The 57,671-nt window shown below is 41.7% G+C and carries 51 protein-coding genes and 1 tRNA gene (2 of these 52 cut by a window edge); 17 read left to right on the forward strand and 35 right to left on the reverse strand.

Going from position 1 to position 57,671, the window contains the following annotated elements:
* Together ACW6QP_RS00310 and ACW6QP_RS00315 are read right to left on the reverse strand one after the other, a co-directional pair.
* Positions 1-167 carry the 5' end (the start) of a hypothetical protein gene (locus ACW6QP_RS00310; protein ID WP_457908836.1) on the reverse strand. It extends 271 nt beyond the left edge of the window, so the window shows 167 of its 438 coding nt (coding positions 1-167); it begins with the start codon at positions 165-167; its stop codon lies beyond the left edge, outside the window.
* A gap of 130 nt (positions 168-297) precedes the next feature.
* On the reverse strand, positions 298-3,021 hold the full coding sequence (locus tag ACW6QP_RS00315) for a TonB-dependent receptor (RefSeq protein WP_457908837.1): 2,724 nt from the start codon (positions 3,019-3,021) through the stop codon (positions 298-300).
* Between the two features lie 523 nt (positions 3,022-3,544).
* Here ACW6QP_RS00315 and ACW6QP_RS00320 point away from each other — a divergent pair.
* Positions 3,545-6,844 (forward strand): outer membrane beta-barrel protein, encoded by a 3,300-nt coding sequence (locus ACW6QP_RS00320; protein WP_457908838.1) that lies wholly within the window; start codon positions 3,545-3,547, stop codon positions 6,842-6,844.
* A gap of 190 nt (positions 6,845-7,034) precedes the next feature.
* On the opposite strand, the gene pgi is transcribed toward ACW6QP_RS00320, so the two are convergent.
* From pgi to uvrC, 8 genes are all read right to left on the reverse strand, one after another.
* Complete coding sequence (gene pgi / locus ACW6QP_RS00325; RefSeq protein WP_457908839.1) at positions 7,035-8,666, reverse strand: glucose-6-phosphate isomerase; 1,632 nt, start codon at positions 8,664-8,666, stop codon at positions 7,035-7,037.
* A gap of 58 nt (positions 8,667-8,724) precedes the next feature.
* Positions 8,725-9,960 (reverse strand): M23 family metallopeptidase, encoded by a 1,236-nt coding sequence (locus ACW6QP_RS00330; RefSeq protein WP_457908840.1) that lies wholly within the window; start codon positions 9,958-9,960, stop codon positions 8,725-8,727.
* Positions 9,957-10,931, reverse strand: a complete 975-nt coding sequence (locus ACW6QP_RS00335; RefSeq protein WP_457908841.1) for a tryptophan 2,3-dioxygenase family protein — start codon at positions 10,929-10,931, stop codon at positions 9,957-9,959. The genes ACW6QP_RS00330 and ACW6QP_RS00335 overlap by 4 nt, the downstream gene beginning before the upstream one ends.
* 2 nt (positions 10,932-10,933) lie before the next feature.
* On the reverse strand, positions 10,934-11,713 hold the full coding sequence (locus tag ACW6QP_RS00340) for a DUF3108 domain-containing protein (RefSeq protein WP_457908842.1): 780 nt from the start codon (positions 11,711-11,713) through the stop codon (positions 10,934-10,936).
* A gap of 296 nt (positions 11,714-12,009) precedes the next feature.
* The gene (hppD, locus tag ACW6QP_RS00345) at positions 12,010-13,149 is read right to left on the reverse strand and encodes a 4-hydroxyphenylpyruvate dioxygenase (RefSeq protein WP_457908843.1); all 1,140 of its coding nucleotides are present in this window, start codon (positions 13,147-13,149) and stop codon (positions 12,010-12,012) included.
* Positions 13,150-13,174: 25 nt separating this feature from the next.
* Entirely contained in the window at positions 13,175-14,344 is a 1,170-nt protein-coding gene (locus tag ACW6QP_RS00350; RefSeq protein ID WP_457908844.1) for a homogentisate 1,2-dioxygenase, read from the reverse strand.
* 138 nt (positions 14,345-14,482) lie between these two features.
* Complete coding sequence (locus ACW6QP_RS00355; RefSeq protein WP_457908845.1) at positions 14,483-16,705, reverse strand: patatin-like phospholipase family protein; 2,223 nt, start codon at positions 16,703-16,705, stop codon at positions 14,483-14,485.
* Complete coding sequence (gene uvrC, locus ACW6QP_RS00360; RefSeq protein WP_457908846.1) at positions 16,702-18,498, reverse strand: excinuclease ABC subunit UvrC; 1,797 nt, start codon at positions 18,496-18,498, stop codon at positions 16,702-16,704. Before uvrC ends, ACW6QP_RS00355 begins: the two co-directional genes overlap by 4 nt.
* Before the next feature lie 161 nt (positions 18,499-18,659).
* On the opposite strand from uvrC, the gene ACW6QP_RS00365 reads away from it, so the two are divergent.
* The 6 genes from ACW6QP_RS00365 to ACW6QP_RS00390 are packed head-to-tail and all read left to right on the forward strand — an operon-like array spanning position 18,660 to position 23,436.
* Entirely contained in the window at positions 18,660-19,109 is a 450-nt protein-coding gene (locus ACW6QP_RS00365; protein ID WP_457908847.1) for an ATP-dependent zinc protease family protein, read from the forward strand.
* A complete protein-coding gene (gene rimK / locus ACW6QP_RS00370) occupies positions 19,081-19,953 on the forward strand; it encodes a 30S ribosomal protein S6--L-glutamate ligase (protein WP_457908848.1) in 873 nt (290 codons plus the stop codon). The genes ACW6QP_RS00365 and rimK overlap by 29 nt, the downstream gene beginning before the upstream one ends.
* A gap of 3 nt (positions 19,954-19,956) precedes the next feature.
* Positions 19,957-20,943: a succinylglutamate desuccinylase/aspartoacylase family protein gene (locus ACW6QP_RS00375; protein WP_457908849.1), complete on the forward strand. Its 987-nt coding sequence runs from the start codon at positions 19,957-19,959 to the stop codon at positions 20,941-20,943.
* Positions 20,936-21,505 carry a 5-formyltetrahydrofolate cyclo-ligase gene (locus ACW6QP_RS00380; protein WP_457908850.1) on the forward strand — a complete coding sequence of 190 codons (570 nt, stop codon included), beginning with the start codon at positions 20,936-20,938 and terminating at the stop codon, positions 21,503-21,505. Before ACW6QP_RS00375 ends, ACW6QP_RS00380 begins: the two co-directional genes overlap by 8 nt.
* Positions 21,506-21,565: 60 nt before the next feature.
* The gene (locus ACW6QP_RS00385) at positions 21,566-23,014 is read left to right on the forward strand and encodes a PAS domain-containing sensor histidine kinase (RefSeq protein ID WP_457908851.1); all 1,449 of its coding nucleotides are present in this window, start codon (positions 21,566-21,568) and stop codon (positions 23,012-23,014) included.
* Between the two features lie 8 nt (positions 23,015-23,022).
* Entirely contained in the window at positions 23,023-23,436 is a 414-nt protein-coding gene (locus ACW6QP_RS00390) for a response regulator (RefSeq protein ID WP_457908852.1), read from the forward strand.
* On the opposite strand, the gene ACW6QP_RS00395 is transcribed toward ACW6QP_RS00390, so the two are convergent.
* From ACW6QP_RS00395 to gdhA, 6 genes are all read right to left on the reverse strand, one after another.
* Positions 23,433-24,041, reverse strand: coding sequence for a lipoprotein signal peptidase (locus ACW6QP_RS00395; RefSeq protein ID WP_457908853.1), 609 nt, complete (start codon positions 24,039-24,041; stop codon positions 23,433-23,435). The two genes, ACW6QP_RS00390 and ACW6QP_RS00395, sit on opposite strands and share 4 nt — an antisense overlap.
* Before the next feature lie 169 nt (positions 24,042-24,210).
* Positions 24,211-24,594, reverse strand: a complete 384-nt coding sequence (locus ACW6QP_RS00400; protein WP_457908854.1) for a TraR/DksA family transcriptional regulator — start codon at positions 24,592-24,594, stop codon at positions 24,211-24,213.
* Positions 24,595-24,597: 3 nt separating this feature from the next.
* The gene (gene ileS / locus ACW6QP_RS00405; RefSeq protein ID WP_457908855.1) at positions 24,598-27,999 is read right to left on the reverse strand and encodes an isoleucine--tRNA ligase; all 3,402 of its coding nucleotides are present in this window, start codon (positions 27,997-27,999) and stop codon (positions 24,598-24,600) included.
* Between the two features lie 104 nt (positions 28,000-28,103).
* On the reverse strand, positions 28,104-30,509 hold the full coding sequence (locus tag ACW6QP_RS00410; protein ID WP_457908856.1) for a TonB-dependent receptor: 2,406 nt from the start codon (positions 30,507-30,509) through the stop codon (positions 28,104-28,106).
* Positions 30,509-31,225, reverse strand: coding sequence for a DNA repair protein RecO (gene recO / locus ACW6QP_RS00415; RefSeq protein ID WP_457908857.1), 717 nt, complete (start codon positions 31,223-31,225; stop codon positions 30,509-30,511). The genes ACW6QP_RS00410 and recO overlap by 1 nt, the downstream gene beginning before the upstream one ends.
* A 73-nt stretch (positions 31,226-31,298) precedes the next feature.
* Complete coding sequence (gene gdhA, locus ACW6QP_RS00420) at positions 31,299-32,642, reverse strand: NADP-specific glutamate dehydrogenase (RefSeq protein ID WP_457908858.1); 1,344 nt, start codon at positions 32,640-32,642, stop codon at positions 31,299-31,301.
* 200 nt (positions 32,643-32,842) lie between these two features.
* Here gdhA and ACW6QP_RS00425 point away from each other — a divergent pair, with 200 nt between their 5' ends.
* Entirely contained in the window at positions 32,843-33,619 is a 777-nt protein-coding gene (locus ACW6QP_RS00425) for a THC0290_0291 family protein (protein WP_457908859.1), read from the forward strand.
* Here the strand turns inward: ACW6QP_RS00425 and pncA are convergent.
* The 7 genes from pncA to rseP all read right to left on the reverse strand — a co-directional run bounded on the left by pncA (position 33,616) and on the right by rseP (position 38,693).
* Positions 33,616-34,227 carry a bifunctional nicotinamidase/pyrazinamidase gene (gene pncA, locus ACW6QP_RS00430; protein WP_457908860.1) on the reverse strand — a complete coding sequence of 204 codons (612 nt, stop codon included), beginning with the start codon at positions 34,225-34,227 and terminating at the stop codon, positions 33,616-33,618. The two genes, ACW6QP_RS00425 and pncA, sit on opposite strands and share 4 nt — an antisense overlap.
* 3 nt (positions 34,228-34,230) lie before the next feature.
* The gene (locus ACW6QP_RS00435) at positions 34,231-35,634 is read right to left on the reverse strand and encodes a nicotinate phosphoribosyltransferase (protein WP_457908861.1); all 1,404 of its coding nucleotides are present in this window, start codon (positions 35,632-35,634) and stop codon (positions 34,231-34,233) included.
* Between the two features lie 4 nt (positions 35,635-35,638).
* A complete protein-coding gene (locus ACW6QP_RS00440; protein ID WP_457908862.1) occupies positions 35,639-36,184 on the reverse strand; it encodes a macro domain-containing protein in 546 nt (181 codons plus the stop codon).
* A gap of 328 nt (positions 36,185-36,512) precedes the next feature.
* Positions 36,513-36,797 carry a GIY-YIG nuclease family protein gene (locus ACW6QP_RS00445; RefSeq protein ID WP_457908863.1) on the reverse strand — a complete coding sequence of 95 codons (285 nt, stop codon included), beginning with the start codon at positions 36,795-36,797 and terminating at the stop codon, positions 36,513-36,515.
* A 49-nt stretch (positions 36,798-36,846) separates the two neighbouring features.
* Positions 36,847-36,920 (reverse strand) — tRNA-Asn (locus ACW6QP_RS00450).
* A 5-nt stretch (positions 36,921-36,925) separates the two neighbouring features.
* Positions 36,926-37,213 carry a GIY-YIG nuclease family protein gene (locus ACW6QP_RS00455; protein WP_457908864.1) on the reverse strand — a complete coding sequence of 96 codons (288 nt, stop codon included), beginning with the start codon at positions 37,211-37,213 and terminating at the stop codon, positions 36,926-36,928.
* A 163-nt stretch (positions 37,214-37,376) separates the two neighbouring features.
* The gene (rseP, locus tag ACW6QP_RS00460; protein ID WP_457908865.1) at positions 37,377-38,693 is read right to left on the reverse strand and encodes an RIP metalloprotease RseP; all 1,317 of its coding nucleotides are present in this window, start codon (positions 38,691-38,693) and stop codon (positions 37,377-37,379) included.
* Positions 38,694-38,849: 156 nt separating this feature from the next.
* Between rseP and ACW6QP_RS00465 the strand changes: the two genes are divergently transcribed.
* The 4 genes from ACW6QP_RS00465 (at position 38,850) to ACW6QP_RS00480 (ending at position 42,092) form a co-directional block, all read left to right on the forward strand.
* Entirely contained in the window at positions 38,850-39,524 is a 675-nt protein-coding gene (locus tag ACW6QP_RS00465; protein WP_457908866.1) for an SCO family protein, read from the forward strand.
* Positions 39,525-39,599: 75 nt separating this feature from the next.
* On the forward strand, positions 39,600-39,830 hold the full coding sequence (locus tag ACW6QP_RS00470) for a FeoA family protein (protein ID WP_457908867.1): 231 nt from the start codon (positions 39,600-39,602) through the stop codon (positions 39,828-39,830).
* Between the two features lie 2 nt (positions 39,831-39,832).
* Positions 39,833-41,932, forward strand: coding sequence for a ferrous iron transport protein B (gene feoB / locus ACW6QP_RS00475; protein WP_457908868.1), 2,100 nt, complete (start codon positions 39,833-39,835; stop codon positions 41,930-41,932).
* Between the two features lie 13 nt (positions 41,933-41,945).
* The gene (locus tag ACW6QP_RS00480; protein WP_457908869.1) at positions 41,946-42,092 is read left to right on the forward strand and encodes a hypothetical protein; all 147 of its coding nucleotides are present in this window, start codon (positions 41,946-41,948) and stop codon (positions 42,090-42,092) included.
* Between the two features lie 2 nt (positions 42,093-42,094).
* On the opposite strand, the gene ACW6QP_RS00485 is transcribed toward ACW6QP_RS00480, so the two are convergent.
* The 3 genes from ACW6QP_RS00485 to ACW6QP_RS00495 are packed head-to-tail and all read right to left on the reverse strand — an operon-like array spanning position 42,095 to position 44,014.
* Complete coding sequence (locus tag ACW6QP_RS00485; RefSeq protein WP_457908870.1) at positions 42,095-42,490, reverse strand: hypothetical protein; 396 nt, start codon at positions 42,488-42,490, stop codon at positions 42,095-42,097.
* Between the two features lie 45 nt (positions 42,491-42,535).
* Positions 42,536-43,357, reverse strand: a complete 822-nt coding sequence (locus tag ACW6QP_RS00490; protein WP_457908871.1) for a ZIP family metal transporter — start codon at positions 43,355-43,357, stop codon at positions 42,536-42,538.
* 3 nt (positions 43,358-43,360) lie between these two features.
* A complete protein-coding gene (locus tag ACW6QP_RS00495; RefSeq protein ID WP_457908872.1) occupies positions 43,361-44,014 on the reverse strand; it encodes a metal-dependent transcriptional regulator in 654 nt (217 codons plus the stop codon).
* A gap of 100 nt (positions 44,015-44,114) precedes the next feature.
* Here ACW6QP_RS00495 and ACW6QP_RS00500 point away from each other — a divergent pair, with 100 nt between their 5' ends.
* Positions 44,115-46,385, forward strand: coding sequence for a TonB-dependent receptor (locus tag ACW6QP_RS00500; RefSeq protein ID WP_457908873.1), 2,271 nt, complete (start codon positions 44,115-44,117; stop codon positions 46,383-46,385).
* On the opposite strand, the gene ACW6QP_RS00505 is transcribed toward ACW6QP_RS00500, so the two are convergent.
* Complete coding sequence (locus ACW6QP_RS00505) at positions 46,386-47,120, reverse strand: TerB family tellurite resistance protein (RefSeq protein WP_457908874.1); 735 nt, start codon at positions 47,118-47,120, stop codon at positions 46,386-46,388.
* 172 nt (positions 47,121-47,292) lie between these two features.
* Here ACW6QP_RS00505 and ACW6QP_RS00510 point away from each other — a divergent pair, with 172 nt between their 5' ends.
* From ACW6QP_RS00510 to ACW6QP_RS00525, 4 genes are all read left to right on the forward strand, one after another.
* The gene (locus tag ACW6QP_RS00510; RefSeq protein WP_457908875.1) at positions 47,293-47,703 is read left to right on the forward strand and encodes a BrxA/BrxB family bacilliredoxin; all 411 of its coding nucleotides are present in this window, start codon (positions 47,293-47,295) and stop codon (positions 47,701-47,703) included.
* A 177-nt stretch (positions 47,704-47,880) separates the two neighbouring features.
* Complete coding sequence (locus ACW6QP_RS00515) at positions 47,881-48,255, forward strand: hypothetical protein (protein ID WP_457908876.1); 375 nt, start codon at positions 47,881-47,883, stop codon at positions 48,253-48,255.
* Between the two features lie 57 nt (positions 48,256-48,312).
* Entirely contained in the window at positions 48,313-49,044 is a 732-nt protein-coding gene (locus ACW6QP_RS00520; protein WP_457908877.1) for a lysophospholipid acyltransferase family protein, read from the forward strand.
* Between the two features lie 18 nt (positions 49,045-49,062).
* Positions 49,063-49,716, forward strand: coding sequence for an HD domain-containing protein (locus ACW6QP_RS00525; protein WP_457908878.1), 654 nt, complete (start codon positions 49,063-49,065; stop codon positions 49,714-49,716).
* On the opposite strand, the gene ACW6QP_RS00530 is transcribed toward ACW6QP_RS00525, so the two are convergent.
* The 8 genes from ACW6QP_RS00530 to ACW6QP_RS00565 form a co-directional block, all read right to left on the reverse strand.
* Positions 49,708-50,787, reverse strand: a complete 1,080-nt coding sequence (locus ACW6QP_RS00530) for a PA0069 family radical SAM protein (RefSeq protein ID WP_457908879.1) — start codon at positions 50,785-50,787, stop codon at positions 49,708-49,710. The genes ACW6QP_RS00525 and ACW6QP_RS00530 overlap by 9 nt on opposite strands.
* 61 nt (positions 50,788-50,848) lie before the next feature.
* Positions 50,849-51,631 carry an enoyl-CoA hydratase/isomerase family protein gene (locus tag ACW6QP_RS00535; protein ID WP_457908880.1) on the reverse strand — a complete coding sequence of 261 codons (783 nt, stop codon included), beginning with the start codon at positions 51,629-51,631 and terminating at the stop codon, positions 50,849-50,851.
* Positions 51,632-51,652: 21 nt separating this feature from the next.
* Positions 51,653-53,107 (reverse strand): ATP-binding protein, encoded by a 1,455-nt coding sequence (locus ACW6QP_RS00540; RefSeq protein ID WP_457908881.1) that lies wholly within the window; start codon positions 53,105-53,107, stop codon positions 51,653-51,655.
* A gap of 21 nt (positions 53,108-53,128) precedes the next feature.
* The gene (locus tag ACW6QP_RS00545; protein ID WP_457909408.1) at positions 53,129-53,677 is read right to left on the reverse strand and encodes a CopD family protein; all 549 of its coding nucleotides are present in this window, start codon (positions 53,675-53,677) and stop codon (positions 53,129-53,131) included.
* 50 nt (positions 53,678-53,727) lie between these two features.
* Complete coding sequence (locus ACW6QP_RS00550) at positions 53,728-55,089, reverse strand: MATE family efflux transporter (RefSeq protein ID WP_457908882.1); 1,362 nt, start codon at positions 55,087-55,089, stop codon at positions 53,728-53,730.
* Complete coding sequence (gene hemH, locus ACW6QP_RS00555; RefSeq protein ID WP_457908883.1) at positions 55,089-56,123, reverse strand: ferrochelatase; 1,035 nt, start codon at positions 56,121-56,123, stop codon at positions 55,089-55,091. Before hemH ends, ACW6QP_RS00550 begins: the two co-directional genes overlap by 1 nt.
* Before the next feature lie 69 nt (positions 56,124-56,192).
* Entirely contained in the window at positions 56,193-56,969 is a 777-nt protein-coding gene (locus ACW6QP_RS00560) for a ThuA domain-containing protein (protein WP_457908884.1), read from the reverse strand.
* A gap of 2 nt (positions 56,970-56,971) precedes the next feature.
* Positions 56,972-57,671, reverse strand: the 3' portion of a protein-coding gene (locus tag ACW6QP_RS00565; RefSeq protein ID WP_457909409.1) for a helix-turn-helix domain-containing protein. The gene runs 200 nt beyond the window's last position; the window shows 700 of its 900 coding nt (coding positions 201-900); its start codon lies beyond the right edge, outside the window; it ends in the stop codon at positions 56,972-56,974.

The raw sequence follows: 57,671 nt of genomic DNA on the forward strand, positions 1-57,671 counted from the left end.
AATTGAATATGAGAAGTAATAAGGGTAAACAGGGCGATTCTAAAGTTAGTGGCACCGTATTCCTTGCCGGTCGCAAAACCAATGATGGCATTAAAAGAAGCGACTAATAGTACAATAAGCACCAAATAAGCCCAGTAAGAATGAATAAATTGAACGGTTTCGTACATCCTGGTTAGTTTTAAAGCAAACCCAATTTGGGTTTTGAAAGGTTAATTAATTGAGTTGTAAATATAGGCTTTTAAATAAAAAAACGCCCCCGAAAAATCGGAGGCGTTTGTAAAGCTATTCAAGTATAAACTAGAAATTATAAGTTACTCCAGCGTTCCAGGTTCTGCCAAATCCAAAATAAACCCGGTTATTAATATTGATTCCTCTATAAGTTTCATCTCCAGGCCCAGCCATAATGTTTGTATCAGCTTCAGAAATGTACATAGTATCAAGGACATTATTTACATTCACTCTGAAATTCAGAAAATTATTTCCAAGATCCAATCTGTAGCTTGCACCAGCATCAACTAAACCAAAAGAAGGTAATTCTAAAGCATCAAAATTAGGGTTATCAAGTGCCTGGGTAGGATCAAAGTCAGCATAAAGGTTATCTACATATCTATACATTCCATCAACTTTGAAATTTCTAAATATTTCATAATTTAAACCTAAACTGGCTGTCAATTGGGCTGCATCCCCTACTTTCACTCCATCAAGATTCAATACAGCAGTTTGTGGGTTTCCATTTTCATCTAAAATCGGAGCCTGATTATTATCAAAATAATTAGCTCTTACATCACTTGCATATACCCAATCACCTACAGAGAACATACCGTTAAGTCGTAATTTATCAGATATTCTACTTGTGAAGTCTAATTCAAATCCTGTATGCACCTGTTTTATTCCAAATAAATTTGCTGTTCCTCTAACCTCCTGAGGGGTGTCCGCATTAAAAACAGCACCAGTGCTTTCAAAGCGATCAGCCCAAGAAGTTCTGTAAACATTCACGTTAGCACTAAAATATTGAGATCTAAATCCGTACCCAATTTCAGTACCAATAACTGTTTCATTTTTAAGAGCAGGATTTACTGTATTTGAGAAATTGATAAATACTGCATCAAAAAGTGGTTGTCTTGAATAATATCCTGCATTTGCGTAGAAATTATGCTTTTCATCGATATTGTAATTAAATCCACCCTTAATATTTCCTCCAAGGATGTTTTCCCATTCTGATTCTTGGTTTCCTACGGGCTCATTGAAATATTCAACCCTTTTGAAACCTTGATTAGAGATCGATCCTTGAACAAACGCGGAAAAAGTATCATCCACGTATTCCAACTGTCCAAATGTTCCCGCCCAGCGAACTAAGCCATCATTATAGTAATCAATTTTCTCCTCCTCATCAATGTCAGAAAACACCCAGAATTTAGGTTCAGCCGAATAGGTCTCCCTGTATATTGGATTGGGAGTATTATTCATATTATTAGTCTGTAAAAACGCATCTGCTCCTAATAAATCATTTACCCTTCTGTAGTGTATACCTTTATAAGATCTTAAGTCGACACCTACATCTAAAGAAAGATTATCGGTTAATTTATTACTTAGGTTTGATAATACTCCAAACCAGTTATGAGAGTTAATAGAAGCTCTTCTAGTGATGCCATTAGCAGAAGTTCTATCTCTATTGCCTTGATTCAGGTATAACCCATCGGTTTGAGTTCTGTCATCACCAAAATCCGGAACACTCTGCCCGCTATTCCAGGCTACAATATCGTCAACTCTTATTAAACCATCTTGTGTTCTGGGAAGAGCAAACTGTCTACGACCATTGATCATACCAATTTCTCCTGTTCCACCACCACGTCCAAAAGAGGCGTAAGCTGAAGTTGATAAGGTTGAAACTGTATTGATCTTGTAATCCCAGTTTAGTGACATGATCGGTTTATGATAGAAGTTTTTAGTGAAAGAAAATTCCTCACCGTTTCTAAAGCCCCAGTTCTCATTATATTTTATATTAGGTTCGCCAGAATCACTAAATTGTTGATATTGAGCAATTGAACTACTTCTACTTCTTTGATGATGCCACTGTGGTGCTCCCGTTACAGTAAATTGAAAATCATGAGTATCGTTTGGTCGGTAACCAAAAGCTAAGTAGTAATTATAACCCTGAAATTCGGTTCCATCGACATATCCATTTCCTTGAGTTTGACTAAGAAGAACACTTGATGAAAAACCGCTTTCCATAAGTCCTGTGTTATAAGAGGCTACAGTTTTTAAATAAGAATCGTTACCTGTAGTTGCAGTTACAAAACCACCTTCTTTTCTATCTGCAGATCTGGTAACAATATTTATTGTTCCTCCAACCGAAGATACTGCCAGTTTTGAAGAACCCAGTCCTCTTTGAACTTGAATCGCTGATGCTACATCACTTAATCCTGCCCAGTTACTCCAATATACCCATCCATTTTCCATGTCATTAATTGGAACACCATTAATCATTACCGCAGTATTTCTTTGATCAAATCCACGAATATTAATACGTGAATCCCCAAATCCACCACCTTGTTTCGTAGCATATACTGAAGGAGTACTATTAAGTATTTCAGGGAATTCCTGAGACCCTAATTTTTCTTGAATTTCAGCTGCTCTAATAGTAGATACTGCTACTGGAGTCTGTCTATCTTTAGCAATATCAGCCACACCAGTAATAACTACCTCTGCAAGAGCGCCAGCATCAGGATTGATATTAATTCTACCAAGATTTTGTGTAGCACCCTGGGCTACGTTAAATCTAATGGTTCTTCTTTCGTAACCTACGAAAGAAATACTTACTGTTCCCGTAGCGGAACTAACATTCAAACTAAAATTTCCGTCAAAGTCGGTTGTGGTACCATTATTGGTGCCTACCTCCATAATTGTGGCTCCCGGAAGGGGGCTGTTCAACTCAGAATCGATTACCGTACCGGTAATGGTTCCCTGAGCAAAAATTGTAGCCGAAGTTAAGAACAACGCTAACGCTAGTAATTTCCTCATGTTGTAAAGTTGTTTGTTTGAGTTTTTATTTTCTGCACAAACGAGGCTAATTCTTAAAACTAAACACTCAAAAATGTTAAGGAGTTTAACATTAGCAACTTTGTGCGCCGCAAAAGTAAAATAATTTTTTTAATCAAAACAACTTACCACAAAAGAATAAAAAGGCTGATAATAAGGACTTTAAATCCAAAAACATCGAAATTTTTATGAAATCAGCAAAGATTTTGCTCTTTTCATTATAATCTTATTTTAATTTATTGTTCCGACGAATAAAACCTAATAATCTATTCAGCTAAACCTAAACCGAGCCTTTTACAATGGCAAATCAAGATTATTTCGCTCACCGTTAAGGCCAATCATTTACATAAAACCCTTTATAAGTGGGCGTTTGTGCTTCATTTTTTTAAAATAGCATATTCTAATCCAGATTTAATTTCAAGCCCATTTTCTTAATAATAGCTTAACATCCCACTTCTAAGGCTATAGTTTCTTTGTACCCGAATCTAAAAACACGAAAATTAAAATGAAACAAATTTTACTCTTAGGTATGACGCTACTTTCACTGGGCTTATATGCACAGGGGGTCACTACCTCAAGTATGCAAGGACTGGTTGAAGATGATATGGAAACCCCATTACCCGGTGCGCACGTAGTAGCGACACACACCCCTTCTGGTACTACATACCAAACCAGTACAAATTTTGACGGAAAATTCTTTTTCCCAAACCTACGGGTCGGGGGCCCCTACCGGGTAGTAGTTAGCTTTATTGGTTTTGATGAACAAGTTTATTCTGATATAATGCTTGGATTAGGGCAAAGTTTCAACTTAAAAGTTGAGATGAAAAGCGGACAAACTTTAGATGAAATTATTATTTCTTCTAGAAGAGGAATAACAGATCCATCTAAAACCGGAGCTTCAACAAACCTTTCCAGAAAGAAAATAGATGCCTTACCAACTATAAACAGAAGTATAGACGATTTTACTCGTCTAACTCCTCAATCTAACGGAACTTCTTTTGCTGGAACTTCAAGTCGGTTCAACAATTACACGATAGATGGAAATATTTATAACAATAATTTTGGTTTAGGTAGTTCTCAATTTGCGGGTGGAAATCCTGTTTCTTTAGATGCTATTGAAGAAGTTCAGGTAAATTTAGCTCCTTTTGATGTAAGAACAGCTGGTTTTACCGGTGCGTCGGTAAATGCGGTTACCAAATCGGGAAATAATACATTCACAGGATCTGCTTACTATTTCCTTCGTAATGACCAAATGACCGGTGACTTGGTTGGGGATACTCGTCTAAACAAAGACGACGCTAGAAATGAGATTAAGGGTGTTACTTTAGGTGGTCCCATTATCAAAGACAAGCTTTTCTTCTTCGTCTCTTATGAAGAAGAGGAAGAATTAGTCCCCAGTTTTAATAAGAGAGCTCTTCGACCAGGAGAAACTCCAGATAACATTTTCATTTCTAGAGTGCCTGCAAGTTTATTACAGGATGTAAGAAGCAACATGTTGAGCCTGTATGATTATGAAACCGGAGATTTTGAAGGCTATAGTTTTGGATCGGAACAAACCCGATTCAACGCCCGTTTAGATTGGAATATCAACACCAATCATAAATTTATGGTTAGATACAATCATTTCACAAGTTTTAACGATGTCCCTACAAACGGAAACTCTATTCGTTTTATTAATACAAGATATCGCAATACCAGTAGAACAGGTATTGAAGCCATGAACTTCCGAAACACAAATTATACTAACGATAGAGAAGTAATCTCTTTAGTAGGAGAACTTACTTCTGTGTTGGGAGACAACATGTCTAACCAGTTAAATGTTGGATATACTTCTATTGCCGATCCTACTCGCGGTATTCCTGGAGGACAAACATTCCCATTTATTGAAGTATTAGAGCCAGGGCCAGCAGGAGATCCTTTATATTATTTTTCTCTTGGTAATGAATTGTATTCTGTTGGAAACCTGCTGGAAAACAGAATATTCAACATCACAAATGATCTATCTTATTTTTACAAAGATCATAAATTTACAGCCGGTGTAAATTTTGAACGCATGACTTTTGACAATGCATTTAACCCAGCATTTAATGGTTTCTATCGTTTTAACACCTATCAGGCATTCGAGGATGCAGTTATTAACAGAGTGCCGGGAGCACTACCAGATGCTTTTGCTACCAGTTATGCCTTAGACGGAAGCACTACCCCACCGACTGACGAAACAATATTTAGTCAATTGAGTTTTTACCTACAGGATGAATGGCAGGTTACCTCCGATTTAAAATTGACGGCAGGTTTGAGAATGGATTTGCCTCATTACAATACACCTATCCCAAGAAACCAATTGCTTGACAATGTAATTGATGCCAGAAGAGATCCTAATAGTGAAGATTTTATTGCTGAGAATTGGGGCTTCCAGGATAATGATGGAAATACTTTTACTCCAGATGTTAGCCAATTTCCAAAAGTAAATCCGTTATTGTCTCCAAGAGTTGGATTTAACTGGGATGTAAATGGAAAAGGAACTACTCAGTTGCGAGGTGGAACTGGAATATTTTCTGGTAGACTTCCCTTTGTGTGGCTATCAAACCAGGTTAACGGCTCAGGAGTTGTACGAGGAGGTCTAGGTTTTGAAGGAGAAGAATTAGCAAATTCCGATCTTTTTGGTCCAGATTATCAGTTTAATCCAGATGTAACTTTTGGAAATCCAGAGAATCCAGAACAAACTCTATCTAACGAATTAAACTTAACAGATAGAGATTTTAAGTTGCCACAGGTTTGGCGTTCCAATTTAGCTCTAGATCAGCAATTGCCATTGGGAATTGTTGGAACTCTCGAATTAATGTATTCTCAGGATATTACCACGCCAATAGCTTATAACTCTGTATTAAGAGATCCCGATGGCACTTTGAATGGTCCTGACCAACGTCCTTTCTGGGAAGGGAGCTACTCAAACGATCCTGATTTTAGGAATGTGTTTTTATTAACCAACGCCAATAGAAAGGCTGATTACTACTCAATAACCACTCAGTTTTCCAAAAACTTCAACAATGGTTTATCTTCTTTTGTAGCTTATACTCATTCTAGATCCAGAGATTTAGATGCTGCAGGGGGAAGTCAGGCAATTTCACTATGGGCGAGTACTGTAAAAGAAGATCGTAATAATCCAGAATTGAGCTATTCGGCATTCGATATTCCTCACCGGGTTATAGGTAACTTAGCATATAGCACAGAGAATACGACCATATCTGTTTTCTATCAAGGTAGCAATGCAGGTAGATTTAGCTATACTTACTCTGGTAACTTTGGGGACGCTTCAGATCGTCTTATCTACATTCCTAACAATGCATCAGAACTTAATTTTCAGGAGTATACTTCAATGGGTAGAACTATTACAGCACAAGAGCAAGCTACAGCTTTAGATGCCTACATCGACCAGGATACTTACTTAAGTGAGAACCGGGGTGAAATTGCTGAAAGAAATGGTGCTTTGCGCCCCTGGTTACACCGTCTTGACTTACGCTTAACCCAGGATATAGCCTTGACTAACGACAAGAAGAACAAACTTCAGTTCTCCCTGGATTTCTTGAACTTTGGGAATTTATTAAATTCAGATTGGGGAGTACCTCAATTCGCAAACCAGAGCAACCTGTTAAACTACCGGGGAAGAAATGAGCAGGGTGAACCCATTTATAGATTAAATACTATAAGTGGAACATCAGAACTTCCTACAGAAACCTTTAGAAATACTCGTAGTATTGTGGATACCTGGAGGCTTCAACTTGGAGTGAGATACTCTTTTAATTAATGCATATTTTAATCTCATACAAAGGTGGCTGTCTTTCCAGACAGCCACTTTTTTTATATCTCAGCTACAAGTCAACATCCAAAATAGAAAAGGCATTTCTCTCAATAATGCCTGTTTTTGATAAGATGGATAATTAATTCCTCCACCTACTGCAAAACTCTAAACGTCTTCCTGACCGAGATTAAAAAAATCAACCAATGAAGCGTTGCAATAAATTTTTAGTAGAAGCGTCGTGATTTCTGGTTTCGCCCGACTCAATTTCACCCAAAATTTTTGAAGCCAGCTGCTTTCCTAGCTCAACTCCCCACTGGTCATAACTATAAATATTCCAGATTACTCCCTGTACAAAGATTTTATGCTCATACATCGCGATAAGTTTTCCTAAACTTTCAGGAGTAAGCTTATTTATTAAAACTGTGGTGGTAGGTTTGTTGCCATCAAAAACTTTGAACGGAAGTATTTTTTCAATAGCTTCAGATGAAAATCGTTTGCTTTCCATCTCCCCTCTTACCTCATCTTCAGTTTTACCCTGAAGCAGGGCTTCGGTTTGCGCAAAAAAGTTCGCCATCAATTTATTATGATGATCTTCATCTCCAAAGAGCGATTCTTTAAAACCTATAAAATCGGCCGGGATGAGTTTAGTTCCCTGGTGAATTAGCTGAAAAAATGCGTGCTGGGAATTGGTTCCCGGCTCTCCCCAAATTAAGGTACCGGTTTGATAATCTACTTTTTCTCCATTCCGGTCTACGCTTTTCCCGTTGCTTTCCATAATAGCCTGCTGCAGATAAGCCGGTAACCTATGCAAATACTGGGTGTAGGGAATTATAGCTTCACTTTCGGCATCAAAGAAATTATTGTACCAGATACTTAGCAAGGCCAGCTGCACCGGGATATTTTCATTGAAATTGGTAGTTTCAAAATGCTCATCCATCTTTCTGGCACCTTCAAGCAGGGCTTCAAAATTATTATAACCTACTGCCAGGCTTATAGAAAGACCAACGGCACTCCAAAGTGAAAATCGGCCTCCAACCCAGTCCCACATCGGGAAAATGTTCTCGATATCGATCCCGAATTCTTCAACGCTTTGCACATTGCTGGAAACCGCCACAAAATGGCTGGATACCGCTTCCTGAGGCGCCGCTTTTTTAAACCAGTTTCTGGCCGTAGTCGCATTCGAAAGGGTTTCCTGCGTGGTAAAAGTTTTGGAAACCACTAAAAATAAGGTGGTCTCGGGATTTAGAGTGTTTAAAATCTCGTGTACGTGATCTCCATCTACATTAGAGATATAGTGAACGTTTAAATGGTTCTTATAATGTTTAAGAGATTCGATGACCATTACAGGCCCCAGGTCTGAACCGCCAATCCCGATATTTACGACATCGGTAAAGGCCTTTCCGGTGAAGCCTTTTTTGCTTCCACCGATTACTTTTTCACTGAAGGCTTTAATTTTTTGTTTCACAGCTTCCACTTCTGGCAGCACATTTTCTCCATTGACCAAAATTTCTTTTGAAGAGGATGCTCTAAGGGCCGTATGCAACACCGGGCGATTTTCGGTTTGATTAATAGCCTCTCCCTTAAAATAAGACGATATAGCCGATTTAAGTTCGCATTCTTCAGCCAGATTCCCCAGTAATTCACGGGTTTTGGAATCGATTCGGTTTTTGCTGAAATCGATATAAAAATCTTCCCATTCCAGTTTGAATTCATCGGCACGGCCGGAATCATTCGCAAACATTTCCTGCATTTTTTGGCCTTCGATCTCTTTATAATGATTTTGTAGCGCTTTCCAGGCTTTCGTATGGGTAGGGTTTATATTTTTCATTTTCAATAAATTTAAAAAGGCGGAACCAGGCCGCCTTATTTTGCAATTTTTTTAATTTTTATATGTCCAGTTCCCGGTAGGGAATTTCATCTAATTCAGATTTCAAGGCCTCTATAGCCGCGAAGTACGCATCTTTTTGCTCGTCTTCTATATGTTTGGCCGTAGGTAAATTTTGACGATAAGGATCAACCTGTTTGCCGTGAACCCAGAATCTGTAACATACGTGTGGGCCGGTAGCCAAACCTGTACTACCCACATAACCAATAACATCTCCCTGTTTTACTCTTTGCCCGTTACGCACATTGCGTTTCGACATGTGGAGGTATTGAGTAGTATAAGTACCATTGTGCTTTACTTTCACATAATTCCCATTAGCCGAAGTATATGCCGAAGCGATTACAGTGCCATCGGCAGTACTAACAATCGGGGTTCCAGTGGGAGCTGCGTAATCGGTTCCCAAATGGGCTTTCCATCGCTTTTGAACCGGGTGAAATCTTCTTTTGGTATATCTTGAAGAAATTCGGGTGTAATTTAATGGTGCTTTTAGAAAGAAACTTTGCAATGCTTTGGCTTCCTCATCGTAAAAACTTGCTTTCCCGGTAAGGCTGTCTTCCTCATAACTAAAGGCGTAAAAAGGCCTGTCTGAATGTTTAAAAACCGCAGCCTCTACATTTTCAATTCCGGCGAAAATCGTATCGTCTATGTATTTTTCATTATAGACCATTTTAAACTGGTCTCCCTTCTGAAGTTTAAAGAAATCTATACTCCACTGGTAAATATTCGAAAGCTCATACACCAGTAAATTACTGAGCCCCTGGGCCTGCATCGCTTCAGAAAGTGAAGAAGTTACCACGCCCGAAATTTGACGTTTCTTAATACTTACGGGACGCTTCTCCTTATAGGCCGAGATCTTTTGAAGATCTACAACCGTATAATCTATCTTGTTATTTTCGTAAATAAAATATTTTGGAGTAGCGGCCGAATCTTTATCTTTTAAAATCAGATATTTTTTTCCGGCGGTGATTCTTGCGGGGTTAAAAGTATCTTTTACAGTTATTGCCAATTCATGGACCCTGCCAGGAGAAATCCCGTGACGGTCCAGAATGGTTCCAAAACTATCTCCTCTAACAATAGTATCTACTATTACTTCAAAATCATTCAGCACAAAACCGTAATCTTTAATAACAGGCGGCTTTTCTTCTATCACCTCTTCAACCACGGCCTGATCTTTTTCATCGTCATTGCAGGCTACAAAAGCCAGCATCAGCATTAACAGATAACTAATTTTCTTCAATGTTCAGCGTTTTTATTTTGTGTGTTAAATTTATGCGTCACCCATTCCTTTCCCCATTCATCAAACTCAGATTGACTCCACAAATTCGGAAAAAAAGTGTTTTTCTGAAAGCCGGGTGGTAAAAATTCTTTCCAGTTTGTACCTCCGGTAGCAGCAAGACTCTTATTGTCTTTATTTAAATAGCGGTAAGCCGCCCCCATATGCATTAGCGGCCAGTTGATGTTTACATCGCTGTCAAATTTCCTTAAAGCCTTCTTTAAGGCCTCGTTATTCCTGTCTTCTTCAGGAAGCGAAAGATATTTGTGATACAGAGTTTTGCCTTCCACCTCGGCTGCTATACGTAAAAACCGGGGGGTATATCTTTTTTCAAATTGGCGAAGAGTAAGGGTTTTCTCTCCGGAAGACAAATCTATGCCTCCTTTTTTCCAGTAAATATTTTCGTACAGGTCTTCGAAAGAATTTTCTGAAGAATATTTTTCCCGAATCTCAAATGGCACCAAATGTTCCATAGGAGTCGCGTATAATTCGATCATTCTAAATTGCGCCGACTGAAACCCGGATGCCGGCAAAAGCGCCATTCTGAATTTCAGAAATTGCTCCCTTTCCATACCTTTTATCATCACATCGAAAGAATCGATCAAAATCCTGAAATACCGGTTAATGCGGTAAATTTTTTCAGTAAAGAATTTAGCATTTAGCGAGTCATTTTCGATGATTTGCTTTTGCTCGTGGATAATAAGCTTAAAATACAGCTCGGTGATTTGGTGATAGGTGACAAAAATTTTTTCGTCGGGGAAGTGCGTTAGGGTTTTTTGCAGGCTAAGCAGCGTGTCTAAACTCACATAATCCCAATAAGTGAGGTACCTGTCGTAAAGCAGGCCATCGAGATAAGAAGCCAGGTCCTGTCCCGAATTTTTAAATTTTTCTTCTAATTTCTGGATCCTTTCGGCGATCTCAGGCTGTATCTCCATATTTATTCAACGATTATCCTGAAGGGATGTTTAAGTCCTTTATATGCATCCAGGGAGGCATCGAGTGAACCCACGGCCAAATCGGCACTGATCTTTATAGGCATTTTATTAGCATCATCACTAATCCAGAATGTTAGACTTTCCTTTTCTTTAAAAACTCTCCCGGCCATTACCAGAGGTCTAAACTTTAGGGTAGCCACTTTTCCGAATTTGGTTTTGATCACCTCACGGCCTAAAAACCTCAGTTTAAAGTGCATGTTTTCATCGTCTATGAAGAGATTTAGGTTCATTTCATCACCTTCATTCAGCGCCTCAGCATTAATATTGTTGCGAAGATAATAAAATGCAGATAACATATCGTGTACATTTTCCCGGGTAGTATACACATGTTTTTCATCATGTTTTCTATCAAACACATAGGCCTTGTTGTGGTGATGATCAAAATCTATTTCAAGATCTTTGGTGTAGCCACCTTCATTTATCTTCCTTATAAATTTGTAAGGCTTGCCATTGCGCTGATCTATAAAACTCTGGTAATCATCATCTACCTTAAAAAAGAGATGTAGCAGCCCGGTAGATTTTCCCCGGCCTTTAAGATGATACACAGGCTTATTATTCAAATGAGTTTCATCGACTTCTATAGTAGCATAACTGGCATTAAACATTCCATAGTGAATACGAAATTTCAACCACTCCCCTTCCTGAAATGCTTTTTGGGATTGAGCCTGAAGCCCATTGAGGCATAATATTAAAAATGTGAAAATTGCAACTATCTTTTTCATACCCATAAATATAGAAGTATTTATACTTTGTTGAAATAATTACAATATCCATTCCAAAGCGAAAAACAAAAAGCCCCACCAATTTAATGATGAGGCTTTTGTCTTATTAACCAACTAAAACTTAAATTATGAAAAAAATAATTTTACAAATTTGGTAACCACTCCAAAATTGCGAGTGCAAAATTCAGGAGTTTATACTTGTTTCACAACCAAAATTCTAAGTTTAACTATTTGTGTAAATAAATTCAAAAAATTTACCTTATTCACTAAGTTTTAGCTCGTTGTTTTAATAATTTTTATAAGGTTCCTCTAAGGTCCTGTTCTCTTTCTATGGCTTCAAACAAGGCCTTGAAGTTTCCTTTTCCGAAAGATTGAGCGCCTTTTCGCTGAATGATCTCAAAAAACATCGTAGGTCTGTCTAATACAGGCTTGGTGAAAATCTGAAGCAAATAGCCTTCATCATCTCTATCTACCAACACCCCTAGTTCCTTTAAAGGTTCCAGATCTTCATCTATCTCGCCAACTCTATCCAGCAAATCATCATAATAGGTTTCAGGAACATAAAGGAATTCCACCCCGCGATCTCTTAATTGAGTTACCGTTTCTATAATATTATCGGTAGCAACCGCAATGTGCTGTACCCCGGCACCATTATAGAAATCTATATATTCTTCAATCTGGGATTTTTTCTTTCCTTCGGCCGGCTCGTTGATTGGGAATTTTATACGCCCATTACCGTTGCTCATCACCTTACTCATTAAAGCAGTATAATCGGTAGAAATGTCTTTATCATCAAATGAAAGCATTTGAGCAAAGCCCATCACTTTAGCGTAAAATTCAACCCATTTGTTCATCTCGTTCCAGCCAACATTTCCCACCATATGGTCTATGTATTTAAGACCGGTGCCTTTGGTTTCCACTTTGGTGTTCCACACACGGTAACCCGGCAAAAACGGACCTTCGTAGGCGCTTCTCTCAACAAATAAATGCACGGTTTCGCCATAGGTATGAATTCCCGAAATAACAGCTTTGCCGTTTTCATCTTCCATTACATAAGGTTCTACATAAGATTTGGCTCCGCGTTTGGTGGTTTCTTCGTAGCTTTTTCGGGCATCGTCTACCCAAAGAGCAATTACTTTTACCCCATCGCCGTGTTTATCGATGTGTGCATTGATTTCCCCTTTGGGCTGCAAAGGTGAAGTTAGCACCAGGCGAATTTTCCCCTGCTGAAGCACATAGGAAACACTGTCTTTTCTCCCGGTTTCCAGGCCCGAGTAAGCCACTGGTTGATAGCCCCAGGCGTGCTGATAATAATAGGCCGCCTGCTTGGCGTTACCCACATATAATTCTACAAAATCGGTTCCCAGAATTGGCAGAAAATCCTCGGCTTCGGGGATTACTTTTTCCAATTTAAGGGAGGTATTATCGGTACTCATAATAATTTATCTTTAAAAAATTTAATTATTTGTCTTCATTTTCCAACCAGGAAGTGTAATAGGTCTCATCGGCAATTTTCATTGCTTCTTCGGTAAGTTGCAGGGGCTTAAAAGTATCTACCATAACCGCAAGCTCTTCGGTTTCTACCTGGCCAATGCTTCTTTCTACAGCGCCCGGATGTGGCCCGTGCGGAATCCCTGCCGGATGCAGAGAAATATGCCCGGCCTCAATATCATTTCGGCTCATAAAATCACCGTCTACGTAATACAGGACCTCATCACTGTCTATATTGCTGTGTGAATAAGGAGCAGGAATGCTTTCGGGATGATAATCATATTTACGCGGGCAGAAGCTGCAAACCACAAAAGCATCGGTCTCAAAGGTTTGATGCACCGGTGGCGGTTGATGAATTCTTCCGGTAATAGGCTCAAAATCGTGAATACTGAAGGCATACGGGTAATTGTATCCGTCATACCCCACCACATCAAAAGGATGGGTAGCATAGACCATATCAAAAATTTCCCCCTGCTTTTTAATCTTGATCAAAAACTCCCCCTTTTCATCGTTGGTTTCCAGTTCATGAGGTTGCCTTAAATCGCGCTCACAAAACGGGGAATGCTCCAGCAGTTGCCCGAACCAGTTTCTGTATCGTTTAGGTGTATAGATAGGACGTCTGGATTCTACAATAAACAACCTGTTATCTTCTTCATCAAAATCCAGTTTGTATATGGTTCCGCGCGGAATTAACAGATAATCTCCATATTTAAAATCTAGATTCCCCAAATGGGTTCTCAGTTTTCCCGAGCCCTGGTGAATGAATAACAATTCATCGCTATCGGCATTTTTATAAAAATAATCTTTGGTAGACTGTTGAGGAGAGGCAAGGGCGATATCAACATCGCTGTTGGTGAGGATTACTTTTCGACTTTCCAGGTAATCTGGATGCGGCATCACTTTAAAGCCCTTAAACCTATACGATTTTATATTGTTGGCTTTGGCAATTTTGGGCTTTACATCGTAACTCCCCTTAATTTCCTTAACCTGTGTTGGCCTGTGTTCGTGGTACAGGTTGGAAGACATTCCGTCAAAACCTATGGTTCCAAAAAGCTGCTCATAATACAGGCTCCCATCGGGCTTTTTAAAAATCGTATGGCGTTTATGCGGAATTTTTCCCAGTTTATGATAAAATGGCATAACTATTAATTTTTTAAGGACCCTAATTTCCTGAAAAAATTAAGGATTTACTATTTTTTTGATCAAGAAATCAACTAATAACAAATATCGGTATTTTTTACAGAAACATTCTTAAAACATCTCTAAAACCAAATTTACTTAGAACCAGAAGCCAAGACTAAAAAACCACATCCTGTCCCTGGTTTCAGGAGACCAGGAATATTTCACTTCCAAAGGCCCTAAAAAGGTCTCAAGGCCATAACCCAAAGCATAGCCCGAATAATCGGGCAGGCTAAACCACTCTCCATCAGAATATAACCTGTTTCCAACATTGGCAAAATTTGCGCTGAAGATCACATGATTCTTCCGCATAAATTCGTAGTCGATTTCGCCAAGGGCCTTGATGTAAGAATCTCCCGAAAGGTTTATAAAATCATAACCTAAAAATGCGACAAAATTATTGATGAAATTATTTCCATAACCTCCCAAAAAGAAATCCAGACTGCTACCGGTGTCATTACCAATCTTGAAACCGGCTTCATTGGTTAGGCGAAAACTAAGATTATTAACAGGAGTGATCGCATAGCCCAAACTTCCTTTGGCAATAGAAAATTCAGAAAAATCATTATTGAAATCTGAAGACCAAAAATACAGGTTGAAATTTCCTTCAAAATTCAGCCCGCTCTTCGGAAAATACTTATTGTCATAGGTATCCAGCTTGAGGTAGCTGAAAAGGCTTCCGTAGTGACTTTTATCCAAAATATCAGAATTGGGCATCCCTTCCAGCCTTAGGCTGGCCGAACTCATTCTTATATGTTTATGTTCCACTCCCAGCCCAAATGCGAAAATTTGCCTAAACTGAGTCTCGGCATAAAGCTGGTTGGTAAAATCGCGATAATCCAAACTAATATTTGATCTGCCCGCGTTGTCCAGATTTCCGGTTTCTTGGGAGGGATCAAAACCTATATTGTTCTCAAAGGCATTATAACGGCTTCTAAGGCCAAAACTCCAGTAATAACCCTTATCGAGATAATAATCGAAGTTATAGCGAAGTTTATCTCCTACAATCAGATCAAGAGAAGCTACATCGTTGGTAAAAAGCAAACTCTTGCGGGTATAGTTAATCAGGGCCGCGCTTTGGTATAGCTCATCATAATGCAAAGCCAGTCTCAGGAAATTTTTACCGGGGTTTTCTTCAATCTGCATCGCAAGGGTGTAAAACCCGTCGTCATCGTTGGGAATCAAACGATAATTAAGCCGGTTAAAATTGCCGGTTGCCGAGAGGTTATTAAGTCCGCGATTAAGATCATCGAAAGTGAATTTGGTGAAATATTTTAATCGCAATTTGCCCAGAATATACTCGCGAGGGTAATTATTATTTCCCTCGAGGGTGAGGGTGCTTATTTGCAGGCTGTCGATTTTAGGGATTTTTGCCCTGGGTTCTTTTGCGGCTTGCCGCTCGGCTAATTCCTTTAAATTATCTAACCTTCTTAAGGTGGCTACTGTGCCCGAATCTATGATCTGCCTGCCCCGCTCAAAAGATAATACCGAAAAACCTGTAATATCGGGTTTGATATAAATATCGGTCTTCGGAATTTTCTCTGCCATATCGCTAATCGTCCTGAAGTTGCTAATTTGAGTAAGGATATCCAATACACTTTTAAGCTGGGAACGATCTACCAGGCTATCCTGCACATCTACCCCAATAATAACCTCGGCCCCGCGCCGGCGCAATTCCTCAACGGGATAATTATTCGCTACTCCCCCATCGGTAAGCAGGCGGCCGTCTATGGTGACCGGACTAAAAATCGATGGTATAGCACCGCTGGCCGAAACTGCACGGGGTAGTGAGCCTTTATCGAGAATAACCTCCTCGCCGGTTTCCACATCGGCAGCCACGCAAAATAACGGAATGGGTAATTCGCTAAAATCCTGCACATTGCCCACGTGCATAGTAAGCGAGGACATTAAATTGTAAATATTCTGCCCTTTGGAAAGCCCGGTGGGCAAACCTAATTTAAAATCATCGAAAGGTAGGGTGAGTGCATATTTTTCTGAATCTTCCTTTTCATAAAAGGTTTTTGCTTTTCGAGGGAGATCATCCTGAATTAAAATGTTGAAATTGGTTTCCTGAAAAATCGAATCGAGTTGGGCAGCCGAATAGCCTGAAGCATATAACCCACCAATAATGGCGCCCATACTGCTACCGCCAATATAATCTATGCGAATGCCGGCATCTTCCAGGACCTTTAAAGCCCCGATATGCGCCAAACCTTTGGCCCCGCCACCGCTAAGCACCAGGCCAACCTTAAGATCCTCCTGCTGCTGGGCGATGCCTTGAAAGCTTACAACCAGTGCGAGAAAGAGGATTAGTTTTTTCATTTTTCAGAATGATAGAAATTATAAACGATCGCGGCACGGGAAACGCCCACCACTTCTTCCAGATCCTTTTTCGAAGCTTCCTTTATTCGTTTCAGCGACCTAAAATGCTTCAGCAGTTCCACCACTGTTTTTTCACCAATCCCGGGAATGCTTTCCAATTCGGTATTTAAAGCCGATTTACTTCTTTTGCTTCGATGAAAGGTGATCCCAAATCTATGGGCTTCATTTCGCAATTGCTGAATGATTTTAAGCGTTTCAGACTTCTTATCCAGGTAAAGCGGAATCGAATCTCCCGGGTAATAGATCTCTTCTAAACGCTTGGCAATGCCAATAATTGCAATTTTCCCTCTTAAACCCAAACTATCCAAAGCCTTAACACCTGAAGAAAGCTGGCCTTTACCTCCATCTACGATTATTAGCTGCGGCAGTTCTTCTCCTTCGTTCAACAGCCTTCTATAACGCCTGAAAACCACTTCTTCCATAGATGCAAAATCATCGGGACCTTCTACGGTTTTGATATTAAATTTACGATAATCTTTCTTACTGGGCTTCCCATCTTTAAAAACCACGCAGGCCGCCACAGGATTGGTTCCCTGGATATTCGAATTGTCGAAACATTCTATATGCCTGGGTTCTACAGAGAGGCGCAAATCTTTCTTCATTTGGGCCATTAACCGATTCACGTGCCTGTCTGGGTCTACGATTTTCATCTGTTTAAAGCGTTCCTGCCGGTAATATTTGGCATTTCGCTCCGAAAGCTCCACGATCTTTTTCTTATCTCCCAGCTTCGGAATACTCACTTTTACATCTTCGCCGGCATCTACCTTAAATGGCACAAAAATCTCTTTGGAATTGGAGTTGAACCGCTGACGAATTTCGGTAATGGCCAGCTCCAGAAGTTCGCGGTCGGTTTCTTCAAGCTTTTTCTTCATCTCAATAGTATGGCTACGAATAATAGCCCCGTGAGACAGCTGAAGAAAATTCACATACCCGTACCCCTCGTCGCTAATAATCGAAAATACATCTACATCGCTAATTTTTGGATTTACCACCGTAGATTTCGCCTGGTAATTTTCCAGCACTTCGATCTTGTTTTTTATGCGCTGGGCATCTTCAAACTCCATATTTTGAGCATGTTGCTTCATTTGTTCCCTAAACTGCTGCAGGGAATCTTTAAAATTCCCTTTAACGATTTGGCGTATAGCTTCGATATTCGTATTGTATTCTGCCTCTGCCTGCAAAGCTTCGCAGGGGCCCTTGCAATTTCCCAGGTGATATTCAAGACATACCTTGTACTTCCCCTGGCGGATTTTATCTTCGGCAAGGTCGTAATTACAGGTACGTAGTTTATAAAGCCCTTTTATGAGATCTAAAAGCGTGTTCACGGTTTTGAAACTGGTGTAGGGCCCGTAGTATTCACTTCCGTCTTTAATGAGTTTTCTCGTGGGAAATACCCTGGGGAAGCGCTCATTTTTTATGCAGATCCAGGGGTAAGTCTTATCGTCTTTCAGCATCACATTAAAACGCGGCTGATGTTTTTTGATAAGGTTGTTCTCCAGCAAAAGCGCATCGGTTTCTGAAGCCACCACGATATGCCTAATCTCCTTGATTTTCTTCACCATCACCCCAATGCGATGGCTGTCGTGGCGTTTTGTAAAATATGAAGTAACCCGTTTTTTTAGGTTTTTTGCCTTTCCCACGTAAAGAATCTTCCCGTTTTTATCGAAATACTGGTAAACGCCGGGAGAATTGGGCAGGGTTTGTAATTGAACTTCTAAAGCAGGTATTTCCATTGTTTCAAAGGTAAAATAAATATCAGGCTTCTTCTAAAACATATATAAGCCCGGCTTCGTTAAATTTGTACTAAAGAAATTTGGCCCGCAAAGGCCGGTACCATCCGGCAACTTTTGTAATTCCTTAAGAACTAACGCGGTGCATTTTACTATCTTGCAGTATGGAGAAAACCGTAATTGGACGTATAGACAAGGCAGATTTCCCGGCCTTGCATCTCGAGGAGATCGCGGTAAAAATTGATACCGGGGCTTATACTTCCTCTATTCATTGTGATGATATTTGGGAAAAAGAGGGCATTTTACATTGTAGATTTCTCGATGATGAACACCCTTTGTATAATGGTAAGGAGTTCACCTTCAGAGATTATGATATAGTTTTTGTGAGAAGCAGTAATGGATTAATTCAAAAGCGATATCAGGTAGTCTCTACCATCAAAATTTTTAATAAGGTGTATAAAATTTCGCTTTCTTTGTCATCCCGTCAGGAAATGCGGTATCCGGTTTTGATCGGTCGTAAATTTCTCACCAAAAAATTCATTGTAGACACCGAGCTAACTGACGTTTCTTACAATCTTAAGCAAAATGAAAATAAAAATCCTGTCCAGGAATAGTCACCTGTACTCTACACAGCGATTGGTAGAAGCTGCTAAAAAAAGACACCACGAGGTTGAGGTTATCGATCCGCTTAAATGTGATCTTGTAATCGAGAAGCGCAAACCCTCGATTTTTTATAAGGGTCGAATGATAGAGGGTACCGATGCTGTGATTCCACGTATTGGAGCTTCAGTTACATTTTATGGTACTGCCGTAGTAAGGCAATTTGAAATGATGGGTGTTTTTACCACTACCGAGTCACAGGCTTTGGTTCGAAGCCGGGATAAACTTCGCAGTTTACAGGTGCTTTCAAGGGCAAGGCTGGGTCTTCCCAAAACCGTATTTACCAATTATTCTAAAGATGTGCACGAGGTAATCGAACACGTTGGCGGGGCACCCCTTATTATAAAATTGCTGGAAGGAACCCAGGGTCTTGGAGTTGTACTCGCCGAGACCAACAACGCGGCCGAATCGGTTATCGAAGCCTTTAACGGGCTGCAGGCAAGGGTGATAGTTCAGGAATTTATCAAAGAAGCCGGTGGTGCCGATATCAGGGCTTTTGTAGTAGATGGTCACGTGGTGGGTGCGATGAAACGCCAGGGAAAAGAAGGAGAATTTCGCTCTAATCTTCACCGTGGGGGAACAGCTTCAGTAATTCAGCTAAGCGACGAGGAAGAAAACGCCGCGATTAAGGCAGCCAGGGCTATGAGCCTTGGAGTGGCCGGGGTAGATATGCTTCAGAGCGACAGAGGTCCATTAATTCTGGAAGTAAACTCCTCGCCGGGCTTGGAAGGAATAGAAGAAGCTACCGGGAAAGACATCGCCAAATCCATAATTCGCTACATAGAGAGAAACGTATAATTTATGCCAAGAATTACCAGAGATAATGTACTGGAAATACTGGGTGAAAAAGTACAACCAGGAAAAAGCGCCACTATTAATTTTAATATGGCCCGTCTTTACACAACGACATCGGTAGAGGTTCCTGTAATAATTGAAAGATCCAAAAAACCGGGGCCGGTGGTGCTCATAACTGCCGGAATTCATGGTGATGAGATAAATGGAATTGAAGTAGTTCGTCAAATTATTTCAAAAGGAATCAATAAACCTCAAAAAGGAAGCATTATTTGCATTCCGGTGGTGAATATTTTCGGGTTTTTAAATATGCGCCGCGAATTTCCCGACGGCCGGGACCTCAACCGAATGTTCCCAGGCTCACAAAACGGATCTCTGGCAAGCAGATTTGCATTTCAGTTCGTCGAGAAAATTTTGCCGGTAGCCAATTTTTGCCTGGATTTTCATACCGGTGGCGCAAGTAGATTTAATGCCCCCCAGATTCGGGTGAAAAAAGGAGATGATCAAAGTATATCATACGCAAAAATCTTCAACGCACCTTTTACGATTCATTCTAAAACCATCACCAAATCATACAGGGAAACCTGTTCAAAACTGGGAATTCCGGTTTTGTTGTATGAAGGCGGGAAATCGCAATTCAGCGATAAGGAAATCGCCCGGCACGGGGTTGAAGGCACTATGCGAATGTTAAGCCACCTGGAAATGCTCAATCCGAAATTTGAATATCCCGATGCCAATACTCAAACCGTCATCATCGAGAATAGTTTCTGGATGCGGGCCAAATACAGCGGACTCCTCCATATAAAAATCCCCTGCGGAAAACATGTTGAAAAAGGCGAATTTATTGCCACCATTACCGATCCCTACGGGAAATTTCGCCATAAGGTGAAGGCCGCCAACACAGGTTATATTATCAATGTAAATGAGTCGCCTATCGTCTACCAGGGTGATGCCATTTTTCATATTTCCCTTCCTCCAAAAGAAGAAGATGAATAAAAACCAACTTCGAAATAAATATCGAAACCTGCGCAGCGAATTAAGCCTGGAGGAAATAGATTCCAGAAGCCTGGACATCGCAAACAACCTGTTGAATCTTCCGGTTTGGGATGCTGAATTCTACCACTTATTTTTAAGCATTACCGAACAAAAAGAAGTAAATACCGAATTCATTCTGCATATTTTGCAGGGAAAAGATAAGCATATCGTTGTTTCAAAAACCGATATTGAAAATCACCAGCTGCGGCATTTTTTACTCACCGATAATACCGCCATCAAAAAAAACAAGTGGAATATCCCTGAACCCACGGGAGGTATAGAAATACCTGAAGAAAAACTGGATGTGGTTTTTATTCCGTTGCTCGCCTTCGATAAAACCGGGCATCGCATAGGCTACGGAAAAGGTTTCTACGATAATTTTTTGCAGAAATGTAAACCAGGAGTTCTTAAAATTGGACTTTCTCTCTTTGAAGCTGAAGACAGTATTACTGAAGTCTTTGAACACGATGTGGCCCTGGATTATTGTGTGACTCCCAAAACCGTCTATCAATTTAAAAATTAGACATTTACTTGGCAGGTAACGAACATTGCTTTATTTTTATCTAAACCTAGCCAACTTTAGATGCTCAACGATCTTCAATTAAACAGCATTCTGGAAGATTTTGATATTGCCTACTGGCATATCAATCTATTCAGTAAACAGTTGAGCTGGTCTCCACATTTCACTTCCCTGGTAGGCGATCCCAAACAGGAAGATCTTATAGAGCATTTTATTTCAGAAGTACTGCATCCCGATTATAGATATGATTTCAGGCTGCATTATGACAGGCTTTTTGAAAACGCTCAGAGTTTCAACCTGGAACTTAAAATCAAACTTCAAAATGGCAAATATCGCTGGTTTGAATGCAGAAATTTACAGAATAAAGATTCAGGCAAGCCCGAAACCGCGGTACTTTTATTCGTAAATATCCATCAGAATAAGCGGGATCAGTATACCATCGAAGAAAATTTTTTTTACTACCGCGAAACCGCAGAAATGACCAATACCGGGGGTTGGTACATAGACACCGACAACCGCAATATCTACTGGGACAATGTCACCAAAAAGATTATAAACTGCCCGCAGGATTACCAGCCATCCTATGAGGAACGACTAAAATTTTATGCACCCGAGCATCATCAAAAAATGCTTTCGGCATTTGATAAGTGCGAGAAATACGGGATTCCGTTTAAGATAGAATTGAAAATGCTCGATTTATACAACCGGGAATTTTGGGTTCGTGCCACCGGGAAACCGGTGTATAATGAAGAGCAACGCATTATAGGAATTCGCGGGGTTTTTCAGGATATCAATGAAAATAAGGTCAATGAAATAAACTTGCAGAACTCCCTGGATATCATAGCTACTCAAAATTCGAGGCTCTTTAATTTCGCCCATCTGGTTTCCCATCATCTAAGGTCGCATAGCAGCAATCTAAGCCTTATTGTAGAACTTCTTAAGGAAGCCCGTAGCGATAAGGATAAACTGGAATTGCTGGACAATGTTGAAGATATTTCAGAAAATATAGAAAATGCCATCACGAGATTGAATGGGATGGTCAACAATCAAAGTTTGCTGCATAAGAATTTTAAACAGATAAGCTTCGAAACCGCTTTAGAGGTAGTCCTTTCTTCAATTTCTTCCTTAGTTAATCGAGAAAATGCACAAATAGTCGGTGAATTTCAGGAACTAAAAGAAATTAACTATATCCCTGAATATCTAGAAATTATTTTACTAAATTTAATCACAAATGCCATAAAATATAAGCATCCCGGGAGAAAGCCAGTTATTTTTATTCAAACCTACAGGAATAATGAAGGGCAATTTCTCGAATTGAGCGACAATGGTATGGGCATAGACCTGGACAGGCACGGCGATAAGCTATTTGGAATGTACAATACTTTTCACAGACATCCCGAAGCCACAGGAATAGGTCTTTTTATCACTAAAAACCAGGTGGAGACTTTGGGAGGATCTATCTCGGTTAGCAGCTCGGTAGATGTGGGCACAACGTTTAAAATTAAATTCTAGATTCTATTATGGGGCAAAAAGTAGAATTGGCGTGTATTATTGACGATGACAAAATATACGTAAATCTGGTACGAAAGATTATTGAGATCAAGAAACTTTCGAAAAATCTAATCATTTTTAAGAACGGCCGGGAGGCGCTGGAATATTTTCAGAAAAATCTAAGCAGTCTTAGTGAAGACAGTCTGCCTGAGATCATTTTTCTGGACCTAAATATGCCGGTGATGGATGGTTGGGAATTTTTAAATGAGTTCATCAAAATTAAAAATGAGCTGAGCAAAAAAATACAGCTCTATGTGGTGAGTTCATCTATTGATCCCAGAGACCTGGAGAGGGCCAAATCTTTTAATATGGTGACCGATTATCTAATCAAACCTATTGAACTTAAAAAGTTTGAAAAGATTTTTACCAGGAATGCCGCTTAGTTGTTTTCTTCTTTTGGAAAAGCTCTCTTATTAAATATTAGCAATAGCACCACACCAATGCTTATTGCCGAATCGGCTATGTTAAAAACCGGCTCGAAGAAAGTGATATGATCTCCACCCCAAAACGGGATCCAATCGGGTAAATAGCCTTTATATAAAGGGAAATAAAGCATATCTACCACCTTTCCGTGAAAGATGGTGCCGTAACCTCCATCGGCCGGCATAAATTCGGCTATCTGTCCGTAGCTGTGATCGAAGATGATTCCGTAGAAAACAGAATCTATGATATTACCCAGAGCACCGGCGCAGATAAGGGCAATCGAAAATATCAAAATTCGGGAGGCATTTTTGCGAACCGAGTCCCACAACCAGTAGCCCAGGCCAACTACAGCTACCAAACGAAAAAGAGTTAAAGCGAGTTTGCCGTACTCCCCGGGAATTTTGGTTCCCCAGGCCATTCCTTCATTCTCCACAAAAAGAATTCGGAACCAGTCAAAAACTCTTACTTCATCTCCTAAAGCAAAATTGGTTTTTATGTAATATTTGGAAATCTGATCGATTAAAAGGACCAAAAATATAACGAGGCCCGCTTTTTTCAAGGACATGTGTACAACTTAGATTAAATCGTCCCAAAAATACGATTATTATTTAGTTTTTACTTCTATATAAAAAGCCAATACAACTGCTTTACCCGGGTTTAAAACAGCAAACGCTTGCCTATGTAAAACACGGGCAAGCGTTTTAATTTTATAAGCCGGAAAGAATTAGCGAGTTTTATCGCTGCATATTCTTGGCTTCTATGCTAAGCGTGGCGTGCGGCACCAGTTTTAGTCTTTCCTTTGCGATAAGCTTACCGGTTACACGGCATACCCCGTAGGTTTTGTTTTCAATACGCATAAGCGCATTTTTAAGGTCTCTAATGAACTTCTCCTGGCGAATGGCCAGTTGAGAGTTTGCCTCTTTGCTCATTGTTTCGCTTCCTTCCTCGAATGCTTTGAACGTAGGTGAGGTATCGTCGGTACCATTATTCCCGTCGTTCTTGTAAGCATTTTGATAAATAGCAAGCTGCTCCTGCGCCTTTCTTATTTTCTGAAGAATAATCTCCTTGAATTCGGCAAGGTCGGCATCGCTGTATCTTTCTTTAACATCGGTAGACATAGCTTAATGTTTTTTAATGAACACCTTAGTGGTAATGTCGTCGAAGCTTACCTCAGCTCCTTCGGTTACCACTTCTGCAACTTCGAGATTTGCAGTTAGTGTTTCGTTCTTAATATAGGTTATATTTTCGTTCACGGCATCCTCGACTATACCGTCTTTTTGTAGGGTCACATCTATGGTATCTGTCACCTCAAGACCACTGTCTTTTCTAAGGTTCTGGATACGGTTTACCAGTTCTCTGGCCACTCCTTCTTTTCGTAATTCGGGCGAAATGCTAACATCCAGGGCTACAGTTATATTCCCGCTACTGGTTACCAGCCAACCTTCAATATCCTGGGAGCTAATCTCCACATCGCTGGCAGCCAAATTAATCATTTTTCCATTAACTTCAACTTCTATGCCGCCTTCGCGCTCAATAGTAGCAATATCTGTGGCATTAAAGCTATTTATTTTGCTCACTATCAACTTCATATCCTTTCCGAAGCGGGGACCAAGCACTTTAAAATTAGGCTTGATTTGCTTTACCAAAATCCCTGAAGCATCATCGATAAGCTCTAATTCTTTTACATTTACTTCCGATTTTATAAGGTCCTGAACCGCAAGTATCTCCTGTTTCTGATTTTCATCCAACACCGGGATCATCACCTTTTGCAAAGGTTGCCGCACTTTGATCATTTCTTTCTTCCGAAGAGATAAAACCAGCGAAGAGATGATTTGCGCTTTCTCCATTTTGCGCTCCAATTCCTTATCTACAAATTTCTTATCGAAAACCGGGAAATCGGCCAGGTGTACCGACTCGAAATTTTCCTTTCCGGTAGCTTTATTCAGGTCGCTATACAACCGGTCCATAAAGAATGGTGCTACCGGGGCGCCGAGTTTGGCCACGGTTTCCAAACAGGTGTATAAAGTTTGATAAGCTGAAATTTTATCCTGCTCATAATCGCCTTTCCAGAATCTTCTTCGACTTAATCGCACGAACCAGTTGCTCAGGTTTTCCTGCACAAATTCTGAAATGGCCCTGGTAGCGCGGGTGGGCTCATAATCGGCATAGAATTTATCTACTTTTTCGATAAGCGTATGCAATTCTGAAAGTATCCACCGGTCTATTTCAGGTCTTTGGTCTAAAGGCACATCGGCTTCTGAATAGTTGAAATTGTCGATGTTCGCATATAAGGTAAAGAAGGAGTAGGTATTATAAAGGGTTCCGAAGAATTTACGGCGCACCTCTCCTATGCCCTCAATATCAAATTTCAGGTTATCCCAGGGATTTGCATTCGAAATCATATACCAACGCGTGGCATCGGGTCCAAACGCTGCAAGAGTTTCAAATGGATCTACGGCATTGCCCAAACGCTTGGACATTTTTTGACCATTTTTATCTAAAACCAGCCCGTTAGAAACCACGTTTTTATAAGCCACATCATCAAAGATCATCGTAGCGATGGCGTGCAGGGTATAGAACCAACCTCGGGTCTGGTCGACACCTTCAGCGATGAAGTCGGCTGTTTTTTCCCCTTTCTCAACCTTATCCCTCATTTCAAATGGATAATGCCATTGGGCATAAGGCATAGAACCTGAATCAAACCAAACATCGATAAGATCGGCTTCGCGCTTCATCGCTTTTCCTGAATCTGAAACCAATACGATTTGATCTACTACATTTTTATGGAGGTCTACCAGCTCGTAGTTTTCCTCGCTCATATTGCCGGGTTCAAAGCCTTTAAAAAAGGCTTCTTTCATCAATCCGGCTTCCACGGCCTTCTCCATTTCCTGCTTCAGCTCTTCTACCGAGCCAATAATCTTTTCTTCCCTGCCATCTTCGGTTCTCCAGATTGGCAGCGGAATTCCCCAATACCGGCTTCTGGAAAGGTTCCAGTCGTTGGCATTGGCCAACCAGTTACCAAAACGACCCTCACCGGTAGATTTAGGTTTCCAGTTAATGCTTTGGTTTAATTCATACATCCTGTCCTTAAACTCGGTCACCTTGATGAACCAGGAATCTAAAGGATAGTATAATATCGGCTTATCGGTACGCCAGCAATTAGGGTAGCTGTGAACATATTTTTCAACCTTAAAAGCCCTGTTTTCTTCTTTCAGTTTAATGGCAAGTTCTACATCTACCGATTTTTCAGGCGCCTGCCCCTCATCGTAGTATTCATTTTTCACATACTTGCCGGCAAATTCACCCATCTCAGGTCTAAATTTCCCCTGCAGGTCTACCAATGGCACCAAATTGCCATTTTCATCTTTTACCAGAATTGGTGGTACTTCAGGCGTAGCCTGTTTTGCCACCAAAGCATCATCGGCTCCAAAAGTTGGCGCGGTATGCACAATCCCGGTACCATCTTCGGTAGTCACAAAATCTCCCGCGATTACCCTAAAAGCATTTTCAGGATTTTCGAATGGCTGGGCATAAGGCAATAACTGCTCATACTTTATTCCAACCAGGTCTTTCCCTAAATAAGTATCTGCGATTAAAAAAGGTATTTTCTTATCTCCCTGCTTATATTGCTGCAATTCTTCCTCGGAAGTTACCTCAACAAATTTCTTATCGAATTGCTTTCTGGCCAAATCTTTGGCTACCATAACCTTTATAGGCTCGAAAGTATATTGGTTATAGGTTTTAACCGAAACATATTCGATTTTAGGACCTACGGTTAAGGCTGTATTCGACGGAAGCGTCCAGGGAGTGGTGGTCCAGGCGATGAGAAAAGCCCCCTCCAAACCTCCCCCAATAGGGGAGGCTTTAGAATCAATAATTTTAAACATCGCCGTAACCGTGGTGTCGGTTACATCCTGATAAGTTCCCGGCTGGTTTAGTTCGTGTGAACTCAAACCGGTTCCCGCCTTTGGCGAATACGGCTGAATGGTATAGCCTTTGTAAATAAGGCCCTTTTTATAAATTTCGGAAAGCAGCCACCACACTGTTTCCATATATTTAGATTTGTAGGTGATATAGGGATTCTCCATATCTACCCAATAGCCCATTTTCTCGGTAAGGTCGTTCCACACGTCGGTGTAACGCATTACTGCATTTTTACAGGCTTCATTGTATTTTTCTACTGAAATTTTTGTTCCGATATCTTCCTTGGTAATTCCCAGCTCTTTTTCCACGCCAAGTTCTACCGGAAGCCCGTGTGTATCCCAGCCGGCTTTTCTCTTTACCTGATATCCTTTTTGGGTTTTATAGCGGCAAAAAATATCTTTTATGGCCCTTGCCATCACGTGATGAATTCCCGGAAGCCCGTTGGCCGATGGTGGCCCTTCAAAGAATACAAAAGGCTCCCTGCCTTCGCGGGTGCTTACGCTTTTTTCAAAAATATCGTTCTCCTTCCAGTAGGTAAGGATTTCGTCTGCTACTTTTGGTAAGTCAAGTCCTTTATATTCAGGGAACTTATTGCTCATTTTTCAGGAATTTCTAATGAACCGCGAAATTAATGAATTTTAGTAAAATAGCAGTCCATAAAAAAGAAAACCCGCTACAGGCGTTCCCTTAAATTTTGAATTTTTTAAAAACTATACCTAACAGCTAAAATCAAATTTCGGCCTGCTGCTGCAATTCCCGAAGAGTAGGTTCGGTAGCGCTGATCGGTGATATTCTCAAGAGATGTGATAAAAAGCCAGTTTTCATTTAATTCATATTGGCCTGAAAAGTTGAGCGTATACCAGGAAGGAGAATAAGGTAAGCCCCGGGCATCGGTTGCATAGAGATAAGCTTTGCCCTGTTCAGAAGGGGCGAGGTCTTCATACTCGAATTGCCCGTTATATTCTGCAAAAAGATCGAATTTTAGCTGTTTTTTATGCCAAATTAGATGGGTATTCCCAAACATTGGTGCGGCGTGGCGTAAGGGCGCAGTCTCGCCATTATCCAACTCTTCTTCTCCCCGGGTGTAATTGAAATGTGATTTTAACCGCAGCGCCACCGAAAAATCGATCTCTACCCCGGCTTCAATTCCATACACCCTGGCCTGAGAAGCATTTTGAATAGCCTGCACCCTGCTGGGTTCTCCCTGATAATCGATTTCTGTTTCTCCACCCAGGCTAAAATCACGTCTTACCATCGCATTGTCCAGAAGCGTATAGAATCCGGTGAAAATAAAACTAAGGTTAGTCATTGGTGTCCAGTCGAAACCGAGCTCCCCGTTATAGGAATATTCAGGCTTTAGCTCCGGATTTGGCACTACTACCGCGCCCGGTTCAGAATCGAAAATTTTACCTATGTCGTCTATATTTGGAGCTCTAAATGCTGTACTAAAGTTTAATCTCCAACCCATCGAATTGTTTTGCCTCCAGTTTACACCCGCGCTTCCGGTGAGTGAGCCTGTATTGATATTTGCTTCAGAAAAAGGAAAATCGAAGAAATTATCATCAAATTCAGAATCGATGAAAATATAATTATACCGCAAGCCCGATTGGAAAGAAAGCTTTGGGTTAATTTTCCATTGGTAGGTACTGTAGGCCGCTAAACTTTGCCAGCTACTGCCGTCGGGATAACGGGAAGCATCGGCAGTTCGGTTTCCAGATTGGATATTAAAAATATCGGCTTTTGAGGCTACATTGTTGAGAATGTACTCGCCGCCATAGAAAATTCGGCTTTCATCAAAGCTTTTCTCCAAATCCAGATTAAAGGAATAGGCATCTACCTTTTCCCGTGAATTAAAGCGTTCTTCAGCTCCAAAATTGCGGTTATGCCGGCTTTCTTTAAAATTCTGGTAAGCCGCTGTGAACTGGAAATTATCATAAAAAGAGGTTTCCCCTCTTTTATTGATTCGAAAATTACCCATAAACCAATCCTGAGGACCATAATACCACTCGGCAGAACGCAGTGACCCGTTTCGATATTCCATCAACCTGTCATAGCGAGGAAAATTTGAGGTAGAAGAATACCACAAGCCTAAATTAAGGTCCCAGCCATTCCCGGCCATATATTTAATCTTCTGCAATAAATTTATCTGGTTATAAGCGGTGGGATTTTGAATTCGGGGATCTTCGTTTTGCACCAGCCTATCTGCTCCGTTTTCGGTAAGTACGTATTCGGGTCGCAAATAATCGTCAGGGCCGTTTGAGCCCATTCTCAAATCACCAAAATCTGAATAGGTTACACCGGTGGTAAAGGCCCAATTTTCGGTACCAATATTAAAATTAGCGTGAGTAGTTTTCTCGTTTGCAGCGGTGCTATACCTGGCAAAAGCGCTTCCTGTAATCGTTGTTTCCCCGGAAATTGCAAACCTGGGTTTCAGCGAATAGAAATTCATCACCCCACCCACTGCATCGCTTCCATACACCACTGAAGCAGGGCCAAGAATAACTTCGGTATTTTCTATCAAAAGCGGATCTATAGAAATCACATTTTGAAGATTTCCACTCCTAAAGATTGCGGTATTCATTCTAACCCCATCTACGGTGATAAGCAGGCGGTTGGTGGCAAAACCTCTTATCATAGGGCTTCCGCCTCCCATTTGGCTTTTTTGCACATATACCTGGCCGCTGCTTTCCAAAAGATCGGCAGAGGTTTGCGGATTGTTTAAAAAAACATCGGCCCGGTTAAACCCAATTACTTTTTGAGGAGTTTCCTCCCTTCTCATTTCAAACTTAGCTGCAGAAAGCACCACCTGGTCAAGTTCGTTTTCATCTACTTCAAGCCGCACGAGATTTCCCTGTTGCCTGATTTGTGGTTTTAACAAACTCACCTCTTTATGGGTCATATGCTTAAAAAAGATTCTTTCAGAAGCTGAAAATTTAGAAATATCGGCTTTTCCGAAAATATTGGTATGAGTAGCGGTGCTCTTATCGCGGTTATAAATCGCCACCCCGGCAAGCGGCTCCCCGGTATATAAATCGAGCACACTTATTTCCTGGCCCAGGGCCAGGTTTAAAAACAACAGGAAAAAAAGACTTAGAGAGACTTTTTGCATCAATGAAATATTTCGTTCAAAACCGAAAGCGACCTGGGTTTTCTAAATCCTTCGATATGTAACTGGTAAAATACGAGCAATTGATCCAGGAAATTTTTTCGTAAAGATTGGTTTAATTTAATATGGCTTAGCTCATCAAATTCTATGCCCAGGAACTGCCTTAAAATAGATGTATTTTCAGCATCTAAAGTATATTCATTTGGATGCTGCTGAAATATCCCTTCCATAAGATCAAAATAAGGATAATGAGCATTAGACGGATCTGGGCTAAACCCGAGGTAGGTCGACAAATCTATTAAGAACCCCAGGTGGAAGTTAGCCGGTTTGCTTTCCTGATCCAGATATATAAAACTGCGTTCTAAAAATTCAAAAAGAGCGGGATTAGCCTCCTCCTCCTGGATAGCATTTCGCAGAACTTCAGCTAAAAACAGCACCAGAGATGATTTTAGAACATCGCTATGCAAATTGGCATAATGAGCCTTGATCCTGGCTTCCTGTAAATATTCGAGCTTGCCGGTGTTTTTATGCTTTGCCACAATCTCCAGCCGGGTTAAAGGCTGGAACATAGAAACCCTGAATTTCCCCTTTTTCGATTTCAGCAGTCTTTTTAGCATATAGCTTTTAAGGCCATCGCTTTGGGTGTACAGCTTTACGATAAGATCGGCCTCGCCATATTTCAGAGCGCTAATCACAATGGCCCCGGTATTCACCTGCATAATGCTTTATTTACACACGAATATAAAAAATGCCGCTTTAGAGGCGGCATTTTTAAGTGTTTGAAAGTTTATTTTATACTGCGCCCTGGGCCAGCATAGCATCGGCAACTTTTACAAAACCTGCGATATTGGCTCCTTTTACATAATCTACAAAGCCGTCTTCGTTAGTCCCGAACTCCACACATTTTTCGTGAATATTATTCATGATTTCGTGAAGTTTTTTGTCTACCTCCTCGGCAGTCCAGCCATAACGCATAGAGTTTTGAGACATTTCAAGACCCGAAGTAGCTACCCCTCCTGCATTAGAAGCTTTTCCCGGTGAGAAAAGAATTCTTGCATTAAGAAAATGCTCAACAGCCTCTGGAGTACAGGGCATATTCGCACCTTCCCCAACACAAATACAACCGTTATTTACCAGCTTTTTGGCATCGGTAAGTTCCAGTTCATTTTGAGTCGCACAGGGAAGCGCCACGTCACATTTCACTCCCCAGGGAGTTTCTCCTTCGTAATAGTTTGCTGAAGGATATTCTTCTACATATTCGCTTATTCTACCGCGCTTCTCATTTTTCAATTCCATAATGAACTGAAGTTTCTCTTCATCTATTCCGGTTTCATCGTAAATATATCCGCCTGAATCTGACATAGTCACCACTTTAGCGCCAAGCTGAAGCGCCTTCTCGGCAGCATACTGGGCTACGTTTCCTGAACCGGAAATCACTACTGTTTTTCCTTCGAAGCTTTCACCTCTGGTCTTCAGCATATTTTGAGCGAAGTATACATTTCCGTATCCGGTAGCTTCAGGACGAATTAGAGAACCTCCGTAAGAAAGACCTTTTCCGGTAAGGATTCCGGTAAATTCGTTTTGCAATCTTTTGTATTGACCAAACATATAGCCTACTTCTCTGGCTCCAACTCCTATATCACCTGCGGGAACATCAACATCAGATCCTATATGTCTTGCCAGCTCGGTCATAAAACTCTGGCAAAAACGCATTACTTCGTTATCAGATTTTCCTTTGGGATCAAAATCAGATCCTCCTTTACCTCCACCCATTGGCAGGGTAGTAAGGCTGTTTTTAAATACCTGCTCGAAGGCAAGGAATTTTAGGATGCTCAGGTTTACTGAAGGGTGAAAGCGCAATCCGCCTTTGTATGGCCCGATGGCCGAATTCATTTGAATTCTAAACCCACGGTTCACCTGAATTTTTCCCTGGTCATCTACCCAGGGAACACGGAACATAATTACGCGTTCTGGTTCTACCATTCGCTCGAGGAGCATTCTATCCTGGTATTTCTTATTCTTTTCTATAAAGGGGATAATGGTTTCTGCTACTTCCCGAACAGCTTGCATGAATTCGGGTTCATTTTGATTCCTTTGCGATACCTGATCAAGGAAGTCTTTTACGTTTTGTTCCATAGTGTATAGGTGCTAATAAATTTTACAACAAAATGTGTTATTTACAGCACAAATATATGGGTTATCCAAAAAAGAGACGGAAATTTTTATGTTTTGATATAAAATTAACGTTAGAATTTGAGGCTTTTATGAGCCCTATCAGCTTTCGTAACATGTTAAAGGAGTTTTTATATATTTGTTTACACTCAAACCCGGGGCAAATGCGGTTTTTCCAATTATTTTTAGTATTCTCATTACTATGCCTTCTGCCTCTTCAAAAGGCTCAGGCTCAATTGGGAATGTCGCACGAAATAGGCTTTTTCCTCGGCCCGGCTAATTTTCTTACCGATTATGGCGAGCGCTGGAACATAGAAAACAATGTGGCCAATGCAGGGTTGGGCGTAGGTTTAGTGCATTTTATGCATTTTGCGCATCACCAGCAATGCAATATTTATGACTCGGGTTCATTCTTTAAAGGACACTTTAGAATTAGAAACGAAGTCAATTTTCTAAGATCCAATCTGGAGCATTATGGGCCGGTAGCCTCGCAACCTACTGTAGGAGGTCAGCTTCTACGCGCAATGCATGGGGTTACCCACGTATGGGAGGTGGGCACTCATCTTGAATATCACCCGCTGGGAATTCGCCGCTTTTCCAATTTCGGATATTGGTTCTCGCCCTATATCGCAGCAGGAATACATTATGTGAATTACAAGCCCGATGCCTACTCAGATCTTGGTCCACTTGACGATCCCAACAATATCTTCCCGGCCTTTCAGGGCGGAATTAACCTGGATCGCGGCAGCACTTTTTCGGTGGTGGGAATTCTTGGGGCTCGGTATAAATTGGGGGTCAACCACGATCTAATGGTAGAAGGCCGGTATCATTATTACGGAAATGACTGGATAGACGGTCTAAACCATAACGCTCCCCAAAACAAATACAACGACCTGGTATTTTGGGTGAATATTGGTTATGTGTACTACCTGAGTTATTAAAACTTTAGTGCGGAAGTCTTTAAAATTTTTCCTCCTTTTTGCTGAATTTCCTCTTTTGCTTTTTCAAAACCCTCCTGGTTCAATGCCCTGGTAGCATCTTCCAGCAAAACTGCATTGAAACCTTCATCTAAAGCATCTTTTACCGAAAAAGCCACACAAAATTCGGCAGCCAGTCCGCAGAAATAAAGCTCTGTAGCTCCTTTCTCTTTGAGGTAACCGCTAAGCCCGGTAGACTTCTTATGCGCATTGTCGTAAAATCCGCTGTAACTGTCAATCTTTGGATTGGTACCCTTTCTAAAAATCGCTTCGATATGACCGGTATGCAAATCTTTATGAAATTCTGCTCCGTGGGTGTTTTGAACACAATGCACCGGCCATAGAATTTGCGGAATGCCGTCTAATTCAATTTCATCAAATTCCTTTTTCCCTGAATAACTGGCCGCGAAACTGGCGTGGCCATTAGGGTGCCAATCCTGGGTCGCGATTACCAGGTCGAATTGTGGCTGCAGCTCATTGATAAGAGAAACGATCTCATTTCCCTTTGGCACCGCCAGAGCGCCCCCCGGCATAAAGTCGTTCTGAAGATCGATGATAATAAGAGTTTTCATAATCTACTTTTTAAAGGCAGAGATAAGCTTATCCCGTTCGGCTTGTAGTTTTTCACTTATCCCGATTTTGTAAATATGCGGATTGTTAAATCGTTTGTATTCAATAGGCAATTCTTCCAAACGCTTTTTGCTGTAGGCCGCGATTTCGCTAAGGCTCTTAAATTCTATTTGAATTTTGCCATTTTTCATTACCGGCTTTAGCAACTTTTCCTGGTTTAAATCACCCACTTCCATTGATTTAAAAGGTTCGTAGGGATGATGCATCACCTCAATTTTCTCCTCATCGGCCAGGCCAATAGCATCGGCCCCCACGCATTTTCCTTCAGCATCTTTAATGCGAAACACCTGTTTTTTATGCGGAAGGGTGACCTTTATAAGACTTTCAGAAATTTTAATTCTGGGCTTGCCGGCCGAAAAGCTGAGTTTATAAACCCCATCCAGGGCCGCATCGGGACTTCCAATTACCAGGTTGGTTCCCACACCAAAAATATCGATGGGCGCTTCCTGCTCGAGCAAACTCTTAATCACATTCTCATCTAACTGATTCGAGGCCGCAATTTTTACATAGCCTAGACCGGCTTCATCCAGCAGTTTTCGGCTTTGTTTAGCCAGGTAGGCTAAATCACCGCTGTCCAGCCTAATAGCCAGTAGGCGTTGACCCTTTTCTTCCATTTCCTTGGCCACTTTGATGGCATTAGGCACTCCGCTTTTTAATGTATCGTAAGTATCGACCAGCAGCACACAATTTTTAGGCCTTCCTTCAGCGAAATCTCTAAAAGCCTTGAGTTCGGTATCATAACTTTGAATAAAACTATGCGCCATAGTTCCCGAAACCGGGATGTTAAAATCTCTTCCCGCGATTACATTGCTGCTGCCGTCAAAGCCGCCAATAATTGCTGCACGGCTGGCATAATAACCCCCGGGGCCTTGCGCCCTGCGCAATCCGAAATCCATCAAACTGCGTTTACCCGCTACCAGGCGCATTCGGCTGGCTTTGGTGGCGATTAAAGTTTGAAAATTCAACAAATTAAGCAGCAGGGTTTCCACGATTTGAGCTTCAACTATAGAGGCTTCCACCTGCAAGACGGGACGGGTGGGGAATACCAGGTCGCCTTCCTGTACCGAATAAATATTTCCGCGGAATTTAAAATCCCTGAGATATTCGAGAAACTCAGCATCGAAATCCTGGGTTTCGAGGTATTCGAGATCTTCAGCAGAAAAACGCAAATCTTCAATGATTTCAAGTAAATCCTGAAGCCCGGCGAAGATGGCGTAGCCCCCCTGATATGGAAGTTTTCTGAAGAAATAATCAAAAACAGCCGGCTGATCTTTATGGCCGGTTTTAAAATAAACCTGAGCCATAGAAAGTTGGTACAGGTCGGTATAGGTCGCGGTAAATTTGAACATGTAGTTAATCGAATTGATTTTTGGAAAGCTCCTGAAACAGGTTTTCGTAAACCTTTAAGTCTCCTTCGCTGTGCAGTACAAATTTAATCTTTTGCAAGTGGTTTAGCTTCGGAATTTGAGCTAAAACGGTTTCAAAACAAATGCGGGTGGCATCTTTAAGCGGATACCCGAAAGCACCAGTGGAAATCGCCGGAAATGCAATTGAATTGACTTCAGACTCTTCGGCGAGTTTCAGGGAATTTCGATAACATTGAGCCAGGTATTTTTCTTCCGGCTTGTCCTGGCCATAGACCGGCCCAAGACAATGAATCACATATTTGTTAGGGAGCTCATAGGCTTTGGTCACCACCGCCTCCCCGGGCTGTATAGGCGCCAACGGCTCGCATTCTTCGTAAAGGTTTTCCCCGGCCGCCTTGTGAATAGCTCCTGCCACACCTCCACCGGGCTCCAGCTCGGCATTGGCCGCATTCACCACGGCATCTATCCCATCCTGTTTGGCAATATCTCCCCGGGAGATCTCGATCTCAATTTGTTTATACATTTTCTTCATACCAAATGTTTTTAAGGAAGGTACAAAGAAAATGAGGGATAGGGAAAATAAAAAAGGCCTCTGTTAGACTTTTATGAGTTGCTCCCCCCCTCCCCGATGTAAAATCGGGGCAGGCTTTGGGCTCGAACCAAGCCCGATAGCCATCGGGTCACTGATTAGCGCTAATCAAATTCGTTAATTCCACACAAACACCCTTAATCTTAAAAACAAGAAAGCCCGACATTTCTGTCAGGCTTTTCGCTCCCCCTTCCCGATGTAAAATCGGGACGGGCGTTGGGCTCGAACCAACCCCGATAGCTATCGGGGCTCTGATTAACCTTAAATTCATTTACTTATATCTCAATTTCAGCTTATCCTTCATCTCAGGATATTGCTTTAAATTCTTTATATAAGTTTTGCTTTTCATAGATTTAATATGTTTCTCAATAGATAATGCCTGAGCTTTATTTTCACATTCAATTTTTTCATATAGAATCCAGTCATTTGCTTTTGAAGTAAATTTTCGAGCCTCCGGATTTTCGTGGAATTCCATTCTTCTATCAAAATTAGATGAAGAACCAGTATAAAATCTATCCAACTTTTTTGAATATAATATGTACACGATGAATTCCATACCAAATTATTCAAAACAAAAAAGCCCTACATTTCTGTAAGGCTTTTTGCTCCCCCTCTTGGGCTCGAACCAAGGACCCTCTGATTAACAGTCAGATGCTCTAACCAACTGAGCTAAGGAGGAGTGTGTTATTTATATATTTTTTTCAACTTCAATTCTATATCCTGATATTTTTTCAAATTCTGGATATGCGTTGAACTTTTCATTCGTTTGATGTGTTTTTCGATTTTCAACCCCTGACTCCGCGATTCACATTGAATCTTATGAAACAAAACCCAATCCTTAGCTGTAGCGGTAAAAGATTTTTCAAAAAAACCTTCTAAATGTTGCTTCAATCTAATTTCTAGATCTTCTGTTTCGCCAACATAATATTTCTGAAGGCTTTCAGAGTGTAGGATATAAACCCAAAAACTCATTTTTTAAAGAACTTTTTCGCTTTTGCTCTAACCTCCCGATAGCTATCGGGATGAGCTAAGGAGGAGTGTGTTACTCTTTTGCGGTTGCAAATATAAATCAAAATTTAAATCACCACCAAGGAAAAATTAAAAATTTTCAGACAATTTTTAGTCCCGGTTTTTACTATTCAAATAACCAGCGATATACGTCGTTTCCGTTGGCATACAGCACCAGCGCAATCAATATAAAAAAGCCTACCATCTGGGCTACTTCCATAAATTTATCGTTGGGTTTTCTTCCGGTGATCATCTCATAAAGCAGGAACATCACGTGCCCTCCATCTAAAGCCGGGATTGGAAGAATATTCATAAAGGCCAAAATGATCGAGATCAAAGCCGTGGTATGCCAGAAACCTTTCCAGTCCCAGGTGTCGGGGAACAGCCCACCAATGGCTCCAAATCCGCCCAATTGGCTGGCTCCTTTCGAGGTAAATACATATTTGAACTGGGCTACATAGTCGTGCAGTGTCCAGTATCCGTAATTAAATCCCTCTTTTATACTCTCTACAAAACCGTACTTTTTGGTCTTGATTTCGAAATTTCTTTGTGGGGTAATTCCAAGTTTCCCTTCATCATCGGGGGTAGCCAACACGCTCATGATTTCCCCGTCTCTTTTAAAAATAATTTCTACTTCTTTTCCTTTATTTTCATTGGCAATAGGTGAAAGTTGATGCCAGTACCCAATCTCCTGGTTGTTAATCGAGATTAAACTATCGCCTTTTTTAAGGCCAGCCGCTTCAGCAGCTCTATTGGCAACCACGCTGTCTAGCACCGGTTTCTGAATAGCGATAAATGGCAACATAACTCCTTTCTGGAACATTTGTTCCCCAATGTTCTCAGGGATCTCATAGGTGCCCTCGGTGCCGTCATTGTGCAATACAGTAACACTACGCACATCACGCATAAACAGGTGTTTATTGATGTCTACGCTGTTTTCAAATTCCTGCCCGTTTACCTGCAAGATTCTGTCACCATCTCTAAAGCCGTATTCCTTGAATTCATCGGCTACAGCGAAACCTTCAGGCATTTGCTCGGGTCCCACATAATTTGAGCCCCAAACAAACATAATCATCATATAAATTAGGAAACCAAGCACCAAATTCACGGTAACACCTCCCAGCATAATGATAAGCCTTTGCCAGGTGGGTTTGCTTCTGAATTCCCAGGGCTCGGGCGGTTTTGCCATTTGCTCCTTATCCATACTCTCGTCGATCATCCCCGAGATCTTCACATAACCACCCAATGGCAGCCAGCCAATTCCGTAGACGGTATCGCCGATTTTCTTCTTAAAAAGGGCAAATTTTACATCGAAGAATAAAAAGAATTTTTCTACCCTGGTCTTGAATATTTTGGCGGGAATAAAATGTCCCAATTCGTGTAGTACTATAAGTAATGAGAGGCTTAAAAGTAATTGTATAGCCTTTACTAAAAACGGATCCATTCGCTGTGCTTCAAAATTTAAATCGCACAAAAGTAACCTTTTATAATCTCCTAAAAAAGTATTCTGTAAAGCTCAATATTCAGATAAGGAAATTTTATGATAGCTCTTGCGACTATTTGTTGCACAGGCCTTAATTTTGCAATCCATATCACTACTATGCTGCAGTTTTTCGCCAAATACAAAACCTTCGCCATTGTACTCTTCATTTTATCGGTGATTATCATTTCTATCATTTACCACCAACTCAAACCCGAAGAGCGATTGCCGGTATTTCAACCCGATATGGTTAATGGCGAACTGGTAGACACCACCGTGCAACATGTTAGAAAATATCATAAAATCGGGGATTTTAACCTCATCAATCAAAACGGCGACTCTATCACCCAGGATTTCTACAGGGATAGAATCTACGTAGCCGATTTTTTCTTCACCACCTGCCTCACCATTTGCCCGGTGATGACAGATCATATGCTCGAAATTCAGGAGCGAACTAAAGATGATCCTGAAGTATTGCTCCTCTCCCACACTGTTTTTCCCAAAACCGACTCGGTGCCGGTATTAAAAAAGTATGCTGAAGAAAAAGGCGTAAATGACAAAAAATGGAACCTGGTAACCGGTGATAAAAAACACATCTACGAGCTGGCCCGAAAATCTTACCTGGCCTCAAAGTCTGATGGTGACGGCGGCCCCTATGATATGATTCATACCGAAAACTTTGTGTTAGTAGATAAACAACAACGCATTCGTGGTTTCTACGATGGCACCGACCCCGAAGCCATTGAAAAATTACTGAAAGATATAGATATCCTAAAAGCAGAGTACCAACCTTAAGATTTTAGACTTCAAACTTTTGTACTCTCCCGAATTCGATTACTTTTGCCTTGTTTAAAATCAATCTAAATAAAGATGCTGTTACACCTGGCAGATTTAAAGCGCGGGCAACGTGCGATCATTAAAGATTTCCCGGCTCACTCTGTGCCTCTTAAGCTATTGGAAATGGGATGCCTGCCGGGTAATGAAGTTGAACTTTTGCAAACCGCCCCTTTTAAAGATCCGCTATATTTAAATATAAACGGAAGTCATCTTGCCATTCGAAGGGAAACTGCTTTGCTTATTGAAATTGACCTGTTGCCCTGATTATGAGCAAACAAATTAATGTCGCCCTAATAGGAAATCCCAATACCGGAAAAACTTCGGTTTTCAATGCCCTCACCGGCCTTAACCAGAAAGTGGGAAATTATCCCGGGATTACCGTCGAAAAGAAGGAAGGGATTTGCAAATTACCCCGCGGGCTCAAAGCTCACATCCTCGACCTTCCTGGAACCTACAGCCTTAATGCATCTTCCCTTGATGAAAATGTGGTGATAGACCTGTTGCTCAACAAAAATGATAAAGACTATCCCGATGTAGCCGTGGTGGTAAGCGATGTTGAGAATCTAAAAAGAAACCTGTTGCTTTTTACCCAGATTAAGGACCTTGAAATTCCCAGCATTCTGGTAATCAATATGGCCGACAGGATGCAGCGAAAGGGCATTTCGCTTGATATAGAAGCTCTCGAAAAACAGCTAAAAACGAAAATAGCTCTGGTAAGCGCGCGAAAGGGTACCGGCATCACCGAGTTAAAGGAGATGATCACCAATTACCGGCACCTGCCTACCGAGGCTTGCGTAAATGCTTCGGTAATTGATCCCGAATATTTCGATGGACTCAGAAAGGCATTTCCCAACCAATCGCTTTACAAACTTTGGCTGGTGATCACCCAGGATGTTAACTTCGGAAATTTGAACCGAAATGAACTTCAGTCTAATTCTGAATTTCACACCAAAAAAGAAAGCGAACTGAAGCGGCTTCAGCAAAAAGAAACAATTTTACGCTACCAGTTCATCAATGGAGTGCTGAAGCAGGCCCTGAGCATAGATGAAAATGCCGCTACCGATCTTCGTGCCCGTCTCGATAGAGTATTGACTCATAAAGTTTGGGGTTATGTTATTTTCTTCGGAATTCTGCTGCTTATCTTCCAGGCGATCTACAACTGGTCCAGCTACCCTATGGATATGATAGATGTGGCTTTTGCCAATTTGAGCGAATTAACAAAAACCCATCTTCCTGCAGGTTCTTTTACCAATCTCATAGCCGAAGGAATTATTCCCGGGCTTGGCGGGATTGTGATTTTTATTCCGCAGATTGCATTTTTGTTTTTATTCATTTCCATTCTGGAAGAAACCGGCTATATGAGCCGGGTGGTCTTTTTGATGGATCGCATTATGCGACGCTTTGGTTTAAGCGGAAAAAGCGTGGTGCCTTTGGTTTCAGGTACGGCCTGTGCCATCCCCGCGGTAATGGCCACCCGAAATATCGAAAGCTGGAAGGAACGTTTAATCACCATTCTGGTGGTACCTTTCACCACCTGTTCGGCCAGATTGCCGGTGTACCTCATCATCATCGCCCTGGTCATCCCCGATGAAACTTACTGGGGTTTCAATCTGCAGGGCCTTACCTTGATGATACTTTACCTTCTCGGCTTTGGAACCGCAATCGGGTCGGCCTGGTTGCTCAACAAAATTTTAAAGATCAAGAACCGAAGCTATTTCGTGATCGAAATGCCCAATTACAAACTTCCTATGTTTAAAAACGTGGGGATAAATGTGGTAGAAAAGACCAAATCTTTTGTCTTTGGCGCGGGGAAGATCATCCTGGCCATTTCTATAATTTTATGGGTGCTGGCGAGCTACGGGCCGGGAGAAAATTTTAGCAATGCTGAAGAAATTGTAAGCAGCAGTTATGCAGATCAGCAAATTTCTGAAGAAGAACTGGATGAGGAAGTCGCTTCCTTTAAACTTAGAAATTCGTATATAGGTATAATGGGCAAGGGGATTGAGCCTGTAGTAGCCCCGCTTGGTTACGATTGGAAAATAGGAATTGCCATTATAAGTTCCTTTGCTGCCCGGGAGGTTTTTGTGGGCACCCTGGCAACGATTTACAGCGTTGGCAGCGACGAAGAAGAAACCATCAAAAACCGAATGGCCGCCGAGACCAACCCGATCCTGGGCGGGCCGCTGTTTACTTTCGCCAGCGGGATAAGCCTTATGCTGTTTTATGCTTTTGCAATGCAGTGTATGAGTACCCTGGCCATTGTAAAACGGGAAACCAACACCTGGCGCTGGCCGGTGATTCAGCTGATAGGAATGAGCGTTTTTGCTTATTTTGTAGCTCTAATCGCCTTTCAGCTCTTGAAATAAGAATTTAAATGAAATGGAAATGATTCAGGAAATTTTAGTCTTTATCACCTTTAGTATCGCCCTGGGCTATATGCTCACCAAATTCGTTTGGAAACCTGCCTTTTTAAAGAAAAAGAAAAAAGTAAAAGCCTGCGGGGTTTCAGGTTGTGGCTGTGGGTAGAACTATTCAATAAACCCATACTCCAAACTAAGTTCATAATCCCCCGGTTGTATTTTTTTCGAAATGGCCGGGTAAGGCATTAAAGCAAGGGGCTTCAATTTTACACTAAATTCTGCCAGTAAGTTTTCAGCAAGGCTGCTACCCACGATTACAATTTCCTCTCCCACTAATCGATCATTTTCAAAAACCTCAAGAAGCACTTTCGCCTCACCCGCTCTAATGCAGGTCACATCGCTGGGACAACGCGAGTCGGAAATCACCTGTTTAAATTTGATGATCTTCCCGTCGAGTTCCAGGCTTTGCCCGGGAACCAGTGATGTATTGAAAAGATTGGCTTCAGCAGAACTCTGAGCCAGGGCCAGATTTCCGAAGAAAAGAAAAATCAGGAGGAATTTCATAGGTTTTATCTTAAAGACGTAGTAAAGTACCTCCTGTTGCAAAGATTAGCCCAAACCTACATCCAGGGTCATCATTACCATAAAACCGAGTATAAAGCCCATAGTAGCGATATCTGTAAAGCCTTCGCGCTGGGATTCAGGAATTACCTCTTCTACCACCACAAAGATCATCGCGCCTGCCGCGAAAGACAGGGCATAGGGCAAAATAGGCTCGAAGGTCATTACGGCCCAGGCCCCTAAAACCGCCGCAAAAGGCTCAACAATAGCCGAAAGTTGCCCGAAATTAAAACTTCTCCAACGGCTTAAGCCCTGCCTGCGCAAAGGCATAGCCACCGCAAATCCTTCAGGAAAGTTCTGTAAACCAATTCCTATAGCCAGGGCCACAGCCCCACCAATGCTGGCGCCTTCAAAGCCCATCGCCGCTCCTCCAAATAAAACGCCTACGGCAAGGCCTTCTGGGATATTATGCAAAGTGATGGCCAGGGTTAACAAGGTAGATTTATGCCAGGGAGTTTTAATACCTTCCTTTTCACTCATTTGGAAATTTACGTGCAAATGCGGTAACACCTTATCCAGCCCAAAAAGAAACAAAGCGCCCAGACCAAACCCGATTAAAGGCGGAACGGTTTTTTCGAAACCATCGCCCGGGCTCATTTCGATTCCCGGCGCCAAAAGACTCCAAAAACTCGCAGCCACCATCACTCCCCCGGTAAATCCAAGCATCGCATCAAAGAATTTGCGATTCATCCTTCCAAAGAAAAATACAAGAGAAGCTCCCAAAGCAGTTAAACCCCAGGTAAATAATGTGGCATATAAAGCCGCTAAAACCGGATCTATACTTTCAAAATAGTCTGTTATATTCTGCATTGCTTAGATCTTTATGTATAAATTATTTGAGATTAGCTGCGAAATTCGAAGCTCAATCCCGTCTATTGAAATCAGCATAGATTGATCGAATTCTTCCTTTTCTTTAAGCTCAATTTTTTTGCCCAGGGAAATCCCGTTTTTATCGAGATACTGCAAAAATTCGCTGGAAGAATCTTTAACCCCAACACAAATCCCGGTATTCCCCGGTTCGAGTTCGGCCAGTAGGAGTTTATTCGCAACCGTAAAATTCCCATCTGCATCGGGAATGGGGTCCCCGTGCGGATCTCTTTTGGGATAACCTAAAAACCTGTCCAGTTCCCTGGTTAATTTTTCAGATTTAATATGCTCGAGTTGTTCTGCGATTTCGTGAACCTCATCCCAGGTGAAATCCAGTTTTTCTACCAGAAACACCTCCCAAAGCCTGTGCTTGCGAATTACTTCTACAGCCGCTTTTCTGCCCGCATCGCTCAATTTTACCCCCTGGTATTTTCGGTATTTCACCAGGTCTTTCTCGGCCAGTTTTTTGATCATATCGGTAACCGAAGAAGCTTTGGTCTCCATCTCCTCGGCCAGGGAATTAGTGCTTACCCCCGATTGATACTGACGTTCCAGATGAAAGATTGCCTTAAGATAATTTTCTTCAGATAAGCTGAACATAATTTAAAATTTACAAGTTTCAAAACTACAATTTTTATTTGATTATTCTATTTTTTAGATTAGTCTAAATTTTATTTATAGATTTGCTAAAAATTAGAAAATGAAGTTGCTAAAACTTATAATACTATTTCTCCTGCCTCTGGGAGTGTATGCCCAACAGGGGAGAATTACGGGTAAAATTGCTTCTGAAGGGAAAGCGGTTTCCAACGCAAATTTGTGGCTGGCTGGAACCTCAAAGGGCACCACCAGCGACTCTAATGGAAACTTTAGCATTGAAGGCGTAGAACCAGGAAGTTATATTCTACAAGCCACCGCCCTGGGCTTCCGGGAATTTTCAAAAGAAATTGAAGTTCTTCAAAACACCAGTTTTGAATTAAAAATCGAGCTCGAACCCGGCAATGAAAATCTGGAAGAAATAATTATCGTAGACCGCCTAACCGGGCTTAACCGGCGCACTCCATATACGATCTCGCATATAGATATGCAGGGCATCAATTTTAAGGGAGACCCCAACGGTCTAATGGGCAGACTGCGGGAAGTACCCGGAGTTTATGGGGCTGAGTTTGGCCAGGGTATCGTAAAACCATTTATCCGCGGACTGGGTTTTTCCCGTGTGGTGACAATCTATCAGGGTAATAAACTGGAAAATCACCAGTGGGGCGCCGATCACGGCCTGGGTATAAATGACCTCGGAATAAAAAGCGTGGATGTGATTAAGGGTCCGGCTTCGGTATTATATGGGTCGGGTGCCCTGGGTGGAGTTTTACTGGCCAAAGACGAAGATGCCTATACTACTTCTGAAAAAATCACCGGAAGCCTGGGAAGCACGTACAATAGTGTTTCCCGCGGAATTCGCACTTATGCTTCAGCCGGAAAAAGCTGGGAAAATGACCTGTTTTTCAATGCCGATCTCGCACTGGAAAACCACGCCGATTATCAAGATGGCAACAACCGAATTATAGGCAACAGCAGGTTTAATACTAAAACCCTTCGACTACAAAGCGGGATTAAAAAAGAGAATTTTCAGAATAAACTCGGCTTTAGTTTCAATGACCAACAGCTGGGAATTATTTCAGATGAAGAAATGCTTCCCGGGCAAAGCCTGGCCACCGGAAGAAACGACAGAGAAATGCAATTACCTTTTCAAAAAGTTCGGGATTACCTTTTTACCTATAATCAGGAAATGCAACACGAAGGTTTTGAGAGTTTTCTGCATCTTTCCCACCATCATAACAACCGAAAGGAAATCGAATCAGACGAAAATCTTATTGATCTTGGATTGAAACAGGATCATAGCTTTTATAATGCCAGGCTAAGCTTTCAGCAAAATACATTAAAACACGATTTTGGAATTCAGGGTAGTTATATAAGAACGAGGAATATGGAAAACTCCCTGGATATCCTGATTCCCGACGCCAATATTTTTGAGAGCGGATTATATTACCTGGCTTCGGCCCAGCTTGATTCCTGGTTTTTGCAGGGAGCTTTGCGGTATGATTTCAGGACAGTGAAAGCTTTGGCCGATGCATCACATTTCGTAGACTATGGTTTCCTTCTGCCTGGAGAACCGGAGAATCGCAGGTTGGAAAGAAATTTTAGCGGGCTTACGGGTTCTATTGGTGCCAGCCGAAAAATAAGCGAATCCCAACAATTTAAACTCAACCTAAGCAGCGGATTTCGCGCCCCCGACCTTGCCGAACTTTTCTCAAATGGCCCTCATCCGGGAACCAGCCGATTTGAAAAAGGAAATGCTGAATTTAAAAGGGAGCAAAGTTTCCAGCTTGATGCGGGATATTCTATGCATTTCAAAGATTTTTCTGCTGAAATTTCAGCTTTTGGAAGCAGGGTTGACAACTATATTTTCTTTGCCAAAAGCGACCAGGCACCACCCGAAGGGCATAACGAACTTTGGACTTACGATCAAACCCGGGCAGGCTTGTATGGGTTTGAATTTCAGCTAAGCAAAAACTGGCTGGCAGAGCAGCGCTTAAAAACTCAAATTTCGGGTGCTGTGGTGAGAGCCCGGGATTTGGAAAAAGCTGAACCCCTTAGCTTTGTACCTCCCGATAATTTTAATTTTGAACTTAAGTATTTTGCCCTTGCAGACAAATCTTTGGAATTTTCAACCCGGCTAAGATTAGTAAGTGATCAAAATCGCCCGGGATTTAATGAAGAAGCCACCAACGGCTATGAATTGCTCAACCTGGGAATTAGCAAGACCTTTTATACAGGATCCAATTTATTAAAAGCGGGTATACAGTTGCAAAACGCATTGAACAGGAACTATGTAGACCATATGTCTATACTCAGGGCTTTTGAGGTGAGCAGTCCAGGCCGAAATCTGATGCTGAATTTGCGCTATGAATTTTAATTACATCCCACGCTCTTTCTGAATGCTTTCGTAGGCTTCCTGTACCTTTCTGAATTTTTCTTCGGCCCCCTTGCGGTAAGCTTCGTCCATATGACCCAATTTATCGGGATGGTACTTTTTAGCCATATGGCGGTAGGCTTTTTTAACTTCCTCATTGCTGGCCGTCTTCTCGATTTCAAGAATTTTATAGGCATTATCGGCCGATTTGAAGAACATAGCCTTAAGGCTTTCAAAATCCATTCGGCCTATGCGAAGATAGCCGGCAATTTCCTGGATAACCCTGGCTTCAGCTTCACTTACCCGGCCATCGGCCTGGGCAATTCCGAAGAGAAAATGAATAATTTGCAGGCGTGAGGGATATTTCGTGCGGGCAGCCAAATATTGCGAAATTCGTGAAGCTGAAATTTCCCGGCTTTTAATAAGTTCATTAAAGGTTCTAAAAGTTGCGTTGGCGCGCTCTTTCCCATAGGCCTGCACGAAATAGGATCGTACATAGTCGAGTTCGGTTTGCGTCACTTTTCCATCGGCCTGGATCACGATAGAACATAAGGAAAGTAAATTTAATTCAAAATCTCCGGGAGACACCTTTTGCTCAGGCTGCCCGCCCAGCATTCCTCTTAAACCACCTGATGACCTCGACCAGTTGTCGATCACAGTACCTACAATAAACCCCAGAATAGCGCCGGCAAAGCGAAAATACATAAAGCCGAGTACGGCCAAAACCCATTTAAACATTCAAAAAATTTTGATAAGCGCCAAAGATACTATTTTCAATGGCTTTAAGGAAAAAACCGGGCATTAGGCGTATCGATTTAACCTATTAGCACATAGCAAATTGAAATATGCCAGGCTGAAGTTAATTTGGTATCTTTGCCATTCATTAAATGTTTAATACAAAACTATATATATGTATCCAGCAGAATTAGTAAAACCAATGCGCGAAGACCTTACCAGTATTGGTTTTGAAGAATTGCACACTGTAGAAGATGTTGAAGCCGCAATGAAGAAAGAAGGAACCACTTTGGTAGTGGTGAATTCGGTTTGTGGGTGTGCGGCTGCCAATGCCCGCCCGGGAGCTAGAATTTCTCTACAGAATGCCAAAAAACCCGATAACCTGTACACCGTTTTTGCAGGTGTAGATAAAGAAGCAACCGATAAAGCCCGCGGATTTATGCTGCCTTTCCCTCCCTCTTCGCCTTCTATGGCCCTTTTCAAAGATGGAGAATTAGTGCATATGCTAGAGCGTCATCATATTGAAGGCCGTCCCGCCGAGATGATCGCTGAAAATCTTGTAGGAGCCTACAACGAATTTTGCTAAAATTCAGGCTTAAGTCTTAGAGGCTATCTAAAATTTTCAGAATAGTAATTTGTCACATTGAGCGCAGTCGGAATGGCTTGCTTAGAAGAGAACCAATTCTCTACTACCATTGACATCTAATATTCATTTTAGACAGCCTCTTTTTTTTGCTTAAATTTAAGCTGAAAATCACTTTTTATGAGACTGCTAATCGCCCTTTTATTGTTTCTCCCGCTTAATTGCGAACCTACGGCTGTAGATAGGCAGGAAGAACGCGCAGCTTTAAACCGGCAGCTGGAAGAGATCAAAGCTTTTATAGCTGAAGCAGCCTGCGAAAATGCCGGGCAATGTACCCCTATCGCTTATGGCAGTAAGGCCTGTGGCGGTCCTGTAGGCTATTTATATTACCCAACTTCAGTAAATGTCGAAAAACTGGAGGAAATGGTGGATGCCTACAACCGGGCCGAAGCCGATTTCAACCAAAAATACCAGGTAGTTTCAGATTGTATGTATGTGATGCCCGCCGAAAATCTGGAATGCCGGGATGGAGAGTGCCTGCCGGCTAGCCCTTAATTAAAGACTTTTCAGGATTATGGCTGAAATACTTATTTTAGCGCCATAATTTGTGAAATGAAGAAGTTACTTTCCTACCCCCTATCGGTACTATTTTATATTTTTTTCTTTCTAACCTTACTGGTGTTTCACCCCATTCAATGGCTGTGCCTAAAGCTGGGAGGTTACCAGCCGCATAAGAAAAGCGTTGATATTTTCAACTTTTTCCTGATGCGAAGTCTCAATTTGCTGGGGACCCGTTTCACTTTTGAAAACCCTTACGACATCCCCACCAATAAACCTGTAATTATTGTGGCCAATCACCAGGGAATGTATGATATACCTCCCATCATCTGGAATATGCGCAAGCATCACCCCAAGTTTGTGAGCAAAAAAGAGTTGGGAAAAGGCATTCCGAGTATTTCTTTCAACTTAAGGCACGGAGGCTCAGTTTTGATCGACAGGAAAAACCGCCGGGAATCCTTGCTCAAGATGTCTCAATTTGCCAAATATCTTAATGAGAACAATCGTTCAGCCGTAATTTTTCCTGAAGGAACCCGAAGCCGCACCGGTGAGCCCAAAAAGTTTCAGGTTAATGGAATGATGATGTTGTTCAAACAAATGCCTGAAGCGCTTATCGTGCCCATTACCATCAACAATTCCTGGAAACTTTTTAAACACAAAAGCTTCCCTATGGAGCCCGGGGTGCACATCAAACTTAAAGTGCACGAACCTATCCCTGTAAGCTCAGATGATGCAGAGAGTTTAGTAGCCAAAGTGGAGCGCACTATCATTGCCGATATTGTTTAAATTTTAGAAAGAATTTTTATGGATAAAGCCCGGGTAATCTCGAACTGTATTGAATTTGTAAAAAATAAGCTGCAAAATGCCGAAGGCGGTCACGATTGGTTTCATATAGAAAGGGTTTATAAAACCGCAAAAACCATAGCTTCAGGAGAGAATTGCAATACTTTTATCGTAGAATTGGGAGCTTTACTACACGATATAGCCGACTATAAATTCCATAACGGCGATGAGCACAAAGGCCCGAAAATGGCTTCAGAATTCTTGTTTTCTGAGGGAGTTTCAGAAGAAATTATAGACCAGGTGGTGAAAATTATTGAAAATATTTCTTTTAAAGGAGGCAATTTCGAGCAGAAATATCACTCAATAGAATTACAAATCGTGCAGGATGCCGACCGACTCGATGCTCTTGGCGCCATAGGTATTGCAAGAACCTTTAATTATGGCGGGTTTAAAGGCAGGGCGCTTTATGATCCTGCTATCAAACCAAACCTCAACATGTCTAAGGAAGAATATAAGAATTCTACCGCGCCGACTATCAACCATTTTTACGAAAAGCTGCTGCTGTTAAAAGATCTTATGAATACCCGAACCGGTAAAAAACTGGCCGAAGACCGGCATAATTTTATGGAGGCTTACCTGGAGCAGTTCTTCGCCGAATGGGAAGGTTTAAAATAATTTAAGCTGCCCGTCTTTAAACTCCTGGTGTAATTCACAATTAAGTTGGGGACGCCTGAGTTTGTCTTTTAAAAATCTTTTTCTGGCGAGTGTAAATTGTTGGGCTACCTGTTGTGAGAATTCCCCCTCACCTTTCATTCGGGTTCCAAATCGGCTATCGTTTAAAGTCCCACCGTGAATTGCCTTAATCTGATTCAACACTTTCTCTGCCCTATCGGGCATAGTTTTTTTGATCCAGTCGCTAAAAATTTCAGCGATAGCTCCGTTTAACCTTACAATGGTATAGCCAACTCCATCGGCCCCGCGGGAGGCGATCTCTTTAACCAGCGGCATAATTTCGTGAGAATTGATGGCGGGAATTATGGGCGCCATCATCACACTAACGGGAATGTTTTTAGCGGCCAGTTTTTCTACGGTCTCCAGTCGTTTTTTAATACTTGCCGTACGTGGTTCCAAAATTCTTCGGGTCTCTTCACTTAATGAAGTAATAGACAGGGTAGCGTGAACCAGGTTATCTTGTGTTAATTCGGTGAGAATATCGATATCCCTTTGAATTAGGGCGTTTTTGGTAATAATTCCAACCGGATGCCGGTACCTTAAAAAAGTCTTCAGCAGTTCTCGGGTAATCTCCAGTTTTTTCTCGATAGGCTGGTAACAATCTGTATTTCCCGATAAGATGATGGGTGCAGCTTTCCAGGATTTGCTTCGCAATTTCTGTTCAAGCAGGGCCACGGCATTTCGTTTCACCAAAATTTTTTGCTCAAAATCAAGCCCGGCACTGTATCCCCAGTATTCGTGAGAATTGCGGGCATAGCAATAAATACAGCCGTGCTCGCAACCCTGGTAGGGATTCAGGGAAAAATCCATCCCCACATCGGGACTGGTCACCTTATTGACGATACTTTTGGGAAAGGTATCGATTAGTGTGGTTTTCGACGCTTGTACCTCCTCCCCTTCAGCAGCACAAAAATTCAAATAATCATCCCTGAATTCGTATGAATTAGCTTCGAATTTATTGGAAACGTTGATTTGAGCCCCACGGCCAAAAATAAAATCGCTGGTATTGGACATATTACAAAAATATGGAATTTATCCAATAACAGCGATTGTATGTAAATTTTAACTTTAGGGATTATTCTCCCGGGAAATCGGCTTTTCTTTTATTTAAAAAAGCCTGGGTACCTTCCTTGAAATCGGCAGTGCCAAAGGCGTGACCAAATTCACTGATTTCCACGTCAAATCCGTTAACTCCGGCCTCGTAGTTAGCGTTTATGGCCTTGATAGCTCCGCTAATGGCTACCATAGAATTTTTCATAATCTTCTGGGCTAATTCCCGGGCCAGTTGCAATAGGTCACCTGCTTCGGTGACGTGATTTACAAGATTGTACTGCAAAGCCTGGTTGGCATCAATCATCCCGGCGGTCATAATCATTTCCATCGCGCGGCCTTTGCCTACCAGCTGTGGCAAACGCTGAGTACCACCATATCCCGGAATCACTCCCAGGGAAACCTCTGGCAGCCCCATTTTTGCATTATCGCTGGCAATTCTAAAATGTGCAGCCATCGCAAGCTCCAGGCCTCCACCAAGAGCGAATCCGTTTACCGCTGCGATTACGGGTTTTGGAAAATTGGCGACATAATCAAAAAGAGAGGCCTGCCCATCGGCGGCAAGTTCACGACCTTCTTCAGGAGTGAAATCGGCAAATTCGCTAATGTCGGCACCGGCTACAAAGGCTTTTTCGCCGCTTCCGGTGAGGATGATCACCTTCACATCGCGATCATCGCGGGCATCGGCAAAAGCTTCGTGTAATTTGGCAATTGTGGCCCTGTTCAGGGCATTGAGTTTTGATGGACGATTTATTGTGATTTGAAGAATACCATCCTGTTCTTCAGCTAAAATATTTTCAAAATCCATAAAAATTATTTTTAAGATTGGTTATTTCGGAAATCGCACCTTAAAGATAGTGCCTTTATTTTGTTTAGAAGTAAAGCTTATACTTCCCTGGTAGTTCTCTACAATATTTTTAACCATCGCCAGACCAAGCCCCATCCCGCTGCTTTTTGTAGTGAATTTTGGCTCAAACACCAGCTCCTTATTTTCTTCTGAAATTCCCATCCCGTTATCTGAAACCGAGATACAAACCATAGTATTTTCATCGTGAACACTCACTAAAATCTGCGGGTTAGGCACTTCCTTACATGCCTGCACCGCATTTTTTACCAAATTGGTCACCACCCGAATAAGCTGGGTACGATCGAATTTTGCCAGGATTTCCTCTTTTTCTGAAGTAAATGAAATATAATCTTCATTGAAAATATCCAGGGCCAGTTTTACAATTTTTGGAACATTAAGGGTTTCACTTTGCTGGGCCGGCATTTTAGCAAAATTTGAAAAGGCTGAAGCTATCGAGCTCATCGTATCGATTTGATTGATGAGGGTTTTGGAATATTCGTCTACTTTTTGATCGATGTTGGGATCGTTTTTATCGAATTTCCGCTGGAAACTTTGCACGCTCAAACGCATAGGAGTTAGCGGATTTTTAATCTCGTGAGCTACCTGTTTGGCCATTTCCCGCCAGGCCTGTTCCCGTTCGCTGGTAGCCAGTTTAACGGCACTTTCTTCGAGCTCATCGATCATACTGTTGTAAGCAGCTACCAGGGCATAAATCTCTTCGGAAGCATTGCTGAGCTCAATCTTTTGGTTGCGCTTATCCAGCCGGGTTTGATTTATCTTTTCAGAAATCAATTTTAGAGATTTGGTGATATACCTGGAGAGCAGATAAGACATAATTACCGCCAGAACCAGCATAAATAAATACACTTCACCCATTCGAATGAGGAAGTTGTTGAGATCGTGATTCAATAAACTATCATCCTGAAGATAGGGCAGGTATAAGATAGCTAAAGGTTTAAAGCGCTGGTCTGTGATATAGCTGTAAGAAGATTGAAATTTTTGACCGTTATTTTCGGTTTTTACCAAAAGGCGTTTGGCCGAAGAACTCTCCAGTCGCTCCAGGATGTTTCGGTCCAATTGAACATCGGTAGTATCTCTAAAGAAAGATTGATTGGATTTTATCAAAAGCCGGCCATCCAGGTCATAAATGTTGATCTGCATTTCGTGAACCTGGGCCAACTCGGCTATCTTCCCTCCCTGCCTGAAGATAATAGGAATATTTTCAGTATTTACCACAAAGGTGGTGCTTGCCAGCACAAACCTGATATTTTCCCGAATCGCCTGTTCTTTTCGCTCCAGGCGGTCTTTATGATAAGCTTCGGCTTCCTGCTTGTATTGATATACCGTAACCCCGGCGATGAGAATCGAGGCTCCCAGAACCAGGAGAATCATCGAGATAAAAATTCGGGTGCGCAGTGAAAGTTTTAAAAGCTTCATACAGCGATACTGTTACAATTATCAGGCCTCAGGATTTTTTTGACGAATTCTTTTATAAATTTTCACCCCGAGCATAAGCATTCCGGCGAGCAGAAATATACCCAGAACTCCGTAAATCCAGGTTAGAGAATCTCTCACAATTACCAAAAACACCACTGCGAAAAGTATAAGGGTAGAAACCTCATTCCATAAACGCATTTGATTGGAAGTCCATTTAAACCTGTCGCGCTGCAGTTCTTTAAAAATTAAATGACATTTAATGTGGTAGGCATACAGAAGAACCACAAAGCCTAACTTTACCAGCATCCAGTCCATTTGTAAAAATGAGGGTACCAGGTGTAATAATAAAAATGCAAAGATACTGGCGAGGATCGCCGAAGGCCAGGTGATAATATACCAGAGCCTTTTAGTCATAAGCTTAAACTGGTTACTAAGAATTGTTTTTTCGGGTTCAGTTTTTTGATTAGCCTCGATATGATAAATAAACAAACGGGGGATATAAAAAAGCCCGGCAAACCAGGTGATTACAAAAATGAGATGCAGTGCTTTAATGTAGAGATAATAGTCGATCACCAAATAAAGTTTTAATAGGGCCTGAAACAAATATAGCCAATAAATTTTCAGCTTCCGGTACCCGGTAGTGGCTTTAGGTTATGCCTTATTTCCCGGTTCAAAAAATACCCGGTTACCAGGGTAGCCAGTAAATCGGCCAGCGGGAATGAAATCCATACCCCAATTTCGCCATATAATCCTGGGAGAATCAGCACTAAGGGGATAAAGAAAAAACCCTGCCTGGAAAGGGTTAGTAAGAATGCAGGTATGGCCTTTCCTACAGCCTGAAAATAAGCAGCCCCTATCAACTGTAAAGCAACAATTGGCGTGGCGGCAAAGACCCAGCGCATTGCACCCGGAGTTTTTCTAATAATCTCTTCATTATTCGTAAATACCGCCACAATTTCTTCAGCAAAAAACATAATTCCACCAAAGACCACCAGCCCCATTAAACTGGCATAAAGCACCGCCGTATTAATACTTTTTTTCACCCTGGGGTATTTTCCTGCTCCATAATTAAACCCGGCGATAGGCAAAAATCCCTGGGTAACTCCAAGCACGGGAAACAGGGCAAAGACCAGCATTCGGGCAATGATTGCATAAACCGTTACCGCATCTTCGCCGCCAAGATCAAAGAGGATATTGTTCAGCAATAAATAAATGATGCTTACAACAGCCTGCCGGGCCAGGGTGACCGATCCCAAAGAGGCGATTTCATTTAAGATCGAAAATTTGAATTTAAAATGCTGCCAGTGAATTTTCAATTCAGAATTATCTGAAAGAAAAAACCAGAGTATATAAGCAAACGACATAAAATAGGAAGCAGTGGTGGCCAGACCGGCACCCAGCATTCCCATTTCCAGGCGGTTGATAAGTATATAATCCAACACCAGATTTCCAACCGATGGAATGATCATCGCCACCATAGCAAAACGCGGCTTTCCCTCGGCTCTTATCACCGAGTTCCCCATCATCGCCAGGGCCAGGAAAGGCACCCCGCTTACCACTACCAGGTAATAAATGCGGGCAGGATCAAATATTTCGCCTTTTCCACCAAAAGTTGGAATGAGCGAATCGATGAAGACAAGGCCTAATCCTACCAAACTCAGGCTTAGGAGCAGGGTTAAGCTAATTTGGTTTCCGAAGGTGCGCAAAGCTTTTTGATGATTGTTGCCTCCCAGGGCACGGGATAGCACCGAAGAACCACCAATCCCAATCGCCATTCCCAGCGCAGCGATAAAGAAAGAAACCGGCAATACCACATTTATGGCAGCAATGGCCACCGAACCAATCCAGTTGCCCACAAAAATAGTGTCGACCAGAATGTTGAGGGACATCACAAGAATTCCCACCGAAGCAGGGGCAGCCTGTTCAATAAGAAGTTTCCCTATGGGTCGCTCCCCGAGTTCGGCTGCGTTCTTTTTTGCCATTATGCCTGCACGCTTTCCTTATGAGCCCATTCATCTATCCATCGCGACAAAACATTCACCCAGGGGGTGCGGTCGTTAAGACAGGGAACCACGTGAAATTCTTGCCCTCCAACCTCGTGAAAGATTTCCTCTCCTTCCATAGCGATCTCTTCCAGGGTTTCCAGGCAATCTGAAACAAAAGCAGGAGTAACGATGGCCAGTTTTTTCATTCCCTGTTTTCCGAAGCGTTCTATGGTTCTATCGGTATAGGGTTGCAGCCAGGGGTCGAAACCCAGGCGGGATTGAAAGGAAACACTGTAAGTATTTTTTTTCATTTCCAGGTATTCGGCTACAAGTCGGGTGGTTTCAAAACATTGATGACGATAACAAAATTGATGTGCTTCTGAAGGGGTTTGGCAACAGCCTCCATCGATCTTGCAATGCGATTTGGTGATATCGCTTTTTCGAATATGCCTTTCGGGAACCCCGTGATAACTGAATAGCAGATGCTGAAAATCTTTCCCTTTTAATGCTTCTGAAATGCTTTCGGCCAGCACCCTGATGTAATCGGGATGATTGTAAAAAGGCGGCACCGTGGTAAACTGCATATCGGGAAAATGTTTTTTCCGAAGTTCTTCAGCAAGCACCAAAATAGTCTCGGTAGTTGCCATAGCAAACTGCGGGTACAACGGAAACAGCAAAACCTCTCTAATTCCCTTATCATACAATCCCTGTAGCCCCGATAAAATTGAAGGTTTTCCATAACGCATTGCCAGGCCAATAGGCACCGAAGTTTTTTCTGCTACCTTTTCCTGAAGTCTTTCAGAAAGAACGATAAGCGGCGAGCCTTCTTCCCACCATATTTTTTGATAGGCCTCGGCCGATTTCTTTGGCCGGGTGTTTAATACAATTCCTCTAACGATAAGGCTTCTTGCCCAATACGGCACATCTATCACCCGCTCATCCATAAGGAATTCATCCAGGTATTTTTTTACATCTTTTGGATCTGTGCTGTCGGGTGACCCGAGATTAACCAGCAATACGCCTTTGCTCATAATTTCTTAATTTCGGCACAAAAATATAACTATAAGCCGGGTGAAAAAACCCGAATTAATTAGCAATTTTTATTGTTCAATAATAAGTTCTTTATCGGTGTCTTCTCCCAAAGCAAATAAAATGCACCTTAGGATATGCTCCTGAAAATTGGGTTCCATATAAGACTGAATGGTATGCCCCCCACCGGTATAAATGCTTATTCCGCCGCCGGGGAGTTCACGATACCAGGCGATAGGATGATTTTCTCCATTCGTCCCCCCTTCATAAGTTGACTCGTCGAGGCGCATTAACACTTTATTGTTGGGATTCAGGTTTTTATAGTTATACCATTCGTCTACCCGCGACCAAGGGTTAGGCGCGTGGGAAACTGTAGGATGTTCTGGCATTTCGATTATGACTTCGGCACGTTGTACCTCGGGGTGGCCATCAAAATAACCTCCTACCAGTTCTCCATACCAGGGCCAGTCGTATTCGGTGTCGGCTGCGCCGTGAATTCCGAAAAAACTTCCGCCATTTTCAATGTATCGCTCAAAAGCCTGCTGCTCTTCATCGTTTAAAACATCACCGGTGGTGCTTAAAAAAATCACCAGGGCATATTCTTCTAAATCCTCATCATTGAAATCGCTGGAATCACCATCGGTTTTAATGTCGAAGCCATTTTCTTCTCCCAGATCTTCAATGATCGAATAAGCGGCCGGGATAGATTCGTGCCAAAAACCTTTGGTTTCATAAAAGACCAGTACTTTTTTTTCCTCTTTCTCTTCCGCCTCCTTTTCCTGAGCCACTGCCGGACTCATAAAAATCAGGGCCAGACTAAAACAGACTAAATACAATAAGTTTTTCATAATTAAATATTTGAGGGTAACGAAAGGACATATTTTTTTGGGGTTGTCCCAAATTTCTTTTTAAAAGCCGCTATAAAATGGCTGGCAGTACTATAGCCAATTTTAAGCCCCACTTCATTTACATTATATTCTCCCGTATCCAGGAGTTTTCGGGCATATTCCATCTTATAATCAAACAAAAAACTGTAGACCGAGTCCCCGTAAATTTGCTTGAACCCGTCCTTTAGCTTTTTAAGGCTAAGGCCAATTTCATCGGCCAGCTCCTGCAGTGAGGGCGGCTCTGCAAGGCGGCTAATCACGATATCTTTGGCTCTTCGAATTTTTAAAATATTTTCTTCATCGCTTAGAAAAGGACATTGTTCAAGGTTTGGATCCTCGCTTCGGTTAAAGAAAAGGCTTAATAATTCGTAAGCTTTACCTTTAAAATACAGATTTTTAATGCTGGAGGTAAGATTGAAATTAAGCATTTGGTTTAACACCACCGCCATTGAGGGTGTGATAGGTGCCTCTTTATAATACTTCTTATCTCTGTTTTCCTCGCTTAGAAACGGAATATAATCGGCTTCCTGTGAAAAAAGGGAATGAAACTTTTTTATAGAAACCACCAGAGAAATTGCCCAGGAATTGGGAGATAAATCCAGGTTTAAAGGCAAATCCCGCTGCGGATTGTATAATAACAAACTGTTCTCTTCGCTTAAAGGC

The organism is Salegentibacter haimaensis, from assembly GCF_054121495.1.

Bases quoted from the DNA above. Each gene is read 5' to 3' on its own strand.
- ACW6QP_RS00520 (WP_457908877.1), top strand. From the start codon at position 48,313: ATGAAGAAGTTACTTTCCTACCCCCTATCGGTACTATTTTATATTTTT.
- ACW6QP_RS00400 (WP_457908854.1), bottom strand. From the start codon at position 24,594: ATGTCTACCGATGTTAAAGAAAGATACAGCGATGCCGACCTTGCCGAA.
- ACW6QP_RS00395 (WP_457908853.1), bottom strand. From the start codon at position 24,041: ATGTCCTTGAAAAAAGCGGGCCTCGTTATATTTTTGGTCCTTTTAATC.
- ACW6QP_RS00490 (WP_457908871.1), bottom strand. From the start codon at position 43,357: ATGCAGAATATAACAGACTATTTTGAAAGTATAGATCCGGTTTTAGCG.
- ACW6QP_RS00535 (WP_457908880.1), bottom strand. From the start codon at position 51,631: ATGGATTTTGAAAATATTTTAGCTGAAGAACAGGATGGTATTCTTCAA.
- ACW6QP_RS00385 (WP_457908851.1), top strand. From the start codon at position 21,566: ATGCTCAACGATCTTCAATTAAACAGCATTCTGGAAGATTTTGATATT.
- recO (WP_457908857.1), bottom strand. From the start codon at position 31,225: ATGCAGGTGAATACCGGGGCCATTGTGATTAGCGCTCTGAAATATGGC.
- rseP (WP_457908865.1), bottom strand. From the start codon at position 38,693: ATGGATCCGTTTTTAGTAAAGGCTATACAATTACTTTTAAGCCTCTCA.
- pgi (WP_457908839.1), bottom strand. From the start codon at position 8,666: ATGAAAAATATAAACCCTACCCATACGAAAGCCTGGAAAGCGCTACAA.
- ACW6QP_RS00470 (WP_457908867.1), top strand. From the start codon at position 39,600: ATGCTGTTACACCTGGCAGATTTAAAGCGCGGGCAACGTGCGATCATT.
- hppD (WP_457908843.1), bottom strand. From the start codon at position 13,149: ATGAGTACCGATAATACCTCCCTTAAATTGGAAAAAGTAATCCCCGAA.
- ACW6QP_RS00445 (WP_457908863.1), bottom strand. From the start codon at position 36,797: ATGGAATTCATCGTGTACATATTATATTCAAAAAAGTTGGATAGATTT.
- ACW6QP_RS00485 (WP_457908870.1), bottom strand. From the start codon at position 42,490: ATGAAATTCCTCCTGATTTTTCTTTTCTTCGGAAATCTGGCCCTGGCT.
- ACW6QP_RS00320 (WP_457908838.1), top strand. From the start codon at position 3,545: ATGAAACAAATTTTACTCTTAGGTATGACGCTACTTTCACTGGGCTTA.
- ACW6QP_RS00375 (WP_457908849.1), top strand. From the start codon at position 19,957: ATGCCAAGAATTACCAGAGATAATGTACTGGAAATACTGGGTGAAAAA.
- ACW6QP_RS00435 (WP_457908861.1), bottom strand. From the start codon at position 35,634: ATGTTCAAATTTACCGCGACCTATACCGACCTGTACCAACTTTCTATG.
- ACW6QP_RS00525 (WP_457908878.1), top strand. From the start codon at position 49,063: ATGGATAAAGCCCGGGTAATCTCGAACTGTATTGAATTTGTAAAAAAT.
- feoB (WP_457908868.1), top strand. From the start codon at position 39,833: ATGAGCAAACAAATTAATGTCGCCCTAATAGGAAATCCCAATACCGGA.
- ACW6QP_RS00530 (WP_457908879.1), bottom strand. From the start codon at position 50,787: ATGTCCAATACCAGCGATTTTATTTTTGGCCGTGGGGCTCAAATCAAC.
- ileS (WP_457908855.1), bottom strand. From the start codon at position 27,999: ATGAGCAATAAGTTCCCTGAATATAAAGGACTTGACTTACCAAAAGTA.
- ACW6QP_RS00510 (WP_457908875.1), top strand. From the start codon at position 47,293: ATGTATCCAGCAGAATTAGTAAAACCAATGCGCGAAGACCTTACCAGT.
- ACW6QP_RS00340 (WP_457908842.1), bottom strand. From the start codon at position 11,713: ATGAAAAAGATAGTTGCAATTTTCACATTTTTAATATTATGCCTCAAT.
- ACW6QP_RS00540 (WP_457908881.1), bottom strand. From the start codon at position 53,107: ATGAAGCTTTTAAAACTTTCACTGCGCACCCGAATTTTTATCTCGATG.
- ACW6QP_RS00350 (WP_457908844.1), bottom strand. From the start codon at position 14,344: ATGCCATTTTATCATAAACTGGGAAAAATTCCGCATAAACGCCATACG.
- ACW6QP_RS00560 (WP_457908884.1), bottom strand. From the start codon at position 56,969: ATGAAAAACTTATTGTATTTAGTCTGTTTTAGTCTGGCCCTGATTTTT.
- ACW6QP_RS00495 (WP_457908872.1), bottom strand. From the start codon at position 44,014: ATGTTCAGCTTATCTGAAGAAAATTATCTTAAGGCAATCTTTCATCTG.
- ACW6QP_RS00550 (WP_457908882.1), bottom strand. From the start codon at position 55,089: ATGGCAAAAAAGAACGCAGCCGAACTCGGGGAGCGACCCATAGGGAAA.
- ACW6QP_RS00515 (WP_457908876.1), top strand. From the start codon at position 47,881: ATGAGACTGCTAATCGCCCTTTTATTGTTTCTCCCGCTTAATTGCGAA.
- ACW6QP_RS00315 (WP_457908837.1), bottom strand. From the start codon at position 3,021: ATGAGGAAATTACTAGCGTTAGCGTTGTTCTTAACTTCGGCTACAATT.
- ACW6QP_RS00440 (WP_457908862.1), bottom strand. From the start codon at position 36,184: ATGAAGAAAATGTATAAACAAATTGAGATCGAGATCTCCCGGGGAGAT.
- gdhA (WP_457908858.1), bottom strand. From the start codon at position 32,642: ATGGAACAAAACGTAAAAGACTTCCTTGATCAGGTATCGCAAAGGAAT.
- ACW6QP_RS00425 (WP_457908859.1), top strand. From the start codon at position 32,843: ATGCGGTTTTTCCAATTATTTTTAGTATTCTCATTACTATGCCTTCTG.
- ACW6QP_RS00465 (WP_457908866.1), top strand. From the start codon at position 38,850: ATGCTGCAGTTTTTCGCCAAATACAAAACCTTCGCCATTGTACTCTTC.
- rimK (WP_457908848.1), top strand. From the start codon at position 19,081: ATGAAAATAAAAATCCTGTCCAGGAATAGTCACCTGTACTCTACACAG.
- pncA (WP_457908860.1), bottom strand. From the start codon at position 34,227: ATGAAAACTCTTATTATCATCGATCTTCAGAACGACTTTATGCCGGGG.
- ACW6QP_RS00480 (WP_457908869.1), top strand. From the start codon at position 41,946: ATGGAAATGATTCAGGAAATTTTAGTCTTTATCACCTTTAGTATCGCC.
- ACW6QP_RS00380 (WP_457908850.1), top strand. From the start codon at position 20,936: ATGAATAAAAACCAACTTCGAAATAAATATCGAAACCTGCGCAGCGAA.
- ACW6QP_RS00390 (WP_457908852.1), top strand. From the start codon at position 23,023: ATGGGGCAAAAAGTAGAATTGGCGTGTATTATTGACGATGACAAAATA.
- ACW6QP_RS00365 (WP_457908847.1), top strand. From the start codon at position 18,660: ATGGAGAAAACCGTAATTGGACGTATAGACAAGGCAGATTTCCCGGCC.
- ACW6QP_RS00505 (WP_457908874.1), bottom strand. From the start codon at position 47,120: ATGTTTAAATGGGTTTTGGCCGTACTCGGCTTTATGTATTTTCGCTTT.
- ACW6QP_RS00355 (WP_457908845.1), bottom strand. From the start codon at position 16,705: ATGAAAAAACTAATCCTCTTTCTCGCACTGGTTGTAAGCTTTCAAGGC.
- uvrC (WP_457908846.1), bottom strand. From the start codon at position 18,498: ATGGAAATACCTGCTTTAGAAGTTCAATTACAAACCCTGCCCAATTCT.
- ACW6QP_RS00410 (WP_457908856.1), bottom strand. From the start codon at position 30,509: ATGCAAAAAGTCTCTCTAAGTCTTTTTTTCCTGTTGTTTTTAAACCTG.
- ACW6QP_RS00335 (WP_457908841.1), bottom strand. From the start codon at position 10,931: ATGGAGATACAGCCTGAGATCGCCGAAAGGATCCAGAAATTAGAAGAA.
- hemH (WP_457908883.1), bottom strand. From the start codon at position 56,123: ATGAGCAAAGGCGTATTGCTGGTTAATCTCGGGTCACCCGACAGCACA.
- ACW6QP_RS00455 (WP_457908864.1), bottom strand. From the start codon at position 37,213: ATGAGTTTTTGGGTTTATATCCTACACTCTGAAAGCCTTCAGAAATAT.
- ACW6QP_RS00500 (WP_457908873.1), top strand. From the start codon at position 44,115: ATGAAGTTGCTAAAACTTATAATACTATTTCTCCTGCCTCTGGGAGTG.